Origin of the sequence: Microbacterium sp. Ru50 (genome assembly GCF_002920555.1) — a bacterium.
GTDB classification, from domain to species: domain Bacteria; phylum Actinomycetota; class Actinomycetes; order Actinomycetales; family Microbacteriaceae; genus Microbacterium; species Microbacterium arborescens.
Map to the genome: position 1 here is coordinate 1,702,699 of NZ_PQSV01000001.1, position 57,671 is coordinate 1,760,369.

Sequence of the window (57,671 nt, forward strand, 5' to 3'; positions counted from 1 at the left end):
GCGCCGGCCGCCCGGGCGAGGACCTATCGTCGAGGCATGAATGCGTCGCGGCCGCCGCAGAGCCCACGGACGAAGCGCCTCCGCCGCTGGGCCTTGGCGTCAGCGGCGCTCAGTGCCGCCGCGTTCATCGCGTCGATCGTCTTCGCGGGCGTGCTTCCGGCCGCACCTGCACTGATTTACCCGGCGCTGCACTTCGTCGGCCTCGCGACGGGGCTCAACGGGTATCTCCTGTGGCAGCGGTCAGACCCGGCGTACGACTACCGCCAGGAGCCAGCGGGAGACGGTGATCAGTCACACCCGCGAATACACGACTGAGGCGGACCGGCGCGCGGTCACCGGCGCAACGGGGGCGCGGCCACCACGGCTTCGAGTGACGACGACTGCTCCGCCGACACTGATGCGAACCGCTGGATGCCTGCCGCGAGGAGCAATCCGGCGGCCGCGAGCGTCGAGACCCCGATTCCGAGCTGCAACGTCGTGCCGAGGACCATGAGACAGGCCCCGACTGTGACCGCTACGAGCGACCATCGCCGCCCGACCGCGACCCCGGCAGCGCCGACCACCAAACCGATGGCACAAAGACTCAGGCCCGGGACCAGCACCTCGGCCCATGATCCGAGTCCCGTCTCGCCGGCAGGGCGAGCCCCGGTGTAGACCGTGGCGGAATGAAACCCGCACCAGCTGATCCACGCGACCGACCCCGATGCGAACACGATGAGCGTGACCGCGCGACGTCGCGACGGCCCTCCTGCCGCGACGACGAGGCCGACGAGCAGCAGCAATGCCGACATGCCGCCGAGCCCCACCGCGACACCGAAGTACCCGAGGCCGTCGCCGCAGACCCATTCGCCACTGTCTGCCAACGCCCCGCCGGCGCCCCACGAGCAGTTGTAGTGGAGGGTGTCGCGAAACAGAGGGAGCGTCGCGCCAGAACTGAAGACCGCCGACAGCCCGCCGACAACGACGGCGAGCGCCGCAAAGCTGCGAGGCAAGGTACCCACGGTGAAGAGCCGGGCGCCCTTCACTAGGCCACCGGGTCGAGCAGCGTCGGGTCGGCGGGATCGACCGTGCGGGAGTTGCTGACCTTGCGGTCGACGACGTGCTCGCGGATCGTCGAGGCGACCCGACCGGAGGTGTGCTCGAGCATCGCGAGCGTCTCCGCCTTGCGGTCGCCGGTGAGCTTCTCGGGCGTCAGCCAGGCATCCCACGTGTCCGGCGTCAGGAACGCCGGCATCCGGTCGTGCACCTGTCCGCTCGCATCGCGCGCCTCGCGGGTGATGACGACGAAGCAGCGCGTCTTCTCGCCGGTCGGGAGTTCCATCGACCAGGTGAGCCCGGCAGCCGAGAGCAAGCCGTCGCCGTGGAGGAAGTGCGGGGTCTTCGGGGTCTTGTCGCCGGTCCACTCGAAGTAGCCCCGCATCGGAACGATGCACCGAGCCGCGCTGAACGCCGGCGCCCAGAATCCCTGGCCGAGCTTCTCCATCCGCGCGTTGATGATCGGACCGCCCCGCGGGCGATTCGCCGGCTTCTGCCAGTCCCAGCGGACGAGCTCCAGCACCCGCCCTTCGCCCCGGTCGCGGACGATCGGAGCATCCTCGGTCGGCGCGATCGAGTAGGCGCCAGCCCACGATCTCACCCAGTCCTCGGGGTCGCCGCCCTCGGCGACGTACTCCCGGATCAGCTCGTCCGTCTTGGCGTCGTTCGCGAATCGCCCGCACATATCAGCGACCCTAGGACCCGGGGCGGACGGCGTCGAGCAGATACCTCTGCACCTTGGCCGAGGTACGGAGGCACACCGGGCTCAGGCCGGCTCGGTAACCCGGACGAGTCCGCAGTTCAGGCACGACCACGCCACGAGAAACGCCTCGTCGTCGAGGATCTCGAAGCGCAGCGGATCGCCGCAGGTCGGGCAGACCCACGGTGCCGGCTGCGCGCTCACGCGCCATCCCGATCGGTCACCCGCCGAGCCTAAACGCCGCATCGCACCGCCGGGCGAGTGCGACGGCATCGTGCGGCGCCCTCCCCCGCGCGTCGTTGTCGAAATACACCCACACGTCGCGCGGCCGACCGTCGGATGCCGCCGACCCGTCGGCCCATCCTCGGATGCGGTCCGCCCACTCGTCGAGCTCGGCATCGGTGTACCCGCTGGCGTACAAATCGGTCGCGCCGTGCAGCCGGACGTACACGTGCCCCGCTGTCGTGACCTCCTCGAACCGCGGAAAGCGTCCGGCGGTGTCGGCCACCACGAGAGCGATGTCGTGCGAACGCAGCAGCGCGAGCGCGGCATCCGATCCGAACCCGGCCGACCGAGGCTCGAGAGCGTGATGGATCGGACGGTCGTCCTCGATCTCGAGCCACGCCCGCCCGTCGAGGCGCTCGTCGTGCCGCTCGGCGAGCGCGAGCGCCTCGCCGGTCGTCCGCGGTAGAAGCGCCAAGAACTCTGCGAGCACGTCGGCGTCGAACTCCTCGCGTTCGGGCAGCTGCCAGAGCACAGGTCCGAGCTGCCGCCCGAGCGCGAGCACTCCCGAGGCGAAGAAGTTCGCCAGCGCCGTCTCGACACCGCGCAGGCGCAGCATGTGCGTGACATAGCGCGAGCCCTTCACCGCGAAGACGAACGACGCGGGCACCTCGCTCCGCCAGCGCTGGTAGCTCGACGGGCGCTGCAACGAATAGAACGACCCGTTCAGCTCGGCCGTCGACATCCGCTCGCCCACGTATTCGAGCTCGCGCCGCTGCGCGAGTCCCGTCGGGTAGAAGTCGCCGCGCCACCCGGCGTACCGCCACCCGGAGATGCCGACGCGCACCCGACCCGGGGCGGCGGGAGCTGCGTACGCGTTCATGATCCGGCAGTCTTCGCCGCGCCGGCCGGACGCGGAAGGGGGTTGCCCGCCGCGCGGCAGCCGGGAACGCGGGCCGGCGTCCTCAGCCGCGCACCCTAGGATTCGACGGACGCACCGGGCACCACAGGGGGAGTAACGATGGCCGCAACGCGACGTTCGAACGCGCGGCGACAGCGCAGGCGCCGGGTCGTCGGCATCAGCGCGGCTCTCACCGGAGTCCTCCTCGTCGCAGCGGTCGGCGGCTGGTTCACCGTCGCCGCGATGCATCGGACGAGCACGGACCCCGACCCGGCGGCATCCGCGGGCACCCCCACCCCCGGGCCCGAGACGCCGACGCCCGAACCTCTGTCACCGGCGGAACAGCTCGTCGCCGACGCGAACGACCCGAACGCGTGCGCCCTCTCATTCACCGGCGACGCGATCGACATCGCCCCGGTGCTCGAGACGCAGGGAAAGCCGTACGCCTCGCTTCCGATCCCCTCGCGCGAGGGCATGGTGTTCGCCGGCTGGTACGACACCGCCGAGGATGCCGCGGCGCTGTCCATCCCCGGCCGGCTCAACGGTGCGGATGTCGTCGCCTGCGACGCCCAGCAGCGCACGGTGCACGCCGCGTGGATGAGCGCCGCCGACAACACCGCCGCGAAGACGCGCATCCCGATCCTGATGTACCACCAGTTCACCACCAAGCCCGAGGGCGAATCCGGCTGGCTGCGGGGCAACTACGCCTACGTCGGCGACTGGGAAGCCCACCTGCGCTACATCTCCGAGCAGCAGTTCTACCTGCCGACGTGGCCGGAGCTGAGCGCTTTCATCGACGGCAGGCTCTTCCTGCCCGACCACTCGGTGATCGTCACCGACGACGACGCCGATCCGTCGTGGCTCGAGCTCGCCGTGCCGCTGGTGGAGAAGTACCGCGTGATGACGACATCCTTCGTGATCACCGGCAACGGGTCCGGCCCCGAGCTCACGCCGTACGTGCTCAAGCGCTCGCACACCCACGACATGCACGCCGCAGGCGCCGACGGCAAGGGACGCATCGTCACCTGGACGCATGACGAGATCGTCGCCGACCTCGACACCTCGGCGAGCGTGCTGGGCGGAACGAAGGAAGTCGTCGCCTACCCGTTCGGCCACTACAACGACGCCGCCAAGCAAGCGGTCGCCGACGCGGGCTTCGAGATGGCTCGCACCATCGAGCCCGGCTACGTCTCGATCGGAACCGACAAGCTGGCCCTGCCTGTGGTGCGGGTCAACTACGGGATGACCGTGGATGACATCAAGAAGGCCATCGGGTGAATCTCAGGCGATATCCAAAGAGTCAACCGCTTGTACGCATATGAATCCTCAGTACTGTGTGAATTCCCCCGTCCGTTTCGACTTGCGAGCGCTCCATGGATCTGACGATCGTCGTCCCGACCTTCAACGAGGGTCCGAACGTCGTGGAGCTGCTGCGACGGATCGGTGACGCGGTCGATGACCGGATGATCGAGGTCGTCTTCGTCGACGACTCGACCGACGACACCCCCGCGATCATCGAGCGGGCGGCGAAGACCGCCGACTTCCCGGTGCGCCTGGTCCACCGCGACGAGCCGGTCGCGGGACTCGGCGGGGCCGTGGTCGAAGGCATCCGCACCGCGAACTCGTCCTGGTGTCTTGTGATGGACGGCGACCTGCAGCATCCGCCCGAGGACATCCCGCGGCTGCTCGCACGAGCCGACCGCGGCGACGTGGACATCGTCGTGGCCTCGCGCTACATCGCCGGCGGTGACTCCAAGGGACTCGCCGACGCCACGCGAACGACCGTCTCGCGCGCGTCGACGCTGCTGACCAAGGCGATGTTCCCGCGGAAGCTCGGTGAGTGCAGCGACCCGATGACCGGGTTCTTCCTCGTCGACCGCGACACGATCGACATCGACGCGCTGCGTCCGCGAGGCTTCAAGATCCTGCTCGAGATCCTCGCGCGCCGCCACATGCGCGTCGCCGAAGTGCCGTTCGCCTTCGCGCCGCGATACGCCGGCTCGTCCAAGGCGACCTTCACGCAGGGCATCCGGTTCCTCACGCAGCTGCTCATGCTCCGCTTCGGACGGATGTCGGCGTTCGCCCTCGTCGGCGGTGTCGGCGCGATCGCGAACCTCGTGATCATGTGGGGTCTCATCCGACTGGGGATGGACTATCTGCCGGCATCCATCATCGCCAGTGAGATCACGATCATCGGCAACTTCCTGCTGCTGGAATACCTCGTCTTCTCCGACATGCGCTCGGAATCGGGCAGTATGACGCAGCGGTTCGTGAAATCGTTCGCGTTCAACAACGCCGAGGCGATCATCCGGATCCCGGTGCTGTGGGTGCTCGTCGAGAACGCGCACATCCCGAGCGTCATCGCCGCCGGACTGACCCTGATCGCGGCGTTCGTCGTGCGCTTCGTGTTCCATGCGCTCGTCGTCTACGCGCCCAAGAGCCAGCGGGTGCCGGCAGTGCTCGAGGCCGCCCCCGAGCGCGCCCGCGCCGCCGAGTACTGAGCGGACGTACCCTGGAGGCATGACCGCTTCCACCGACACGATCACGATGTTCGGCGCCGACTGGTGCCGCGACTGCCGCCGCACGAAGGCTCAGCTCGACGAGCTCGGTGTCGACTACACCTACATCGACCTCGAGGCGGAGCCCGCCGCAGCCGATGTCGCGCGTGAGATCTCGGGCCGCACGCAGATCCCCGTGGTGGTCTACCCCGACGCGACGCACCACGTCGAGCCGAGCAACGACGACGTCGCAGCCAAGCTGCGCGAGCTCTCGCTCATCTGACCCGCGCGCTCTGCGCTCTCTGCGCCGGGCGCGGATGCAAGACATCCGGGCCGACACCCCGCGGCGGATGCCGTTCGGCCGGGGTGTCGGGCCGAATCCCTTGCATCGCGGCACGCGGGCCTCAGCCCGGGGCCGGGGCCGGGCCGGGCCGACGGACAGGCGAGCACTGATAGGCTGAGGGTTCTTGCGGCGCGCTCGCGCCGCACGCGTCGTAGAACGCCTTCCGCCCCACCGGGTCACGACCGGCACCCCGCGGACTCTTTCGTACGGCGACCCCGCATGCGCACCCGCATCCGGGCCACCGATCAGGGCGACGACGTGCGCCCGGAGAAACGCTCCCTCATGACTGACACCACTTTCCGCACGCTCGGCGTGCCCGCTCCCCTCGTCGAAGCCCTCGCGAAGGACGGCAAGACCACCGCCTTCCCGATCCAGGTCGACACCCTGCCCGACACGCTCGCCGGACGCGACGTGCTCGGTCGCGGCAAGACCGGCTCGGGCAAGACGCTCGCCTTCTCGATCCCGATGGCCGCGCGCCTCGGCGGCGAGCTGGCCGGCGGCAGCCGCCGGGCGACCCGCATCCTGGGCCTCGTCCTCGCCCCCACCCGCGAGCTCGCGACGCAGATCAACGCGACCCTCGAGCCACTCGCGGCGGCCTACGGCATGAAGACGACCACCATCTTCGGCGGCGTCAACCAGAACCGTCAGGTGCAGGCGCTCAACGCCGGCGTCGACATCGTCGTCGCCTGCCCGGGCCGCCTCGAAGACCTGCTGCAGCAGCGCCACCTGACCCTCGACTCGGTCGAGATCACGGTGATCGACGAGGCCGACCACATGGCCGACCTCGGCTTCCTCCCCGCCGTCACCCGCATCCTCGACAAGACGCCGCGCGACGGGCAGCGGATGCTGTTCAGCGCGACGCTGGACAACGGCGTGGACAAGCTCGTCAAGCGATTCCTGCAGAACGAGGTGCTGCACTCCGTCGACGAGGCGCACTCGCCCGTCGCGGCGATGACCCACCACGTGTTCCACCTCGCCGGGGCCGAGGAGAAGAAGGATGTCGTCAAGGCGCTCGCCTCGGGCATGGGCCGCCGAATCCTCTTCACCCGCACCAAGCACGCGGCGAAGAAGCTCGCCAAGCAGCTGACCTCGCAGGGAATCCCCTCGGTCGACCTGCACGGCAACCTCTCGCAGCCGCAGCGCGACCGCAACCTCGCGGCGTTCTCGTCGGGCACCGCGAAGGTGCTCGTCGCGACGGATGTCGCCGCGCGCGGTGTGCACGTCGACGACGTCGAGCTGGTCGTCCACGTCGACCCGCCCATGGAGCACAAGGCGTACCTGCACCGCTCGGGTCGCACCGCCCGCGCGGGCGCCGAGGGCGCCGTCGTCACCCTCGTGATGCCGGGCCAGGAGCGCGACGTCAAGGATCTGCTCCGCAAGGCCGCCATCGCCGTCACCCCGGTCACGGTCACGGCCGAGTCGCCCGAGGTCGTCGCCCTCGTCGGAAAGGTCGCGCCGTACGTGGCTCCGGCCCCCGTCGAGGTCGCACCCCGCGGCACGAGCCAGGGCGCCAACGCCCAGCGCAAGCGCGCCGCACGCGATGCTCGCGAGGGCGGTTCGTCGAACGGCGGTGGTCGCTCCGCCGGTGGCCGCGGTCGCGGCGGACGCGGGCAGGGTCAGGGCGCTGCCGGTGGTCGCGACGGCCAGGGCGCACGCTCGGGCGGTCAGCGCGACGCGCAGCAGAGCCGTGGTGGACAGCAGTCCGCGCGCGGCGGCCAGACCGCCGACCGCGCACCCCGCGAGACGCGCGATGCCGCTCCCGCGGGCAACCCGCGCCGCACCGGCCGTCGCGCCTCGTCGAACGGCGGCGCCGCGGGCGGCAAGCTCATGGTCGGCTCGGTCGTGCGCCAGAACAGCGCCGGCCGCCGCGGCGGTCGCTGACCCGCAGCATCCGGCTCACCCCGGCATCCGGCGCTGACCCGGCCCGGTCCGGCCGCCGAGAACGCACGCTCGCCGCGAGAACGCACCCTTGACCGTGCTTTCTCGCGGCGACGGTGCGTTCTCGGCGCGCACAGAGCCCGAACTCAGCGTCGTGCGCATCGATCTCGGCGGTGACCTCGGCGACGCGACGGTGCACACCGCCCGGCGCGGGCCATCCCGCCGAGAACGCACGCTCGCCGCGAGAACGCACCCTTGACCATGCGTTCTCGCGGCGGCGGTGCGTTCTCGGCGGGCGCGGCGGGCGCCGCGCGCGGCTCAGACCGAGAGCGCGAACTCGGCGTCGAGGGCGTCGATCTCGCGGGTGATCTCGGCGACGCGACGGGCGCGCTGCTCGGCGGGGAGCCAGGATGCCTCGAACGACGAGATCGCCATGCGGCGGACCTGCTCGTGGGTGGCGCCGATCTGGTCCGCGACGATCCCGTACTCGGCGGCGAGAGTCGTGGGGAACATGCCCGGGTCGTCGGAGCACGGGATGACGTTGAGTCCGGCCTCCAGCATCGCGGCGATCGACGCCCGACGCCAGGGCCGCCACGAGCGACGCGACGTGGTCGAGGCCACAGTGAACGCGACCTGGTCCTCGCGCATCCGCTCGACGACGGCGTCGTCTTCGAGCACGTAGTAGCCGTGGTCGATACGGTCGCAGCCGAGCAGGTCGAGGCACGTGATCGTGTTGACGGCGGTCGGGGCGTGCTCCGACGAGTGCGCGGTACGGCCGAGCCCGGCCTCGCCGGCGAGGCGATAGGCGTCGACGAAACGCTCGGGCGGACCGGCGGTCTCGAGGTTGTCGAGGCCGATGCCCGCGACGTACGGATGCGGGTTGTCGACGACGCGCCGGACGACCGCGAGCGCCTCCTCGCCGCTGCGGCTGCGGTCGATGCCCTGGATCATCAGCCCGGTCATGCCGAAGTCGCGCTCGGCCATCCGGATGCCCTCGGCGTACGCCTCGACGGCCCCGAGATATCCGAGCGACTCGAGGTGCGGCGGCAGCGCGTCGAAGAAGAGCTCGAGGTGACGGGTGCCGCTGCGACGGTGGGCGTCCTCGAAGGCCTCGTACACGATGCGGGTCAGGTCGCCGGCATCCCGGAGCACCTCGACCACCCAGTTCGACACCTGGAAGAGCGAGTACGACACCTCGGGCTCGTCGGCGGCGCGCTGCTGCGGAACCGGGATGCGCGTGTCGCGGTACAGCGCCGGGTCGGGCGGCAGCGAGTTGATGTCGGCGAAGATGCGCTCGGGGTCGGCGGGCAGCTCGAGCGACTCCCGGCGGGCGAGCTCCGCGAACGTCGACGCGCGCACGGTGCCGATGAGGTGGCAGTGCAGGTCGGCCTTCGGCAGGCGCTGAAGGTACTCGGCGGGGAGGGATGCTGCGGAGGTCATGGTGCCGTTCGTGCGTCGTGAAGCGATGCGGTCGGAGAACCGCGGGAAGAAGCCCGGCCGCCGAGGATGGGGGGTGCTCGACGGCCGGGCGGTCTGGATCAGCGCGAGGCGACCTCGCGCGCGAACCGCTCGACCCACTGCGCACGGTTCGGGACGATCTCGGCCGGGTCGAGCGTGGCGTAGCCCGCCGCGATCGGGTCGGCGGCGATGTCGCCGACGACGGCGGTGATCTCGGCGGGGATCGTCGCGTCGAGGGCGACGGGCAGGTCGCCGACGATCTCGGCCGATGCCGTCTGCGCCTCGACCGAGAGCAGGTAGTCGATGAAGGCGTACGCGCCCTCGAGGTTCTTCGCGCCGCTGGGGATCATGGCGCGGTTGGTCGCCATGTAACGGCCCTCGGCGGGCGCGGTCCACGCGACGGGCTCGCCGGATGCGATGAGCGTCGTGGCGAAGCCGCTGAGGGCGTCGGCCGCGACGATCTCGCCCTGCGTGAGGAGGTTGGTGACCTCGGTCGACGACGAGTAGAACTGCAGGATGTTCGGAGCCCATCCGCCGATCGTCGTGTAGGCGGTGTCGATGTCGTAGGGGCCGTCGCCGAAGGTCGAGGCGACGCCCGAGACCGCGAGCTGTCCGGCCGTCACCGCGATGTCGGGGAAGGCGAGGCGGCCGCTGTAGGCGGAGTCGGCGTAGAGCGACCAGTCCGCCGCCTGCGCGGCATCCAGTTCATCGGTGTTGTAGAGCGTGCCGTTGAGCTGGTAGCTGTAGGCCGGCCCGTCGTAGCCCTCCTCGACGGCGAAGTCGGCGATCTTCGCGAGGTTGGGGACGTCGGATTCGTCGAAGTCCTGGAACAGGTCCTGCTCCTGACCGGATGCCGCGAACGTGTCGGAGATCAGCATGACGTCGATGCCGGCGTCACCACCGGCGAGCTGCAGCTGCGACAGGCGGTCGGCGTTCGAGCCGGTCTCGATCTCGACCGTGATGCCCGTCTTCTCGGTGAAGGGGTCGACGATCGCCTCCTGGAACTGCTCGACCCCGAACGGGAACGCGCTGACGACGATCGAGTCGCCCGAGGCGTCGTCACCGGAGTCTCCCGAGCCGCCGGAGCAGCCGGTGACGACGAGGGCCGTGGCGGCGACGGCGGCGGATGCCGCGAGGACGCGGCTGGTGCGGGTGCGGATCATGCGGGTTCCTCTCGGAGCTCTGCGGGCGGGCCGCAGGGGCGCGGGTGCTGGTGCTGGTGCGGGTGCGGGTGGAACGTGTGGAGCGGGATGTCTGCGGAGGTCAGGCCGCGAGACGGATGAGACGGGCGGTGGGAGCGGTGACGGTGACCCGGTCGCCCGGGCGGGCGGCAACGGCCTCGTCGCGAACGTCGGCGATGAGACGCACGGCCGCGCCGGTGGCGTCGGCGGTCTCGACCGTGACGAGACGGTCGACCCCGCGGTAGGCGACGTCGAGCACGACTCCGTCGAGCGCGAGCCCGGTGCCGTCGGCGGGGAGTCCGAGAGCGAGATGCTCGGGGCGCACGGTCATGAGCGTCCCGTCCGCCGCGGCGAGGAAGTTCTCGTAGCCGAGGAACTCCGCGACGAAACGGTTCGCGGGGGCGGTGAACACCTCCGACGGTGCGCCCTCCTGCATGATGCGGCCATCGCGCATGAGGACCATGCGGTCCGACATCTCCAGAGCCTCGTCCTGGTCGTGCGTGACGAGCACGACGGTCAGGCCGGTCTCGGACTGGATGCGGCGGATCTCGGCGCGCATCTGCACGCGCAGGCGCGCGTCGAGGTTCGACAGCGGCTCGTCGAGCAGCAGCAGGGTCGGGCGGATGGCGATGGCGCGGGCGAGAGCCACGCGCTGCTGCTGCCCGCCCGAGAGCTTCTTGGGCCGGCTGGCCGCGAGGTGGCCGAGGCCGACGAGGTCGAGCGACTCCTCGACCCGGCGACGGCGCTCCGCCGCCGGGACCTTGCGCAGCTTCAGACCGTATCCGACGTTCTCGGCCACGCTCATGTGCGGGAACAGGGCGTACGACTGGAACACCATGCCGAGCCCGCGCCGCTCGGGCGGGGTGCGGGTCGCATCGGCGCCCGCGATCATGATGCGGCCCGAGGTGGGCTGCGTGTAGCCCGCGAGCATCCGCAACGAGGTGGTCTTGCCGCATCCGCTCGGCCCGAGCAGCGTCGTGAGCTGCCCCGAGGGGATGGCGAGGTCGATGTCGTCTACGGCGGTGAAGTCGCCGAAGCGCTGGGTCACCCCGACGAACTCTGCTGCGGTGGTCATCGGTTGATCCCTCCGAAGATGCGGGCGAAGCCGACAGTGCGCTCGGCGATGACGGCGATGACGACGGTGCCCGCGAGGATGATGGTGCTCGTGGCCGCGACCATCGGGTCGTAGCTCTGCTGGACGTAGTCGAGCATGGTGACGGGGAGCGTGCGGAAGTCACGGCTCTGCAGCAGCAGCGACAGCGGCACGTTGTTGAACGAGGTGACGAAGCTCAGCAGCCCCGCCGAGAAGATGCCGGGTCGCAGCAGCGGCAGGGTCACGGAGAAGAACGCGCGCAGCGGCGAGGCGCCGAGGCCGCGAGCAGCCTCCTCGATGCCCGGGTCGGCGAGCGCGAGCGACGCCCCGGTGACGCGCACCGCATAGGGCAGCATCAGCACGGTGTGGCCGATGAGCAGCACCGGGAAGTTGTCGAGCCGCAGGCCGATCATCAGCTGCTGGTAGAGGGCGAGTCCGACGACGAGCTCGGGGACGATGAGCGGCGAGAGGAACAGGCCCTCGACGAGTCCCTTGCCGGGCAGCCGGCCGCGGTGGATCGCCAGCGTCACCGGAACGCCGATGAGCAGCGCGAGCACGGTCGCGATGAGGGCGAGCTGGAGGCTCGACAGCAGCGCGCTGATGAACGGGTCGTAGTTCAGCGCCGCCTCGAACCACTGCAGCGAGAAGCCCTCGGGCGGGAAGCGCAGGGTGCGTCCGCCCGTGAACGCCGTGGCGACCACGAACAGGATCGGCACGATCATGATGATGTAGCCGGCGACGGCGAGGGATGCCGCGACGGGACGACTCGTCTTCACGCGGTGGCCCCCCGTCGTCCGGCGACGGCCGACAAGCCCGACACGGCGAAGACGAGGACCGTCATGATGATGGCCGTCGCGCTGGCCGCCGCCCAGTCGATCGTCACGCTCGAGTACGAGTAGAGCTGGGTCGACAGCATCCGCTGGCTCGATCCGCCGAGCAGGTAGGGGGTCGTGTAGGCCGTGACGCTGCCCGCGAAGACGAGGGTCGACGCGACGACCATGCCCGGCGCCGAGAGCGGCACGACGATGCCCCAGAACGTGCGGGTGCGGCTCGCGCCGAGACCGCGCGCTGCGTCGTCGAGTCCGGGATCGACCTGCGCGACGGCGGAGTAGCAGGAGATGATGGCGAGCGGCAGGAAGAGCTGGGTGAGGCCCAGTACGATCGCGAGCTCGGTGTAGAGCAGCTGCGGCGCCCGGTCGACGAGCCCGAGTCCGGTGAGGAGCTGCCCGATCGCCCCGTTGGAGCCCAGCAGCACGAGCCAGCCGAAGGTGCGGACGACGTTGCTCAGCAGCAGCGGGAAGATCGCGAGGGCGAGCAGCACACCCGACCAGCGCGAGGTCGAGCGGGCGAGCAGATAGGCGATCGGGAACCCCAGCACGATGCAGATCACCGTGACGATGAGGCCGAGCCCGACGGTGCGCCCAATGATCGCGAGATCGAACGGGTCGGTCAGCATCCTGCCGAGACGCTCGAGGATGTCGACGGGGCTGACGCCGGGCGGGGCGAACAGCATCGCGATCGACGGGATGAGGAACCCCGCCAGCAGGAGCGCCAGCCCGGGGAGGGCCAGCAGTCCGGTGCGGCGTGAAACCACGAGCGAACTCCGTTCGTGCGAAGGGTGCGGGCGCAACCGGTTGCGCAACCGGTTGCTCCTACCGTAGAGCCCGAGCGGGGCGCGTCGCGACCATTCGTGTTAACACCGTGTAAAACCGCGGTTCGGCGGCGACGCAACCGGTTGCTTCCGCTCAGTAGGATGAGCGGACCGTCGCTCCCTGCGGCGGCGGGACGAAGGGGGCGCGGTGACGACACTCGCCGATGTCGCCGCGCACGCGGGTGTGTCGAAGTCGACGGCATCCCGGGCGCTCAGTCGCCCCGACCTCGTCGCGCCCGAGACGGTCGCGCGGGTGCGCGCCGCGGCCCAGACGCTCGGCTTCATCCCCAATCGAGCGGCGAGCCACCTCGCCCGAGGACGCAGCGGCATCGTCGCGCTCGTCGTCCCGACCCTCGACAACGCCTTCTTCACGCCGATCATCGCCGGGGCCCAGGAGCGCGCCCGCGAGTCGGACCTGCAGCTCACGGTCGCGGTGCACCGGCTCGACGACGTCGACGGGCTCGACGGATTCGAACGCCTCGCCCGGCAGGTCGACGGCTGCATCCTCGTCGCCCCGCGCGGTCCCGACGACATCGTCCGCGCCGCCGGCGCCTTCGGACCGACGGTCCTCGTCGACCGCGAGATCGAGGGCATGACCTCGATCGTGGCCGACACCGCGAGCGCCTTCGCCGAGCTCGCGACGCGCCTGGCCGGCGCCGGTCACCGCGGGATCGTGTACCTCGGCGGTCCGGACGGCTCGTGGCAGGACCGGCAGCGCTCGGCCGCGATCGAGGCGGCGGTCGGCGAGCGCGTCGAGCTGACTGCGCTCGGCCCCTTCCCGGCGACGTTCGCGGCGGGTGTCGCGACCGCCGACGCGGTCATCGACTCGGGCGCGACCGCTGTGGTGCCTTATGCGACATCCATCGGCCTCGGTCTCGTCTTCGCGCTTCGCGCCCGCGGCGTCGCCTCGCCCGGCGAGATCGTCGTCAGCGCGGAACGCCTGGTGGCCGAGGCGATCGGGGCCGACGACGTGCCCGCGATCGACGTCGACGGTGACGAGCTGGGCCGCGAGGCGATGGCCGCGCTCATCCCGATGCTCGCCGCGCCACCGGCCGCCCCCACCCGCCGACGGCTCGGCGTGTCGGTGCACTGGCCCCCGGCCCACCCCGCCGAGAACGCACTCTCGTCGCGATAACGCACCCTTCTCGGTACGTTCTCGCGGCGGCGGTGCGTTCTCGGCGCCGGCGGTGCCGGCGGGCGGCGCGTCAGTGGGCGAAGCGGTCGGTCGCGGCGACGAGGGCCGCGGCGATGCCGGGCTCGCCCGCCGAGTGGCCCGCGTCGTCGACCATGACGAACTCGGCCTCGGGCCAGGCCCGGTGCAGGTCCCATGCGGTCATCGGGGGCGTGCACGCGTCGTAGCGACCCTGGACGATGACGCCCGGGATGCCGCGAAGGCGGCCCGACGCGGCATCCTCGATCAACTGCCCCTCGCGCAGCCATCCGCCGTGGAGGAAGTAGTGGTTCTCGATCCGCGCGAACGCGGTCGCCGACTCCGCCTCGGTCATCCCGGCCACCAGCTCCGGGTCGGGACGAAGGGTCACGGTCGAGGCCTCCCAGCGCGTCCAGGCCTGGGCGGCGGGAACGTGCACCGCCGGATCGGGGTCGGTCAGCAGCCGGTGGTACGCCTCGATCAGTCGGCTCCGCTCGATGACGGGCACCGGGGCGAGGTAGTCCTCCCACAGGTCGGGGAACAGCGCCGCCGCCCCGCCCTCGTAGAACCACTCGAGCTCGTGGCGCCGCAGCGTGAAGATCCCGCGCAGCACCAGCTCGGAGACGGCATCCGGGTGCGACTGCGCGTAGGCGAGCGCGAGCGTCGAGCCCCACGAGCCGCCGAAGACCTGCCACCGATCGATGCCGAGGTTGCGCCGCAGCAGCTCGATGTCGGCGACGAGGTGCCACGTGGTGTTGTAGCGCAGGTCGGCGGCCGGATCGCTCGCGTGGGGCGTCGACTTCCCGCAGCCGCGCTGGTCGAACAGGATGATGCGGTAGGCCTCGGGGTCGAAGAAGCGGCGGTGCCACGGCGAGGTTCCGCCGCCGGGGCCGCCGTGCAGGAACACGACCGGCTTGCCCTCGGGATTGCCCGACTGCTCCCAATAGACGCGCTGGCCGTCGCCGGCGAGCAGGAAGCCCGTCTCGTAGGGCTCGATCTCGGGATACAGGATGCCGGCCAGGGCGGCCGACACGCTCACCGTGCGGCTCCGCGGTCGCGTTCGTTCATGCGCTTTACCGTACCTGCGGCGCGTCGCCCACCGCGTCGCCGCACGGAGACGAGCCGGGATGCGCCGCCTCAGGCCCTCCGCCCGAGACGCCGCTCGCGTCGACCAGCTCGCGGGGATCGCGGATCGACCGCAGCGGCGACAGCACGACCCAGACGACCGTGAGCATGACGCCCGCACCCGCGATGGCCATCCCGGCGCGGGTGCCCACCAGCTCGCCGAGCCCGCCGCCGAGCGCCGCGCCGATCGCGACCACCCCGTACGAGACCCAGCGCATCGTCGCGTTCACGCGCCCGAGGACCTCGTCCGGCGTCCGCAGCTGACGCAACGTCACGGCGACGACGCTCGACAGCGACGTGCCGGCTCCGTTCAGCGCGAACGCCGCGGCCAGCACCGCCACCAGCACCGCGGAGGACCACGATGCGGGCACGAGCGGCAGCATCGACAGCGCGATGCTCTCCGCGACTGCGCACGCGATCAAGACCGCCCCCGCCCCGAAGCGGCGCACCGCCACCGGGGCACTCGCCGCGGCGGCCACGGCACCGACGGCACCGAGCCCGAAGATCAACCCGAGCTGCCCCGCATCCAGCCCGAGCTCGCGGACGGCGTGCACCGTGAACAGCACCGTGATCGCCTGGGCGAACAGGTTGTAGATGGCGGCGAACCCGACGAGGGCGACCAGGAAGCGATCTCGCCGCACGAAACGCAAGCCCTCGCGCAGCTCCGGCAGCGCACCGCGGCCGCTGGGGACGGGGCGGTGTTCCCGGGTGGAGATGCTCGTCAGGGCGAGTGCCGAGACGAGGTACGTGGCCGCGGGAGCGATGAGGGCCCAGGCGGCGGTCAGCGTCTGGACGAGCAGCCCCGCCATCCCGGGCCCGCCGATCTGAGCTACGGCGGCCGTCGCCTGCAGGCGGCCGTTCGCCCGCTCGAGGTGAGACCGGCCCGCGACGGTGGGCAGATAGGACTGGTAGCTCACGTCGAACGCCACGGTGAAGGCGCCCAAGAGCAGGACCAGCCCGACGAGGGCGGGCAACGTCAGCACCCCGGCGACGGCGAGGCCGACGATCACGACCGTCAGGAGAGCTCGGGCGAGGTCCGCGACGATCAGGATGCGGCGGCGACGGGACCGATCGACGAGCACGCCGAGCGGCAGCGCGAGGAGCAGGAACGGCACCCATTTCGCCGCTCCCAGCAGCCCCACCTCGCCGGCGCTCGCCCCGAGCACCACGACGGCGAGCAGCGGGAGAGCGAGGTCGCCGACCTGCGCCCCGACGGATGAGGCCCCCTGCGCGCCCCAGAGACGACGGAAGTCCGCGCCGAGTCCACTCGAGGAGCGCCTAATGGGTGCACTCGCTTTCATGCGTTACACCCTGTCAGCCCCGAACTAATGGCACAAGCGGATGACGAGCGTTAGCATTCATTCGTGGCGCAGTCCGACGCAGTGGCGTTCCCCCGGGTCGCGGGGCACCCCGCTCTCGATCTGGTCGACACGGTGCACTGGCGGCTCGACCCGCAACGCGCGATCGACACCCTCCGCGACTTCGACGACGTCGTGTCGTGGTGCCACCAGATGGATGTCGGCGCCACACCCCCGTCGACGAGGGCTGCGCTCTCTGCCGCGGATGCGGTCACGGCAGCTCGGGAGCACCGCGCCGTCGTCGCGCTGCGCGAGGCGGTCTACGAGGCGGTGTTCCAGCAATCCTCCGCAGCAGCCGATCTCATCGCCCGCGAGCACGTCGACGCCCTCGCCCGCTCGTCGCTGGGCTTCGACGAGCCCGCCTCGGCGTGGGTGTGGGTGCCGCCTGCCGATCTCTCCGGACCGCGTGCGGCGATCGCCATGAGCGCCCACGACCTGCTGACATCCGATCTCACCACCGCGCGGCAGTGCGCCGACGACGCCTGCGGGTGGGTCTACCTCGACCGCTCGCCGCGACGCAATCGCATCTGGTGCACCGCCGCCGGGTGCGGCAACCGCAACCGCGTGGCGCGGCACCAGGCGAAGCGGAAGGCCTGACCAGGGCCGGACGCCCGCCCGGGTCACCACCCCGACCGGCACGCCGCCCGGCACGCCGCGATGCAAGGGATCGGACCCGACACCCCGGCCCTGCGGCATCCATCACGGGGTGTCGGCCCGAATCCCTTGCATCGGCGATCGCGCGCTCCACCACGCGCACCCCGCGACGGCAGGAATAGGCTCGGCACATGGACGCCACCACCGTCACCGTCACCGGCGCGGCCGGTCAGATCGGCTACGCCCTGCTGTTCCGCATCGCCGCCGGCGAGATGCTCGGCCCCGACCGGCCCGTGAACCTCCGCCTGCTCGAGATCCCCGACGGCGTCCGAGCCGCGGAAGGGACGGCGCTCGAGCTGCAGGACTGCGCCTTCCCGCTGCTGCGCTCGGTCGAGGTCACGGATGATGCGCGCACCGGATTCGCGGGCGCCAACATCGCGATGCTCGTGGGCGCCCGTCCCCGGACGGCCGGCATGGAGCGCGGCGACCTGCTCGCCGCCAACGCGGGCATCTTCGGTCCGCAGGGCGCGGCCATCGCCGCATCCGCGGCATCCGACGTCCGCGTGCTGGTGGTGGGCAATCCCGCCAACACGAACGCGCTGATCGCGGCATCGGCTGCCGAGGGCGTTCCGGCCGAGCGCTTCAGCGCCATGACCCGGCTCGATCACGAACGCGCCGTCGCTCAGCTCGCCGCGCGGCTCGAGGTGCCCGTCCACGACATCGAGGGCGTCGTCATCTGGGGCAACCACTCCGCGACGCAGTTCCCCGACATCGCCTCCGCGACCGTCGCCGGGCGCCCCGCGATGGACGCACTCGCCGACCGGCTGGGCGGAACGGATGCCGCACGGGCCTGGCTCGACGACGAGTTCGTGCCCCGCGTCGCGAAGCGCGGCGCCGAGATCATCTCGGTGCGCGGGGCGTCTTCGGCCGCATCGGCCGCCAACGCAGCGCTGCGCCACGTCCGCGACGACGTGCTCGGCACGGACGGCCGGCGCACCTCGGCCGCCGTCGTCTCGCGCGGCGAGTACGGCGTACCCGAGGGCCTGGTGTGCTCCTTCCCCGTCACGAGCGACGGCTCGGGTTATCGCGTGGTCACCGGGCTCGAGCTCGGCGAACGCGGCCGTACGCGGCTCGACGCCTCGGTCGCCGAACTCATCGACGAGCGCGACGCCGTCCGGGCCCTCGGCATCCTCTGACGGGCACCCGGACGCGTGGAACTGCTGCCCGGACTCATCCTCGGTGTCGTCGCGATCGCGCTCTCGACATCCCTGTCGAAGCGCCTCGGGGTCGCGGGTCCGCTCATCCTCGTCGCGGTCGGCCTCGCCGCGTCGTGGCTGCCGATCCTCGACGACTTCGAGGTCGACCCCGAGCTGATCCTGGTCGGCGTGCTGCCTCCCCTCCTCTATGCGGCGGCGGTGCGCCTGCCCGCCGTCGAGTTCCGGCGCGACCTGCCGTCGATCTCGGGCCTCGCCGTCGCGCTGGTCGTCATCAGCGCGCTCGCGATCGGCGGCTTCCTCACCCTCGTCCTGCCCCAGCTCGGGTTTCCGCTGGCCGTGGCGCTCGGAGCGGTGCTGAGCCCGAGCGACGCCGTCGCGACCTCGATCGTCAAGAGGCTCGGCATATCGCCGCGGGTCGTGACGATCCTCGAGGGCGAGAGCCTCATCAACGACGCCACCGCCCTCGTTCTGCTGCGCAGCGCGATCGCGGCGGTCGCGGGCGGGTTCGCCTTCGCCGACACGGTCGGGACCTTCGTCTGGGGCATCGTGGCCGCCGTGATCGTGGGGGTCGTCGTCGGCGGACTGAACCTGCGCGTCCGCGCGCGCATGAACACGGTCGCCGCCACCGCCCTCGGGTTCATCGTGCCCTTCGTGGCGTACCTGCCGACCGAGCACCTCGGCGGCTCGGGGCTCGTCGCCGCCGTCGCGGCGGGCATCACCACGGGTCAAGGTGCCGCACGGCGCTTCACCGCCGAGCAGCGGGTCTCGGACGAGATCAACTGGCGCACGGTCGAGCTCGTCCTCGAGGGCGGGGTGTTCCTCGTGATGGGGCTCGAGCTGCGCGGCATCCTCGACGACAACTTCCGGCAGCAGAGCGGTCCCGGAAAGGCGATCCTGCTCGCCCTCGGCTCGCTCGCGATCCTGCTCGCCATCCGCGCCGTCTACGTCGCGGGGCTCATCTTCTTCCAGGGACGTCGCGCGCGCCTGCGCCAGCGCGACCGCCTCGAGCAGATCTCGGAGCGCCTCGACAGCCTGCCGCCCGATTTCGCCGGGCGCGGCCGCAATCCCGGGGCCACGCGCCGGCGTCTGGAGAGCATGCGCAGCCGGGTGACCCGGGCGTTCAACGACCTCGACTACTACGAGGCGTCGCCGCTGGGCTGGAAGCACGGCACGATCATCGTGTGGGCCGGGATGCGCGGGGTCGTGACCCTCGCTGCGGCGCAGACCCTTCCCCGTGAAACGCCGGAACGCGAGCTGCTCATCCTCACGGCGTTCCTGGTCGCCGTCATCAGCCTGCTCCTCCAGGGCCTCACGCTGCCGGCACTGGTTCGGGCGCTGCGCATCCCGAGCACGGCCGCCGACACCTCACTGCTGCGCGAAGAGGAGGAAGCGCTCGACGCCGAACTGCGCACGGCGGCGATCGACCGCCTGGCCGACCCGACGCTCGCCGTCGAGGAGGGCGGCAGATGGGATGCCCGCACCCTGACGATCGCGCGCCGCCGACTCGAGCACGCGGCCGACGAGGATGCCGGTGCCCTCGCCCGCGAGCTGCAGCTGCTGCTCATCGGCGCGATGCGCTCGCGATTGCTCGAGCTGTCGCGAGAGGGTGCGTTCTCGTCCGAGGTGCTGCGCGAGTCGCAGCGGCGGCTCGACGCGCAGCAGGTGAGCCTCGAGATGCGTCAGAACGACGTCTGACGCGAACTCGTGGTGAAAACCGTTCTCGCGTCAGCGACAATGAGAGGGTGAGCACCCCGACCGACGACGACCGGACCACGCGCCCGGCGGCGGACTACGCCGAGACGCGTACGATCGCGCTGCCCGATTCCCCCGTCGACGAGCTGCCCGACAGCTTCGCGGCCCTGCAGCCGAGTCCGGAGTGGTGGGCCGCCCGCCCCGCGGGAGCTCGCCTCGTCGGCCTCGTCGTCTCGCGCGACGACATGCCGAGCATCGTGGCTCAGCGCGATGCGCTCGCCCAGTTCGGCGTCCCTATCGAGGGCTTCCGGCATCCGGCCCCCGAGACGGGCGAGAGCTGGCAGGAGCGCCTGTCGCGACTGTTCGGTCACCTGACGGCGGGTGACGTCGTCGTGGTCTCGGACGTGCACGCGCTCGGCCGCGACGCCGACGAGGAGACCCGGACGATCGCCGAGCTGCGCCGCCGCTCCGTCATCGTGAAGGTGCTCGGCTCGCGCCAGGCCTGAGGCCGGTCAGACGCTCGGCGCCGCCGTCGACTCGCCCGCGACGAGGTCGCCGGCGATCCGGTGCAGGCCCGGCTCGTACGGCTGACCGTCGATGACGTCGGCCAGATGCGCGGCCGCCCGGGCGCCCAGGTCGGCGAGGCGGAAGTCAATCGTCGTCAGGCTCTCGTCGTCCTGGCCCGTGAGGCCCGAGATGTTGTCCATCCCGGTGATGGCGACATCCTCCGGCACGCGGACACCGGCCTCGGCGAACGCGGCGATCACGGCGCGGGCGATCGTGTCGTTGCCGCAGCAGACGGCGTCGAACCTCTCACCCGACGCGATCAGTCGCTCGGCGGCCTCGCGACCCCAGCCCCGCGACCAGTCGCCGCGCAGCACGAGCTCGGGTGCGAGGTCGGTGCCGGCGGCCGCGAGGGCGGCGGCGAGGCCGTCCGCGCGCTCGCGCGCCGAGTGGTCGTCGGCCGACGCGGTGATGTGCGCGATGCGGCGGCGCCCCGACGCCAGGAGGTGCTCGCCGGCGCGCTTCCCGGCGGCGTAGCCGTCGTGGACGAACGAGGCGTCGGCGGCGTCGTCGGAGATGCCGTAGACGTAGACCACCGGCGCCGGGAACCCCGCGGTGACCGAGCGGATCTCCGACCCGGATCCGTCGCCGACGACGAGCAGCCCGTCGATGCTGCGGGCGCGGAGCTTGCGGACCGTCGCCGCCAGCACCGTGCGGTCGAGGTGCGAGTCGGTCACGAGGACCGACAGGTCGCGCGTGCCGAGGGTCGTCGTCGCGCCGGTGAGAACGGGCATCGTGAAGGCGCCCGGGGCGTTCATGGTGAGCACGCCCACGGTGGCGCTGCGCCCCTGGACGAGGAACTGACCCAGCGCGTTGGGCTGGAAGTCGAGTCGCTCGGCGGCCTCGAAGATGCGCTCGCGCGTGGCATCCGACGCCTTGCCCTGGCCCCGCAGGACCTTCGACACGGTCGACACCGAGACGCCGGCGACAGCCGCAACGTCACGGAGGGAAATCGCTTTTCTCGCCATCTCGCTCCGAGTCTATGACGTCGCCTCCGACGCCACATCGCCCAATTGATCGACGCGCACCGAGATGACGGACTCCCGGGTCTCGCCGGGAGCGAGACTCAGGGAGCCGAGCGCGTCGAGAGGCGTGCCGTAGGGGTCGGCGGCCGGCTCGAGCCCGACGGCGTCCATCGCACCCCACCACGGGAAACCGGCGCTCCCCCGCTGCTCCTGCCAGACGTAGAGCCGCGGCAGCAGCGACGCGTCCCAGCTCAGCGCGACCTCGACCCCGGCCTCGGGCGCGGTGATCGTCACGTCGCCGGCGGGTGCGGCGAGGTCGGCGAAGGAGGCCGCGGGAGCCGGGTCGAGCCGCACGACGCGATCACCCGTGCGCACCGTGGATGCCGGGCCGAACAGGTCGCCCGCGAACGCCGGGTGCTCGGCCCACCCGTGGTTCACCGGCTCGCTCCCCACGTTGCGGACCGCGGTCTCGATCACGAGCATGTTCGCGCGGACCGACATCCAGCGGTCGATCGCGAGCGGGAGGGTCCGCAGGACGACCGAAGCACGACAGGCGTTCCGGCTGCCCGTGAGCCGCCAGGTGCGCCACGCGGCCTCGCCGTGGAACGGCTGCGGCGGAGAAGCCGTGGCGGGGCTGTCGCCCGCGCGCGGCAGCAGCAGGTGCCACCCGCCGCGGTAGGCGCGATGCCACTGCGCGCTGGAGTCGGCCATGACGAAGGCATCGGCGGGGTCGTCGGCCCAAGGCGTCGAGGCCAGCAGCTCACGGCCGGTGGGCAGGTGGCGCAGTGACGAGATGCGGGCCCCGTCCGACTCGACGACCGCGACGAGGTCGTCCGACCCCATGCGCACGCGGGTCATGGCGTCCGCCGGAGCGATGCGACCAGCCCGCGCACGCGATCGACCGGCTCGCGGAAGAGCCCGCCGCCGATGCCCACGGCGATCGCGCCCGCAGCGATCCAGTCGGCGGCGTCGTCGATGCCGATGCCGCCGGTCGGCATGATGGCGACGTCGGGGAGGACGTCGCGCACGGCGCGCAGGTGCGCGAGACCCCCGCTCGCGGCGGGGAACAGCTTCGCCATGCCGCTCGTCCCGGCTGCCGCGCGCAGCTCGGTCGGGGTGAATCCGCCGGCGATGAAGGCCGCCTCGCCGGCCGCCGTGCGCACGGCATCCCCGACGACCGTGGGCGACACAAGGAAGCGTGCTCCGGCATCCCGCGCCGCCTCGGCCTGGGCCGCCGTCGTGACGGTTCCCGCACCGAGCAGGATGCGATCGAACACGGTGTCGCCGGCGATCTCCGCCAGCACGCGGTCCCACCCCGGGGTCGTGGCCGTGATCTCGAGCACCGGCAGCTCCGCTTCGACGGCGAAGTCGATCTGCCGACGCAGCTCGGCCTCCGACGGAGCCCGCAGCACGGCGACGACGGCGGCGGCGGCGAGAGCAGCGCGCACGTTCGCGGTCATCGTCCCGCCTCCGCCACCTCGCGCTGCGCCGCTTCGAACGCGTCGAGCTCGGCGCGACGCGGGAAACCGTCATGATCTCCGGGATCGGCGACCACCCGGGCCGCGCACCACGCCGCGACCGGCAGCGCCGCGTCGACGGTGTAGCCCCGCAGGGTGCACGAGATCCACGCTGCCGCGAAGGCGTCGCCCGCTCCCACGGGATGCGTCGGCGCAGCGACCGCCGAGGCGGGCGTGAAGCGGCGGCCCTCGGCGTCTCCGGCCATCGCACCGCGACCGCCGAGCTTGACCACGACGACGCGGGGACCGCGCCGAGCGAGCGCGTCGACCGCGGCATCCGTCGACGTCGTCCCGGTGAGGATGCGCGCCTCGTCCTCGTTGCAGAAGAAGGTGTCGACGACGTCGAGCCAATCGTCGACGACCGCTCGGAGCTCGTCCTCCGTCATCAGCTGCCGCCGGTGGTTGGCGTCGAGCGAGATCGGGATGCCGCGCATCGACGCCTCGTGCAGGACGTTCTCGAACAGCCCCTTCGGGCCGGTGCCGAGGGCGGGGGTGATGCAGGTCGCGTGCAGCCAGTCGGCTCCGTCGAGCGCAGCCGCCGGCAGATCGTCCGAGCGCAGCCGGCTCGCGGCGCTCGTCGCGCGATAGTGCTCCGAACGGATGTCGCCGTCGCCCAGGCGCTGCTTGACGATCAGCCCCGTCTGCTCCCCCGGAGCCGCCACGACGAACCGATCGTCGATGCCCTCGGCGCGCAGGGTCTCGCGCACGAGCCCGGCGAAGACGTCGTCGCCGAGCCGTGAGGCCCACGCGACATCGTGCCCGAGACGGGCGAGGCCGACCGCGGTGTTCAGCTCTGCGCCCGCAACGGTCGCCGGCGTCAGGGTTCCCGCCGCGTCGACGGTGGCGGTGGCGAGCGCTTCGCCGAACGTCACGATCCGGCCGCTCATCGTTCGGCCCCGCTGCGAGCGGGGCGCAGCACGAACAGTGCGTCGCCGGTGAACTCGGGCTGCTCGAGCCGGATGCCGCCGTCCACCGCCGTCCACCGCGCGGCGTCCGGCCGCCGTGCGGCCAGATCATGGACGGAAACCTCGAGGCCGGCAGCCTCGGCGTCGTCGAGCGCGAGGGTGAGCGCGAAGGGCGTGGGCGCGTAGACGGCGATCGTGCCGTCGGAAGTGCGTCCGGCGACGGCCCCGGAGGGCTCGGCGACGAGCAGATCGGGGGCCGCGTCGAGGCCCCACAGCTGTTCCGCGTCGACGACCCGGCGGAGGTAGGCGACGTCGTCGGCACCCGGGAACGCGGCGGCGACGGAGAACGGGAAGGGCGCGCCGTGCACGTCTTCGGCCGAGAAGCCCTCGCCGCGACGATGCCACGACCACACGCCGTGCGCGCCGTACCCGAGGCCTGCGGCCGCGCCGGAGACGACGCCCGTCCAGCTCGCGCGACGGACGTCGGCGGCCGAGTGCCGCGCGGCGCCGCGGAAGCGTCCGAGTCCCTCATAGCAGGGCTCGAGGTTGATGATCGGTCGTGCGACGTCGAGCGCCCGGTAGTAGTGGGTGAGGTCGGCGGGCAGGGTCTCCCACGCCTCGTTGTGCCCCGACTGCAGGGCGTGGAAGTCGACCAGTCCGCTGTCGGCCAGCGGCTGCGGCATCCGCGCCGTGGGGGTGTCGTGCCACGTGACGAGCTGGCCGGGTGCCACCTCGCGCAGCAGCGCCGCGACCGAGCTGTACCGCTCCAGCGCGACATCGTCGTCGAGGTCGTCGTCGCCCGACACGATCCAGATCGGATCGAAGCGGCGGAACCGCGCGACCGTCTCGCGGACGTAGGTGTCGGTCTGCTCGGCGCTCAGGACGTGATCCGGAGTGAGGCGCGAGCCCCACGTGCCCGGCACGAAGTTGTTCCACAGCAGGACGAGCATCGGCGTGAAGCCGCGCTCGCGAGCCTGCTCGAGCATGCGCTCCGCGACAGTCCAGTAGTCGGGATCGCCGGCCGCGAAGTCGACGGCGCCGTCGCGCAGGGCGTACGGCGAACGCGTTCCCGTCGACCGGTCGTGCTCGATGGGCAGGACGCTGATCAGCAGCGCGTTGAAACCCTGGCGCCGCCGGAGCTCGAGATGGTCGAGCCATTCGTTCTCGGTGGGCCCGCCGAAGGCCGCCCAGACGGTGTCGGCCAGGAGGAACGTCGGTTCGCCGCGATGCAGCAGCCAGCGCCCCGAGGGCGCGATCGACCACGTGGTCATGGATCTCTTTCGGGTTGGAGGAATGCGGAGTTCGGGATTCGGGAGTGCGAGCAGCGGCGATCAGGGCGCGATGAGGGCGCCGTCGGGGGCGCGAACGCCCGCCGCCCACGCGTCGTGGCCCGAGAGGCCGGCGGGGAACCGTGCGGCGGCGGCCTCGTCCATCTCGATGCCCCAGCCGGGGGCGTCGTTGGGCGTCAGCCAGCCGTCGACGATGTCGATCATGCCGGGGAAGACCTCGTGGGTCTCGTCGTTGTAGACGTGCCCCTCCTGGATGCCGAACGCCGGCGAGGTCACGTCGAGTGCGACCGCCGCGGCGACGGCGAACGGCGAGGCGTCGCCGGGCGAGTGCCAGGCCGTCCTCACCCCCTCGATGTCGGCGAGGACGGCGAGCCGGCGCGCGGCGCTGACACCCCCGACATCCGAGAGGTGACTGCGGATGTAGTCCACGTGATGCTCGCGGATGAGACGGGCGGCGTCGGTGAAGGATGTCGCGAGCTCGCCGACCGCGATCGGCACCGGTGACGCGGCCCGCACCTCGGCGAGGCGGTGCCAGTGCTCGGGGGCGAGCACGTCTTCGAGGAAGAAGGGCCGGTACGGCTCGAGCGAACGGGCGAGGGCGATCGCGGTCGCGGGAGTGAGCCGCGAGTGGACGTCGTGCAGCAGCTCGACGCCGTCGCCGAGGGCCTCGCGCACGTGGGCGAAGAGCTCCGGCGTGCGGACGAGATAGTCCTCGACCCGCCAGCCCGCGGGGTTCTTCGCCCACGCGAAGGACCCCGCGACGGGCGGGGCGCCGTAATGTCCGACGCCCTGCTGGCCGGTCTGGATGCGCACGTGGCGCTGGCCGGCGGCCATGAGCTCGCGCGCGTGCGCCGTGGTCTCGTCGAGATCGGCGCCCTCGGCGTGCAGGTAGGTGTCGGCCGCAGCGCGAACCCGCCCGCCGAACAGCTCGTACACCGGCATCCCGGCGCGCTTGCCGGCGATGTCCCACAACGCCATGTCGATGCCCGAGAGCGCGTTGTTGCCGACCGGCCCCTCGCGCCAGTAGCCGGTGAACCGCACCAGGCGCAGCAGGTCTTCGATGTCGCCGGGGTAGCGCCCGACGAGCAGGGGACGCAGGTGGTCGAGGAAGGCCACGACGGCCTGCCAGCGCTGCGTGAAGGTCGCGCAGCCGTATCCCCACAGTCCGTCCTGGTCGGTGTCGATGCGCACGACCACCAGCGGGATGCCCTCGGGCGCCGTCACGATCGCCCGCACATCCGTGATGCGGACGTTCTCGCGCGGCATCCAGGGCTGATCGAACGTCGTGGGCTCTGTCGTCATCGGTCGCTCCTCACGAGTGCCGGGTAGGGGGTGGCGGTGCCGTCGTGGATCGACTCGCGGGGCTCGAAGCCGAGCACCGTCCGCGCCGTCGTCAGGTCGACGAGCGCCTCGCGACCCGAGATGCGCGCGGGCGGCCGGGCACCCGGTACGTAACGACGCAGCAGCTCGGCGGTCGGGACGTCGAGCAGGGTGTCGCGAGCGCTGAGCGGCACGACCACGGCGCCCGCGACATCAGCCCGCAGCGCCCGCTCGATCGCGCGCACGGCGTCGGACATCGTCAGGTACGCCCAGCCCTCGCGGGCCATGCGCGCGGGGTCGGCCCGCACCTCGTCGGCGACCTCGTGCAGGACGTGCGGCCACTTCACCAGCGGGAACCGCAGCGCGACGACGTCGATGCCGTAGCGCCGGTGCGCGTACCGGGCCGTGGCCTCGTCGGCGAGCTTCGACAGCGAGTAGGCGTCGGCGATGTCGGGCGGCGTCTCGGCATCCAGCGGAAACGCCGGCGGGAACGTGTCGTGCGGATTGTTCGGGTATCCGATGGCGTTGATGCTGCTGGCGATGACCGCCCGGCGCACACCCGCCTCGGCGGCGCGCGTGAGCACGTTGAACGTCGCCGACGTGTTGACGCGGAAGACGTCGTACGGGGTGCCGAGGCTCGGATGCGGGATGGCGGCGAAGTGCGCGACCGCGTCGGCGTCGCGCATCGCCTCCTCGACGTCGGCCCGCGAGGTCGCGTCGCCGGTGATTTGGCGGTCGGCGGGGTGGTCTCCGCTGAACGCGAGCGACAACGCGGTGACCTGGTGGCCGCTCGCGACGAGGTGGTCGCTGACCGCGCGACCGATCTCGCCGTCGGCGCCGGTGACGAGGATGCGGCTCATCCCTTCACCCCGCCCGCCATGCTCGCACCGCGCAGGAACTGCCGCTGGAAGATCAGGAACAGCGCCACCGGGATGATCAGCGAGAGGAACAGGGCGGCCATCTGCACGCTCAGCTCGGTCTGGTCGGCGAGGCGGGGCAGCGCCACCGACACGGGCTGTTTGTCGGGGTCGGGCAGCACGAGGAGGGGCCACAGGTAGTCCTTCCACGACGCCACGACCGTCAGGAGGCCCACGACCCCGAGGATCGGTCGCGACAGCGGAAGCACGATGCTCCACAGGATGCGGAGCGGGCCGGCGCCGTCGATGCGGGCCGCCTCGTAGAGGTCGGCGGGGATCGCCTCGAGGAACCGGGCGATGATGAGCACGTTGAACGCGGCGGCTCCCGCGGGCAGCCACACGGCCCACCAGGTGTTGATGAGCGAGACGCCCAGCAGCGGCAGCTCGCGCACCGTGAGGTACAGCGGCACGAGCGAGACGATCGAGGGGATGAACAGGGTCGCGAGGATCGCTCCGGAGAGCAGCTTGCCCCAGCGCGGGCGGAGCACGGTGATGACGAAGGCGGCCGTCGTCGAGACGACGAGCGTGACAACGACCGAGCCCGCCGCGAGGATCGCGGTGTTGGTGAGGTAATGGCCGATGCGGCCGCGCTCCCACGCGATCGCGAGGTTCTCCCACTGCACGGTGCCGCTGGAGAAGAACGAGAACGGACCGCGGATGAGGTCCTGCGTCGGCGAGACCGCGGCGAGCGCGAGCCAGATGAGCGGGCCGAGTCCGGCGATCAGCAGCCCCGCCAGCACGACGGCCTGCCCGATGCCGAGCCACACGCGCACCGAGGGTCGCCGGCGGTCGCTGTCGGAGATGTTCGTGCGCGACAGCGGGTCCGGTGCGACGTCGCGACGCCGGGCGAGCCGCCGGGTGGGAAGAAGGGCGCTCATGCTCGGCTCCAGCGTCGGGTCAGTCGGAAGTAGAGGAGCGACAGCAGGCCGAGCGATGCGGCGAGCAGCACGCTCAGCGCGGTCGCTGCGCCGTAGTCGACGCGCACGAAGGCGTAGTCGTAGATCGTCATGAGCAGCGTCTTGGTGGCGCCCTGCGGCCCGCCGCCGGTGAAGAGGAACGGCTCGGTGAAGATCTGCATCGTGCCGATGACCTGCAGCAGCAGCATCGTCGCGATGATGCCGCGCATCTGCGGCAGAGTGACGTGCCAGACGCGACGCCAGATGCCGGCGCCGTCGAGCTCGGCGGCTTCGTAGAGCTCGGAGGGGATGCTCGTGAGGGCCGCGATGTAGATGATGATCGCCGTGCCCGCGCCGGCCCACGTCGTCTCGAGGACGATCGAGGGCATCGCGGTCGCCGTCGAGTTGAGCCAGGGAAGGGGGCCGATGCCGACCCACCCGAGCACGGTGTTGAAGAGGCCGTCGGCGTCGGGGGCGTAGAAGAACTTCCACAGCAGGATCGCGACGACCGGCGGCACCATCACCGGCAGGTACGCCAGCGCGCTGAAGTACCAGCTGCGCGAGCGCATCTCGGAGATGAAGACCGCCAGGGCCAGCGGCACCGGGAAGCCGAACAGCACGGCGAGGACCGTGTAGTAGATCGTGTTCAGGGTCGCCTGCGGAAGTCCGGGGTCGGACAGCACGTAGGCGAAGTTCTCCCACCCGACGAAGCTGCTCTCGCCGCCGATAACGACGCGCTGCACGCTCATGGCGAGCGAGCTGACGATCGGTCCCCACGAGAAGTACAGGAAGACGAGGATCGCGGGCGCCGCGATGGCGAGCGCCGTCAGGCTGGGACGCCACCGCCGGCGGCGCCGCGACGGCGCGGGCTCAGGGGATGCGGACGAGGATGTCGCCATCCGGGTCCGCGGTCTCACGTCGGTCATGGGGGGTCCTCCGGTCGGGGGCGGGCCGAGGTCATCGGCCCGCCCCGTCGGGTCAGCGGCTCAGGCGGGACTGGACGTCGCTCTGAGCGGTGGAGAGAAGAGCGGGGATGTCGGCGCCCTTGTCGGTGAGCACCGTCTGGACGACGGTGTCGAGTGCGCCATACACCTCCTGCGCGTTGTTCACGGGCTCGGGCACGATCGGGATGTCGGCCGACGCCTCGAGGTAGGGCGTGAAGTTCGCGCTCGGGACGTTGATGTAGTCGGCGATCCAGGTGAAGTACTCGGAGTACTGATCGGCGTTGACGACCGGCAGACCCGGGAGACCCGTGACCGAGCCGGCCTCGCTCGACGCGCGGGCGTCTTCGACGGCCGTGTCCTCGTCGAGGAAGCGCTGCAGGTAGAAGAACTCCACCCACTTCACGGCCGCGGTCTTCTCGGCGTCGCTCGCGTTCGGGTTGACGATCTGCACCGTGCCGCCGCTCAGCGTCCCCTGCGTGCCGCCGGACTGCGGCATGCCGCCGATGCCGAACTGCTCGGCGGGCAGCTTCAGGTTCTGCACGACGTTGTAGTACGAGTCGCTGGCGCCGAGGATCATGCCGATCTTGCCGGCGGCGAAGTCCTGTCCCTGCGACTGCACGTCGTAGAGGGTGTTCTCCGGCAGCGTGCCGTCGTCCCAGCGCATCGTCTGGAGCAGCTCGAGGGCGTCGGTCGACGGGGCGTCGTCGAAGGTGGCCTTCGAGCCGTCCTTGTTCTCGACCGTCCCCCCGAACGAGTAGGTCATGCCGGTGAACTGCCACCCGCCGGTGTTCGCGGTCGTCAGCACGGAGAAGCCGGCGGCGTCGGTCGCGTCGGTGATCTTCTTCGCCGCCTCGCGGACCTCGTCCCAGGTCTTCGGCGGGTTCTCGGGGTCGAGACCCGCCTGGGCGAAGAGATCGCGGTTGTAGACGAGTCCGAACGAGTACGCGTTCGTCGGGATCGCGAATACACGGTCTTCGCTGTTCTTCGTGAGGGCGAGGATGGTCGGGTTCAGCGAGTCGAGCAGCCCCTCGCTCTCGAGCGCGTCGGTGATGTCGGCTGCCTGGTTGCGCTTGATGAGCCCCTGCGGCTCGGTGAGCGGCACGCTCATGACGTCGGGCAGGCTGCCGCCGGCGGCGAGCGCCTGGAACGTCGAGGCGTCGTAGCCCGTCTCGACCGGCTGCAGGTCGATGTCGGGGTTCGCCTTCTCGAACGCGGCGACGCGTTCGTCGAAGTAGGCGCGGTCCTCCGGCCGGTCGGCGGTCGGGCGGTCGCCGATCTCGATCGTAACGGTGCCGTCGGCGGGCGCGGCCGCGTCGCTGCTGCAGCCGGCGAGGGCGGCGACGGACAGTCCGCCGATGGCGATCGCGGCCGCGACGGAACGGAAACGTTTCGTCATTGAAACTCCTAGGTGTGAGTGGTAAGCAGGAAAAACGATTGCTCTCCGATGTCTAGCACCTCTGGCCCCGACACGTCAAAACAAAAATATCCCGACGCGTGCTCGCCCTAAGAATCGGGCTTCGTGTCGAGCAGAGTGTTGACAGAGTGCACGCCTCCCGGCCAAACTGCCCGCTGGACAAACGATTTTCCTACCGGTCCACCATCCGCGAACACTCGATGAGGAGCACCGCGTGCCGAAGCATCCTTCCCCCCATCCCGTCCCGCGGCTCGTCGCCGCAACCGCCGCACTCGCGCTCGCCGCCACCGCGGGCGTCGCGTTCGCCGCGCCGGCCTCCGCAGACGCGCCCGCGGTGTCGATCCGGCCCGATGCCTGGGGCAATCTCTTCCACGCCGGCGACGCCGTGTCGTTCGGATACGACACGACCGCTCCGACGATCGCCTGGCGCGTCGTGGACGGCTGGGGCGAGGTCATCGACGACGGCACGGAGCCCGCCGACGGCGTCCTGGCCCCCGCTGTCACCGAGCGCGGCTGGTACCGCCTCGAGGTGACCGCGGCCGGCGACGGATCGACGAGCGCCGCGACGACGTTCGCGATCCTCCCCGACACCGATGCCGCCGCCTCGGCGACCGGCCGGTTCGGCGCCGCCACCCATTACGGGCAGTCCTGGGACCCGGCGTCGATGCAGGCGCTGACCGCGGGCGGCTTCGCCCAGCTGCGCGACGAGGTCTACTGGAGCGAGGTCGAGACCCAGCCGGGCGTGTACGACTGGTCGCGCGCCCGCGCCGAGTTCCTCGACCCCGCCCGCGAGCAGGGGATCCGCCCGCTGCTGCTCGCCGGGTACGGAAATCCGCTCTACGACGCGGGAAACGGCCCTGTCAGCCCCGACGCGGTCGCCGCCTACGCCGCCTATGCCACGGCGATGGCCGCGGAGTTCGGCGACATGTCCACCGGCATCGAGGTGTGGAACGAGTGGGATCTCGGGCTCGGCGGCAACACCAACGTCTCACCCGAGGACTACGTCGCCCTGCTCTCCGCCGCGGCTCCCGCGATCAAGACGGCGGCCCCCGATCTGCCGGTCATCGGCCCCGCCGTGGCCAACCTCAACACCGACTGGCTCGAGCGGACGTTCCAGCTCGGCGCGCTCGATCACCTCGACGGCATCGTCCTGCACCCCTACAGCTACCCCGTCGGAGCCGACGCCCTCGATGAGACCCTGACGCGCATCGACGCCCTGGTGCGCCGCTACAACGGCGGCGAGTCGAAGCCGCTGTGGATCACCGAGCACGGCTGGCCCACCGGAACCAACGCGCGGGCCGTGTCCGAGCGTCAGCAGGCGGCCGACATCGCGAAGTCGGCTGTGATCGCGGCAGCCCATGATGCCGCCCGGTACTACGTGTACGACCTCGTCAACGACGGTGTCGACGACGCCGAGACGGAAGAGAACTTCGGGCTCCTGCACCACCCCGACGACGCTCTGGGCGCTTTCACGCCGAAGCCCTCGTTCGCCGCCTACTCCGTGGCCGCCGACGCCCTCGCGACGGCGACGTTCGCCGAGCGCGACGAACCGCTGCCGGGCCTGCGCCACGTGCGATTCGACACCGCCGACGGGCCCCTGCACGTGCTGTGGTCCGACGCGCCGCAGACGGTGTCGCTCGAGGTCGCCGGGTCCGCCGACCTGACGACGATGTTCGGCGACACCGAGACCGTCACCGGCGGCGCCGGCGCCCCGGTGCTGGCACCGACCGGCACCGAACCGCTGTACGTCCGCGGTGACGTCACCGCCATCGCGCAGACCGATGCCGGCCTGACGCTCGATGCGGGTGTCGTCGGAGCCCCCGTGACGGGCTCGTGGACCGTGGCGGGCCGTGCGGATGCCGCGTCGTCCTGGCGTCTCGTGCTGCCGGACGGGACCGAGGCGACGCAGACCACCGCCCCCGGCGCGACCGTCAGCACGACGGTCTCGTTCCCGGCTCCCGCGACCGTGGGGACGTACGAGACGAGCGCGCGCGTCTACGAGGGCGACCGCTACGCCGGCACGCTCCGCGCCGCCGCGGCGGTGAGCGAACCCGTGTCGCTGCAGGCCGCGCAGGCCGTCACGGCGGAGGGCGCCTCGGTGCTCCGCCTCCGTGTCATCAACGCGTCCGCCACCGTCCGCGCCCTCGACTCGGTGTCGTACACGCTCGGCGATGCCAGTGGGCAGCCGGAGGCTCCGGCGATCGTCGATGCCGGCTCGGATGTCGTCGTCGACATCCCGCTCGACACGCTGGCCGGACCCGCCGCCTTCACGGCGACGGCGGTCGTCGACGGGGTGACGCTGACGGCCTCGGGGCGCGTCGCCCCCGTCGATGCGGCATCCGCTCTGCCGGCCGCTCATCGCACGATCACCGTCGACGGCACGCTCGACGACCTCGACGGCGTCACGCCGATCGCCTTCACCGCCAACCCGGAGGCCGACGACGATTTCGACCAGTCCGCCGTCGCCTGGCTCACGTGGGACGAGGAGTATCTGTACTTCTCGGCCGATGTCACGGACGACGTGCACGACCAGCCCGCGCAGGGCGCGAACATCTGGCAGGGCGATTCCATCCAGTTCACCGTCGCCGGCGGCGCTCCGGGTGCCGCGACGACCTGGCACGAGTTCGGCATGGCGCTCACGAGCGCCGGCCCGCAGCTGTACCGCTGGCTCTCCGTCGACGCGGGCGCCGGCCCCGTCCCGGGGGCTCCCGTGGCCATCTCGCGCGATGACGCCGCCGGGCGCACCGTGTACGAGACCGCGATCCCGTGGCGTCTGCTGCGCGGCGTCGACAGGGCGACATCCCTGCTGAGCAGCGCCGCGATCGTCAACGAGGCAGACGGAGCCGGGCGCGCCGGCTTCCTCTCCTGGGGCGGCGGCATCGCGGGCGAGAAGGACTCGGGCGAGTTCACCGCCGTGCGGCTGCTCGCGCCGGCCCCGGTGGTCGAACCGCCCGTCGAACCGGGGCAGCCAGCGGCACCGGGCGACGGCGGCTCGGCGGCGCCCGGTGCCACCGGCGGGAACGCAACCACCGCCGGGGCCAACGGAGCCCGCGCGCTGGCGAGCACGGGCGGGGCGGCACCGCTCGCGTGGCTCGGCGCCGCAGTGGCCGCCGGGGCGGGCGGGATCGCGCTCCTGCTGACACGTCGCCGGGCTCCCCGGTCGTGAGCGTCGCGCGCGAGCCGCGCGTCGTCGCCCTGCGCGTGGGGCGGCGACGGGACATCTCCGTCGCCGCCTCGCCGCGACCGCCCGTGTCGTGGCTGGTCGAAGCACCCGCCGAGTGGGTGGCGGTCCGTGCCGAGCTCCGGCTCGACGGCGCCGCCGTCGCGGTCGCGTCGCCCTACGGCATCCTCGAGGACTGGCCCTTCGCCCCGCTCCGCGCCGGTGGCACGCACGCCCTCGAGGCGCGCGTCGTCGGTGCCGATGGCATGGCGAGCCCGTGGTCGGAACCCTGCGAGGTCCGTGCCGGGTTTCCCGCCGGAGCCTGGTCCGCCCCCTTCCTGCGCCTCGCCGACCCCGGCCGTGCCGCCCAGCCGTTCCTCGCCCGGCGCGAGTTCACGGTCGCCGAGACGGTCGCCGCCGCCGAGCTCCAGGTGGCGGCGCACGGCGTGTACCACGCGCGCGTCAACGGCGCCGACGTCGACGACGCCGTGCTGAGCCCCGGCTGGACGGCGTACCAGCACCGCCTCCCCCTGCACCTGACCGATGTCACCTCCCTCGTCCGCCCCGGCGTGGCGAACGTCCTCGCGATGGAGGTCGCGGGCGGCTGGTACACCGAGTCGTACGGGTTCGGCGAGACGGTGGAGCGCTTCTACGGCGATCAGGCCGCCGTCGCACCCCTGCTGCGGCTCCGCCACCGCGACGGCCGGGTCGAGGAGATCCGGGCCGACGCGCGTTGGCGGCTGACCGGCGACGGCGACCTCGTCTCGAGCGGCATCTACGCCGGCGACGAGATCGACCTGCGGCGGCATCCGCGCGGGTGGGATGCCGCCGCATTCGACGATGCCTCGTGGGCGACACCCGCACTGTCCGAACCCGACCGGCAGCCCGAGGTGATCGACGTCGAGCCCGTGCGCCGCATCCGCTCCCTGCCCGTCGTTGCGATGCCCGAGAGCGCCGATGCGGATCGCATCCTGCTCGATTTCGGCCAGAACATCGTCGGACGCGTGCGGCTGCGCGTCTCGGGCCCGGCCGGCACCCGGATCACGCTGCGGCACGCCGAGGTGCTCGAGGGCGGGCGGCTGAGCACCCGGCCGCTCCGCGCCGCCGCGGCGACCGACACGTTCATCCTCGACGGCGCCGCCGACACCGTCTGCGAGCCGCGCTTCACCTTCCACGGGTTCCGCTACGTCGAAGTCACCGGCTACCCGGGCGCGCTCGACCCGGTAGACGTCACCGCCGTCGTGCTCCACACCGACATGACGCGGACGGGATGGTTCTCGTGCTCCGACGAGCGCCTCACCCGCCTGCACGAGAACATCGTGCGGAGCTTCGCGGGAAACGCCCTCTCGCTGCCGACCGACTGCCCGCAGCGCGACGAGCGACTCGGCTGGACGGGCGACGCCCAGGTGTTCGCCCCGACCGCGGCATCCCTCTTCGACGCGGACGCGTTCTTCGCGTCGTGGCTCGACGACGTCGCGGCCGAGCAGCGCGCGCGGGACGGGCGGGTGCCGACGGTCGTCCCGCAGACGCTCGGGCGGCTCGGCGAGACGATGGCCGCCGGCTGGGGCGACGCCGTCACTGTCATCCCGACCGTGCTGCACGAGCGGTTCGGCGACCGGTCTCTGCTCGAACGCATGACGGGTCCGATGCGGGCGTGGGTCGACACCGTCGCGGATGCCGCCGGGCCGGGCCGGCTGTGGGAGCGCGGGTTCCAGTACGGCGACTGGCTCGATCCCACCTCCGCCCGCCCCGACAAGGCGAAGACCGACCCCGGGCTCGTCGCCACGGCCTACTTTGCACGTTCTGCGCGGCTGACCGCCGACGCATTGACCCTCTCGGGCGAAGCGGAGACGTCTGCCCGCTACGCCGCCCTCGCCGACGACGTGCGCGATGCGTTCGTCGCGGCGTATGTCACGCCGCGCGGCCGCCTCGCCTCCGACGCCCCGACGGCGTACGCCCTCGCGCTCGAGTTCGAGCTGCTCCCGGCCGCGTTGCGCCGCGCGGCGGCGGAGCGTCTCGCCTTCCTTCTCCGCGCCGGCGGCTACCGCACGGCGACGGGATTCCTCGGGACGCCGCTGGTCCTCGACGCCCTGCTGTCGGAGGGGCAGGCCTGGGCCGCCGAACGGCTGCTGCTCCAGACCATGTGCCCCTCCTGGCTCTATCCGCTATCGCAGGATGCGACGACGGTGTGGGAGCGATGGGATGCCGTCCGCCCCGACGGCTCGCTGCATCCCTCCGGCATGACCTCGCTCAACCACTACGCGCTCGGATCCGTCGGCGATGTGCTGCACCGACGCATCGGGGGGCTCGCGTGCGCCGAACCCGGCTGGGGGCGGCTGCGAATCCAGCCGTGGTTCGTCTCGTCACTGGAGCACGCGAGCGTCACGCACGACACCCCGCGGGGGCGCGCCTCGGTGGCGTGGGAGCGGGATGCCGCCCACCGCGAGCGGGTACGCGTCCACGCGCGCATCCCGCACGGGGTGACGGCGCTCGTCGACCTCGGCGACCGCGCGCCCTTCGAGGCGGGCGCCGGGATCCACACCTGGAACGCGACCGCGGGCGTCCGGGCCCCCACCGCGATCGGCGTCGACTCCGACCTCACCGCGATCGCGGACACCCCGGATGCCTGTGCCCTGGTGTCCCGGTCGATCGCCGAGCACTCCCCCGAGATGGCGACGGAGTTCGACGCCTACATCCGGTGGGTCCCGGGCAGCCGGTTGCGCGACGAGCTCGCCGCCGTCTCAGCACCGGACGCGGTCGTCACCCGCATCGATCGGGCGCTCACGACGCTCGTGCGCTGAGACGCGGCATCCGCCCCGCTCCGCCGTCCGGTGTCAAGACCCTGGCATGCGGCCGGACGGACTCTACCGTTGAGCGTGGCCGATCCGACCCGGGGATGCGGTCGCAGGGAGACGCCATGGTCACGAACGAACCTCCGCCCACGGAGGCGATGCTCGACGGTCGATACCTGCTGGGCGAATGCGTCGGCCACGGCGGCATGGCCCGGGTCCACCGGGCCGAGGATGTCCTCCTCGGACGCACCGTGGCGATCAAGCTGCTGCGACCCGAGATGGAGGGAGCGAGCACCTCGTCCCGCGCGCGCGGCGAGATGACCGTGCTCGCCTCGCTCAACCACCCCGCTCTCGTGACGCTCTACGACGCGCAGCTGGCGCCGGGGCGGGCCGAGTACCTCGTCATGGAGTTCGTCGAGGGCCCGACCCTCGCCGCGCGCATCGCCGAGGGGCCTCTCCCGGCCGGTGACGCGGCGGCTCTCGCGGCCGACCTCGCCGAGGCGCTCCACGTCGTGCACGACGCGGGCATCGTGCACCGCGACATCAAGCCGTCGAACGTCCTCTTGGCGCCGGTGCCGCCCCTCGGCAGCCGATCGGGCGCGAAGCTCGCCGACTTCGGGATCTCGGTTCTCGTGGATGCCGCTCGGCTCACCCAGCCGGGAACGGTCATCGGAACGGCCGCATACCTCTCCCCGGAACAGCTCACCGGGGCGCCGCCCGCTCCGCCCGCCGACATCTACGCGCTCGGCCTGGTCATGCTCGAAGCGCTGACCGGCCAGCGCGCTTTTCCGCGCGCCGAGGGATTCGGCGAAGCACTCGCACGGCTCACCGTCGCACCCGAGATTCCCGACACGCTCGACCCCGCGTGGGTCGCCCTGCTGCGCCGCATGACCGCTATGCGGCCGGAGGACCGCCCCAGCGCGGCCGAGGTCTTCGTGGCGGCGTCCGATCTGGCCCGCGCACCCGCGACGCCGGCGCGTCCCGTCGTCCCTGCCGCGGTCGCGGCGGCTACGGTCCCGGCGACGGCTGTCACGGCTGGGACCAGCCCGACGCGGATCCTTCCCGACGCTGCAGCCGATCCGGCCCCGTCAGCGCGTCGTCGCCCCTCGCGAGCGCGGCTCGGCCTCATCGGCGGGCTCGCCGCAGCCGCTCTCGCGGCGGCCGCGATCACAGGCCTCGGGCTCGCGGGCGCGGCGCCCGAGACCCCGCCGACCACTCCCGCCGACACCGAGGAGTCTCCCGTCCCGGAGCCGGCGCCCACCGAGGACACCGAGCCCGCCACCGTCGTGACCGATCAATCGGACCAGTCCGGTGAGCAGCCCGCCGCGCCGGTGGAGGACACCACCGGCCCAGGACCGGGGTCGGAGGCCGACCGGAAGGCCGCCGAGGAAGCGGCGAAGAAGGCCGAGCAGGAGGCGAAGAAGGCCGAGCAGGAGGCGAAGAAGGACGCCGACGAGCAGAAGAAGGCCGAGGAGCGGGAGAGCAAGCGCGATCAGGACAAGCCCGGCCGCGGCTGACGCGGCGTCAGGGCGTGCATCCCCGCACGGCATCGCCCGCTCCGCCGTTCGCGCGCACGAGCTGCACCTCGATGCAGGTCCGGCCCGACGGGTCGGCCGGCACGGTGACGGTCTCGTCCTCGACGCGCTGCGGTGCGCTCGCGCCGTCGAGCGTGACCGGGTACCAGAGGTACGAGTCGCCCTCGGCGGGGTTCGGGTTGGTCCACGTGAACGTGACGTCGGCACCCGCCGCAGCACCCGCGAGGTCGCCCACACGCGGCACGAAACCGGCGAGCGGGTCCTGCGGGGCGCTGGAGGGCGACTCGCTCGCCTGCGGCTCGGCAGGGGCGGACGGCTGGAGCATGCTCGCCACCACGACGAGGGCGACGACCAGCGCCGCGGCGACGCCGCCGAGGGCGATCCACAGCCAGGAGCGCGAGCGCCCCGGTGCGACATCCTCGGCCGTCCCGGCGGGAGTTCCCTCCCCCGGCGCGGCGGCGACGGCGTCCGGGCTCGTCACGCTCGCGGCCGCCGCGGACGCCGTCGCCCCGCGCTGCACCGTGTGATCGGCGGCCGGCTCGACCGTGCGGGGACGGCGGACGGTGGCATCCTGCCCGGCACGCGCAGAGGGGCGCAGCACGGTCTCGTCGGGGGCCGCCGGCGCGAAGGGCGATCCCGAGGCGGCCGGGGCGAACGGCGACGTCGCGGCCGCCCCGTCCTTGCGTCGCGTGGACCCGGCGGGAGGCGCCGTCGTCGGCTCGATGCTCACGATGCCGCGAACGCGCGTCAGCTCGCCGTCGGCATCCTCTTCTTCCTCGGCGTCGGGGGAATCGTCGAGGATGTCGATCGGCGTCACCGAATGGGCGAGCTCGATCTGAACGCGCTGCAGCGCACGGGCGAACGCCACCGCGCTGTCGAAGCGCGCCGCGGGACTCTTCGCCATCGCACGAGCGAGCGCCTGCTGCAGCGACGGCGGCACGTCGGCGCGGTCGAGCGGTTCGAGCGGTGCGGTCTCGATGCGCTGGATGAGATCGGCGGCGCCGTTGCGTCCGCCGGGCTGCTCGAAGGGTGAACGGCCCGCCAGCAGCGTGTAGATCGTGGCGCCGAGTGCGTAGACGTCCGAGCGCACGCCCGAGTCCGTGCCCTCGCCGAACGCCTCGGGCGGCGACCAGGGGATCGACATGCCCGCGGTCTCATCGGCGCTGTCGGTCGTCGTCGCGATGCCGAAGTCGGTCAGCGCGGGGCGGTTGTACTCCGTCACGAGGATGTTGGCCGGCTTGATGTCGCGATGCAGGATGCCGGCACGGTGCGCCGTCTCGACCGCCGCCGCGACCTGGATGCCCACGCGCAGCGCCTCGGCCACCGAGAACGCCGCGGTGCGGTAGCGCACCTGCAGGTTCGGCCGCGGGCAGTTCTCCATCACGAGATACGGCCGCTGGTCGTCGGCGAGACCGGCCTGGTAGATCGTCACGATCGCGGGATGCGTCGACAGCATCGCCATGACGTTCGCCTCGGCGGTGAACTGCTCGACCGAGCCGCCCGCCATCCGCTCCGGCAGCAGCACCTTCACCGCGACCTTGCGCCGAGGCAGGTGCTGCTCGTACAGGTAGACGTCGGCGAAGCCGCCCGAACCGAGCAGCTCGAGGTAGGTGAACCCGGGCAGCTCGGGCGGCGGCGCCGGGGGCCGCTTCGCGCTCACGGCAGGTCCTCGAAGGCGATCGTGACGCCGTCACCGATGTCGAGCACGTCACCCGAGACGACCATCGTCGGCTCGTTCGGATGCAGCCGCACCGGGTCATTGCCGCCGCGCAGCAGCACTGAGCCGTTCGTCGTGTCGAGGTCGACCACGAGAACGTGCTCGCCCTCCGCCCGGATCTCCACGTGATTGCGCGAGATGTCCTGCTCGGGGCTCTCGACGGCGACGAGCGTGGGGAGCATGTCGCCCGTGGATCGCGACGACCGCGGGCGCCGTCCGACGATGACGGTGTTGTCGAGCTCGACGACCTGCCCGTCCGAGACACGGATGCGGCCCCGCGCGAGGCGACGAGCCGGGACGATCTCGGTCGACTCGTAGACCGCCGGCTCGCCCCGTCGCGCGCCGCGGATGTCGGCGACGGCGACGGTCTCGCCGTCGTGGTCGCCGGCCGGGCCGGCGGGAGAGGACACGACGGTGGCGTCGTCGGCGGGAAGGGGCGCGTCGGCCGCGTCGGGCTGCTCGGAGGGCAGCGTCGGCCGGACCACCGTCTCTCCCCAGATCATCGCGTGCTCGTCGGCGGCGGCCGTGTCGCCGAGCGGGACGAACGTCTGCGCCCCGGGCGACTCGTCGAACGGGATGTCATCGTCCACCGGCCCTGCCTCGGCCTCTGGCTCGGGCTCGGGCTCGGGCTCGGCGACGATAGGCGGCTCGGGCTGCGGCTCGGCGGCGGATGCCGGCGCAGCGACCGGTACCGGCGTGGACACCGGAGGCGACGCTGACGCGGGGGACTCTGCCGCGGGCGGCGCCGGCGCGGTCGGCGCTGCGACGAAGGGGCTCGCGGAGCGGACGCCCGGCCGGGCATCCGTCAGGTCGACGGTGACGGAGTCTGCCGCGACGACGCCCTCGACGAAGGGCAGCGACGCGGCCTCGTCGGCCGCCTCGGCGAAGAGAGCCGACGCGCGCCGGACACCCGGGATGTGACGTTCGACCCACGTCGAGACTCCCTGGCCCGAGACGGACAGCGGCCCGGACTCGGTCTCGACGACGAGCTCGACCGGCCCGCGCACCGCGACGCGGAGCCCGTCGCCCTCGACGATGGCCAGGATGAAGTCGGGGATAGCCGCCAGCGAGGTGCCGAACGCGCCGGTGAGGGCCTCGATGACGGCGCCGATGCCACGTTCCGCGAGTCGACGCCACACGGCCTCGACCGTCGGGATCGACACGTTCGCGGGCAGGGCGACGGCCGCCGCGGGCGCGAGTGCGACGCGCCAGTGCTCCGCGCCCGTCGCCGGAACGTAGCGGACCTCGACCATCAGGCTCTCCCCCCTGCGGCCGCTGCGCGCGGCCGGGTGTCTATGTCTGCGTCATCCGGCTGAGCGGACGGCACGGTGTCGTACACATCGTCACCGCCGTCGCCCAGCGCGTCGATGACGATGACCGTGACGTTGTCGCGACCACCGTGCAGCAACGCTTCGTGGACCAGTCGCTGCGCGGCATCCTGCGGTTCCGTCTCCTCGTCGAGGATACGGGCGATCCGCTCGTCGTCCAGCTCGGTCGACAGACCGTCCGAACAGACGAGGATGCGGTCGCCGCTCTCCGCGGGCAGCATCCAGAAATCCGCCTGCCCGACGCTGCCGGCCCCGAGCGCTCGGGTGATCTCGTTGCGCCGTGCGTGGCGCGCGGCGGTTTCGGCGTCCATCTGCCCCGAGTCGACCAGTTCCTGAACGACGGAGTGGTCGACGCTGATCTGCTCGAGGCGGCCGCGCGCCCACCGGTACGTGCGCGAGTCGCCGATGTTCAGCGTCAGCCAGTAGCCGGCGTCTCCGACACGGGTCAGCACGACCCCGGTCAAGGTCGTCCCGGCCGCGCGCTGGCCGGTGGCGAGGGCGTCGATGTTCGCCCGCGCCCGCTCGATGGCCGCCCGCACGTCCTGGTTCGTCACCACGGCGACGCCCACCAGAGGCTCGAACTCGGCCACCGCAGCCGCGCTCGCGCGCGCACCGGCCTCGTGCCCGCCCATGCCGTCGGCGACGACGAAGACGGGCGCTGCCGCGAGGTAGGAGTCCTCGTTCGCGCGCCCCCGCAGCCCGGCGTGCGTCGCGGCACCGTGTCCGACCCGTACCGACATGGGAGTCACCGCACGACCTGGACGACGAGCCACCGATCACCGAGGTCGAGCCGGTCACCGCTGCGGAGCACCGTCTGCGTGCCCGGCACCACGGGAACGCCGTCGCTTCCGCGGGTGACGACCACCCCGTTCGTCGACGCGCGATCGATGACGGCGAGACCGCCGGGCTCGAGGGGAACGAGTTCGAAGTGGGTTCGCGACAACGTCAGCGTCTCGTCGCGGAGCACGATCGCATCGGCCCCGGTGCCGCGATGAGGGTCGCGGCCGAAGACCGTTCGGCCGTACACGGCGGTGCGGGTGCCGTCATCCCACGTCAGCAGCGCACGCGCGCCGCTCCGGATGTCGGGAACCCCCGCGAGCGGCTCGGTGTCGAAGATCATCGCGCTCATGCGCTGCCTCCCCGGGCGCGCCGCGTCCGGCCCCGCAGCAACGACCGCAGGCTGAGGCGAGCGCGCAACCGGCGCCACACCGACACGCGACCGCTCATGCCGACGACGATCGCGTCGACCTCGCGCCAGAAGGCGTCGACGTCTTCGGCGGAGGGCTCGCCCGGTCCGAACACGCGCGCATCGGCCGACGTCGCGAGGGTGGTCACGTCGGGCTGGTCCATGGTGGCGGCGACGACCCGTGCGCTCTCGGTGCGCGTCGCACCCGAGGCGACCGGCGCATTGAGGTCGACCGCACGGTCGATCAGCTCGTCCCAGCCGCCGGAGATGCGGTCGGCGGGCTTGTCGGCGTTTCGCCGCTTCGTGCGCCGGGCGGTCTTGACGGCGCCCATGATCACGAACGGCGCGAAGATGATCGCCAGGACGCCGATGCCGATGCCGACCGGGGCGAGGATCGCGCCGATCCAGTCGAAGCCGGGGTCGTCCTCCTCCTCCTGGTCACGATCGTTGGCGATCGCGGGCGGCAGCTCGGCCGGCTCCTGGGCGGGAGGCGGCGGCTGCAGCACCTGCGGCTTGGGGTTGGCCCGCGGAGTCGTCGTCTGCTCGTTCGGCTCGTTGTCCTCGTCGGGCGTCGGGTCGAAGGGGATCCACCCGTACCCCTCGAACGCGACCTCGACCCACGCGTGGACGTTGTCGCCGGTCGCGGTGAACTCTGCGGCGGTGTCGCCCTCGTCGGGGTGCCACCCCATGACGACGCGCGCCGGAATGCCCAGCTGAGCCGACAGCAGGGCCATCGCGACGGCGTACTGCTCGTCGTCGCCGATGATCTCGTCGCCGCCGAAGAAGCTGGTGATGCGCGCTGCGCCGTGACCGGAGGGCGAGTACGGGTCGTCTTCGAGCCCGTGACTGAAGTAGCCGTCGGTCGAGAGCCAGTCCGTCAGCGCGCGGACCTGCTTGATCGGCGTATCGGCGTCGCCGACGGCATCCGTGGCGATCTGCGACAGCCCGTCGGGGATGCCCTCCTGCTTCGGCATCTTCACGGGCGCGAACGCGACGTCGGCGAGCGCCTCGTCCGTCGGCAGCACGGGGAACACCGTGTCGACCGTGTAGGTCGTGCCCGGAGCGAGCCCCGCGGTGACGGCCGCCGTCCCCGTGGCGTCGTTGTAGTGGGCGGTGCGGCGCAGTTCGTCGGCGCGTTCGCCCTCGAACTCGATCGACCGCACGGCACCGGCGTCGGGCAGCCACACGCCGCGCAGCTCGTCGATCTCGAACTGCAGCTGACCGGGCACGCCCTCGGCGTCGGGCGACATGTTCGAGCGGAGCGGCGTGAACGAGCTCGACGATCCGGCGCCCTCGTCCGAGACGTTGAAGACGATGCCGTTGTAGGCGTCCATCGTCGCCAGGCGGATACGGCCGTCGTCGGGAAGACCCTGCACCGTGAACAGCGGCGTGTCCGCGTCATCGCGCACGAGACCGCGGAAGCCCTGCAGCGGGCTCGGGTACTGCTTGACGTCGAAGGGCGGGATGACGATGTCGCGCAGCACGTACCGCGTCGACGGCGGACTTGCCACGGCGGCGGTCGCGACGCCGGCACCCACGGCGACGGCGACGACGGCGGTTCCCGAGATCAGGCGACGCAGGCGCGTGTGCCGGAGGGTCGCGGCATCCGAGGTCGCCGTCGGCTCGATGCGGACGGCGGCGTTGTCGGGGTCCCAGGCCTGCCGCAGCGCGAGCCACACCGAGGCGACCACGGCGAAGACGACGCCCTGGAGGACCGGGACGGCGGGTTCGGTCATCCCGAGCAGGATCTGCGCGACCAGGAACGCGGTCACGGGGATCAGGGCCCACGCCGCCTGGCGCAGGCGCAGCGCGAGAGAGGCCGTGAGGACGGTCGCGACGAGAGTGAGCAGGAACGGAACGATCAGGTGCCCGTCGTACGGCGCCACGGGAGCCACCGTCGTGAGCAGGCGCTTCCACGACTGCACCGAGCCGAGGGCGAGCTGCGTCCACGTATCGAGGGTCGGGATGACGCCGAACAGCGCGGTGTGCGGCAGCGCGAGAGCCCCGCCGAAGATGAAGTAGGCCGCGACGGTCAGGCCCGCCGTGGGCAGCACGCCCCAGCGGCGTCGCGCACACAGCCACGCGATGCCGACGCCGATGACCAGCGCGCCGAATCCCGCGACGAGGTACGCGCCCCCGTCGAACGTCGGCCCGAAGCCGACGATCGCCACGGACAGCAGCAGCGCGACGGCGACGAGGTCGAGCACGAGCCGGCGGCGGACGGGCGACATCACGAGAGCACCTTCCGCATCGCGGGCGCGAGCTGGTCGAGCGCGCTGATGGAGATGACATCGGCGTCGCCGACGCGACGCAGCAGCGGCACGTCGGCCGAGCGGTCGGCGACGACGGCGAGAACCCGGACGCCCTGGGGCAGTCGCGAGCAGGCGAGCTTGAGCTCGGCGGGGTCGGCACCCGAGCCGCAGAAGAGGACGACGATGGCGATGCCGTGGGAGTTCATCGCGATCGTCCCGGCGAGGGCCACGATGCCCCCGTCACGCTGACGAGAATGCTCGAGAGCCGACAGGTTGTCGAGCAGGCGACGCGGCCCCTCTGTGCGAAGCGGACCGCGCTGCGTGCGCGCCTCGAGCATGCGGGAATCGCGCAGCGCGCGCAGTCCGATCGAGCCGGCCGCGGAGATCGCGAGCTCGAACTCGTCGGGGTCGGCGTAGTCGCCCGCGTACGTCGAGAGGCCCAGCACGAAGTGCGACCGGCGCGTCTCTTCGTACTGACGCATCATCAGATTGCCGACGCGTGCGGTGGACTTCCAGTGCACGTGACGCAGGTCGTCACCGGGCTGGTACTCGCGCAAGGCGTGGAACGACACGTCGTCGGGAGCCAGCTGCGTCGAGGGCAGCCCTTCGAGGTCGCGCAGGCGCCCGAGCGAGAGCCCCTCGAGGGGGACGGTGCGCGGGTGCACGTAGAGGTCGACGGCTTGGCGGCGGTCGCTGCTGCGCTCGAAGAGTCCGAGCGGGTCGCCGCGGAGCACGCTGACCGGGCCGACCGCGAGCACCCCGCGGGCGGTGGTGGGGATCGCGAACAGCTCTTCGTGGGCGGCCTGGGGCGCGAGCCGCGGCACGTCGAACTCGCCGCGCCCCGACCCGACGGGCAGGACGACCCGCGACGGCAGGATCGAGCGCGACGTGCCGTTGACGAGGGTCAGTCCACCGATCGCGCGCTCGCCCACGACCACGTGGGTGCGCGTGAGATCGAGGTCGACGTCGTACGCCGTGCCGCCGAAGAGGAACGGCACGCTGATGACGACGATGGCGGTGAGGATGACGGCGGCGATGACCATCTCCTGCCAGCCGAAGCTGAGTGCGACGACCCACAGCAGCACGGTCGCGAACAGCAGCACCCAGCCCAGCGGGCGGACGGTGCGGGTGACCAGACGGATACCGCGCCGCGCGACCGCCCACCACGACTCGAGACGCTCCAGCCAGAGGACCAGCCGCGACGGCGTCTCCGCGTTGACGGGGGCGGCGTCGGCCGACAGGGTCGTCGTGCCCACCCGCAGGGTCGCGTCGGCGTCTCGGGTCGTGTCGCCGACGGTGCGGGAGTCCGCGGCGCCACCCGACGTGAGGTCGGCCGCGCTCTCACCGCTGCCAGCGCCTCGGCCCCGGCGCGGTCGGCGCGTCGGGGTCGAGGCGGCAGGGGGTGTGGCCATCAAGCGTCCGCCCGCGCGAGGGGGGCCTCGACGTCGGCGAGGGCGTTGTTCATGACGGTCTCGGCGGTCGTGCCGGTGAACTCCGCCTCGGGGTCGAGCACGAGACGGTGGGCCCACACCGGCAGCGCGAGCAGCTTGATGTCGTCGGGCACGACGTAGTGGCGCCCCTGCGCGGCCGCGTACACCTTGGCGATACGGATCATCGCGATGGCGCCGCGCACCGAGACGCCGAGGCGCGTCGCCGACGCTTCGCGCGTGGCCTCGACGATCTGCGCGGCGTACCGTGCGACGACCGGGTCGATGTGGACGGTCGCGGCGAGGTCGGCCATCTCGCCCACTGCGCGCGTGGTGATGACAGGCTTGAGGCTGGCCGACGGGTTGCGGTCGACGGCGCCGACGAGGATGCGCTCCGAGACCGCCAGGGTCGGGTAGCCGATCGACGTCTTGATCATGAAGCGGTCGAGCTGGGCCTCCGGCAGCTTGTACGTACCCGCCTGCTCGATCGGGTTCTGCGTCGCGATGACGAGGAACGGGCGCCCGACCTCGTGCGCGACGCCGTCGACGGTCACCCGCGACTCCTCCATCACCTCGAGCAGCGCCGACTGCGTCTTCGGCGAGGCACGGTTGATCTCGTCGGCCAGGACGATCGAGGCGAAGACGGGTCCGCGGTGGAACTCGAAGCGCTTGTTCGCCTGGTCGTAGATCGTCACACCGGTGACGTCGGAGGGCAGCAGGTCGGGCGTGAACTGGATGCGCGTCGAGGTGCCCTGCACACTCGCCGCGATCGCCTTGGCCAGACTCGTCTTGCCCGTACCCGGTGCATCCTCCAGCAGCACGTGCCCCTCGGCGATCATCGCCGACAGCACGAGGGCGACGACCTCGCGCTTGCCGAGGAGGGCGGCGTCGACGTTGTCGATCAGGCGCGCGAAGGTGTCGCGGAACCACGCTGCCTGCTCGGGTGTCATGCTCATTCGTTCGTTCTCGTTCCTCGTGATGAGTGGATGCCGGGGGCGGATGCGGGCGCTACCAGCGCGTCGTACTGGTTCGACCCCAACCGATGATCTCGGCGGAGATGTCGCGGCCGTCGGCGCCGATCCAGCAGTCGAGCTGGATCGAGCCGTTGGCCGGTACGTCGTACGACGACGGGTAGGTGTTGAACTTCCGGTTGCCGTCGTAGCAGTCGATGCGGTAGTTGCCCGCGGGGAAGTCCTGCGTGTTCACCTTCAGGTGGAAGCAGCCGTTGACGCAGCCGCCGACCGGTGAGCCCTTCTCGACCGACGCGCGTGGCTGCGGCGGGGGCGGCGGGTTGGGTGTCGTCACGCTCGCCGAGGCCTCGCGTGCCTCGCTGCCGGCGGCGCTCACGCGCACCCGGATGGTCTGCGTGCTGCTGTAGCCGACGTCGCCCTGCTGGCGCGACCCGCTCGCGTCGACACGCTGCCAGCCGCCGCCGTTCACGCTGATCTCCGTCGTGATGTCGCGTCCGTTGCGTGCGGGCGACGACCACGACAGCGTGACGCGGTTGCCGTCGCGGCTGGCGTTCGCCGACGGGTTGCCGATCTGGCCGTAGGGTGCGACCTGGTTGGAGGCCGCCGAGGGCTCGCCCTCGTACCGCGATCCGTCGGCGGTGGCCACGGCGCGAACGCGCACGGTGTAGGTGGCGTTGTTGTTGACCTGACCGTTGCCGATCGTGCCCGATCCGCCGTTGCCGCCGCCGATCCAGTCGTTGCGCCAGCCGCCGTTGTTGACGGAGTACTGGTAGCTGACCTCACCCGGGTTCGCGCCGTTGAGCGGCCCGGCCGTCCACGACACGGTGACGCGGTTGTCGCCTTCGCTCGCGCTGATTCCGGTCGGGGCACCGGGAGGTGTGAAGGCGCGTCGAGGTGCGGATGCCGCGCTCCATTCGCCCCAGCCCGCCTTGTTCTGGGCGCGGACGACGAAGGTGTAGTCGGTCGTCGAGGTGTCGACGGTGACCGCCTGGCTCGTCTGGCCGGCGGGCACGCTGATGGTGTCGACGGTCGCGCCGCCGCGGCGGACTTGCAGCTGGTACCCCGCGATCGCGTCGCCGTTGTTCGCCGGCTGGTTCCAGCTCACCTGCATCTGCGAGCGGTTGCCCACCGGGTTGAGGCGCTGGGTCGACGGCGCGCCGGGAGCATCCGGCTTGCCGGCGGGCACCATCGCCTGCGACCAGACGCTCCAGCTCGACGGCTCGGGCGCGCGGTTGTGGGCACGGACGCGCACCTGGTACTGCACACCGTTCTGCAGGCCGTCCCACGTGATCCGGGTTCCGGTCACGCCGGTCTTCTCGGCGACACCGGAGGGCGGTGCCGGCGAGATCTGCAGGCTGTAGCTCTCGACGGGCGAGCCCTCCGTGCGAGGGACCGTCCACGACACGTCCAGACTGCGATCGCCGAAGGCGAGGCTCGGCGGGTTCGGGGTGTCGGGCCGCTGGTCGGGACGCGCGGTCTCGGACGGCAGCGACGGGTCGGACTCGCCGACGCGGTTGGTCGCGGTGACGACGAAGTTGTACTCGACGTTGTTCGTCAGTCCGTCGAGCGTGCACGTCGTCGAACGGCATTCGCGGGTGTACGAGCCGGCGGTCGAGCGGACGGTGTAGCCCGTGATCGAGGCGCCGTTGTCGACGGGCGGCGACCACGACATCACGACCGTGCGGCTCTCGACGCTCGTCACTGTCGGCTTGCCGGGAGCATCCGGACGACCCTGCACCGTGATGCGGATCTGGCCCTCGACCTCGCGGTCGGGGTCGCCGGTCGCATCCTGAATCCGGTAGCGCACGACGAGGGTTCCCACGAAGTCGGCGCGGCTGGTGACCTCGACGCGGTCGCCGGCGACGGTCGCCGAGGCTCCCGAGGTCTCGGTGAACGCGCCGACCACTTTCAGCGGCGTGCCGGGGAAGGGGTTCACGTCGTTGTCGAGCACGGCAACCGAGATGGTCTCGCCCTGGTCGGCCTGCTCGATGACGTCGGCGTTCGCCGTGGCGAGGGGGCGCGTCGAGGCGGTCACAGTGACCGTGATCGTCGCCGTCACCGGGTCGGACTCGCCGTCGGTGACGCTCACCTGCACGGGGAGCGACGTCCCCTTGGCGACGTCGGTGCTCGCCTCGACCGACAGCACGGACCCGTCGACGCGCGCCGTGAGCCCGTCGGGCGCACTGCCGACGACCGCGAATCGCAGCTTCTCGGCGTCGCCCGGATCGGGGTCGGTCGCCAGCGCGGCGAGATCGAGGGTCCGGGCGTCCTCGCCCTGCGCGACCTCCATCTGCGCGCCGATCATGCTCGGCGGCCGGTTGTCGGGAGGCGTGACGGTGATGGGGATCATCAGGGTCGCCTTGCGGCCCTCGGGATCGTCGGGCCCCGAGCCGTCGGTGACCTCGAAGGTCAGGGCGTCCTGACCGAAGTAGTCGGCGGCGGAGGTGTACTGGAGAGTCCGCTCGTCCTTGACGAGGGATGCACCGTTCGAATGGGCCGCCGTGACCTTCTCGGCCTCGGTGATGACGACGTCGCGCCCGCCCGAGGCGCGCACGTACTCCGACAGCGGCAGGTCGACGGTCTCACCGCTCTGGACGACGAGCGCCTCGGTCGAGATCAGGCTCGGCGGAAGCTCGGCGAGCGAGGGCACGTGGATGAAGGCGGCCGCGGTGAGCTCGTCCTCGTCGGTGATGAAGTAGGTGATGAGCTGGCGCTCGTCGGTCAGCGGCACCGACACCGTGCCGTTCGGGCGCACGGTGGCGTTCTCGCCGCCGGCTCCGAGCGTCACGCGCAAGGCGCTGCGCGTGCCGTCGGGGTCGTCGTCGTTGTCGAGCACCGCGACCTCGGCCACGCCGTTCTCGTCGACGTCCTCGGCGCGCACGCGGTCGTCGCGGGCGATGGGGCGCTGCAGCGGCACGTCGGGGTCGACGGTGATCTGCACGGGGGCCGTCGCGGTCAGCCCGCGAGCGTCCTCGATCGTGTACTGGATGCTGGTGTTGATCGGCGCGTCGGGCGCAGTGATGACGATCTGCTCGCCCGACACCTCGGCCGAGAGACCGTCGACGTCCGGCACCTCGAGAGCGTCGGCGGCGAAGCCGAACTGGTCGCCGTCGGGATCGGAGTCGTTCTCGAGGACCGAGACCGCCACCTGACGCCCGGGCCGCATGATCACGGCATCCTTCACGGCGTACGGCGCCTGATTGGTCGTCTCGGGAGGGGCGATGCCGACCTGGATGCGGGCGGTCCCCTCCTTGCCGAGGCGGTCACGCACTCGGTAGGTGAACGAGTCCGAGCCGACGCTCGTGTCGAACGCCTCGTAGACGAACGTGTTGGAGCCGGTCTCGACGATGCGGCCCTTGCTGGGCGAGCTCGCGATGCCGAGCAATTCGACCGAGTCGCCGTCCTCGTCGATGCCGTCGAGCGGCACCGGGATCGTGACCTCCGATCCGCTGAGCGTGCGTGCGGTGAGGTCGCGGGGACGCGGGGCGGCGTTCGCGTCATCCTGCCGCGGCAGGATCTGGATCGTCACGTACGCGCCGGCACGCTGACCCGAGCTGTCGACCGCTTCGTACGTGGCGTTGACGGTCTTGGGCTCGTCGCCGGCGCGGAACCGGAGCTTGTCCTCCGAGACGAACACCTGGCCGTCGGCCTCGTCGACGAGCGGCGGCACGAGCTCGGGAGACACGTGCAGAGTGTCGCCGTTGGGGTGGGTGTCGTTGGCGAGCACGTCGATCGTGACGACGTCGCCGACACGAACGACCGCCGTGTCGTTGTTCGCGACCGGTGGCCGCAGCCGGTCGGGCGCGGGGATCGGGATGACGACGATCTCACCCGTGGCGGACTGATCGCCGTTGGAGATCGTGTACGACACCCGGGTCTGCTCGCTGAGCGAGCCCTGATCGGTGATGCGGACGGTCTCGTGGCCGAGCACCGCTGCCGTGACGCCGCCGTCGGGGTCGGCCGTCACCGACTGGACGACGAGGATGCCGCCGGCCGGGTCGGTGTCGTTGCCGAGGACGTTGACGAGCACGTCGCCGCCGGTCGGCAGCAGCGCGACGTCTCGCACGGCGACGGGCGGGAGGTTGGTGTCCGCCGCCGGCAGAACATCGACCCGCACGAGCCCGGGGACGCTGTTCGGGCCTGCCGACACGAGGTAGTCGACGTAGTAGGTGTTGACGGCGTCGGAGGTGAAGGTGAAGGTCTGCTCGGCGAAGTCGGGCTGGATCGTCGCCCCCTCGACCTCGTCGACGCGCGTCAGACGCAGCGGCTCGCGGCCGGCGCTCGTGTCGTTGGTGAGCGGCGACACCGTGACCGACTGGCCGACCCGGGTCACGACGTGGTCGGCGTTGGTCACAGGGACCGTCGTCCCGGGAGGGCGGACGTCGATCCGGAGCACTCCGGCGCCGTCGTCCGTTCCGTCGGACACGATGATGGGCACGTCCTTGCGGCCCTGCACGGCGCCGATGGCGCGGTAGGTGATCTGACCGTCGGACGTGAAGTCGGCCTCGTCGCCGCCGTCGGGCTGGACCGACTTGAGGAAGATGTCGTCGCCGTCCGGGTCGATCCACTCGCTCAGCACGTTGTACGACGTCGTGCCGCCGGCTTCGACGGTCACCGGCGTGACGCGCTGCTGGACGGGCGGGGAGTTCTCGTCGTCACCGCGCACCGAGAGCCGGACGGTGGCCGAGGCCTCGCCGCCCCGGCCGTCATCGGCGGTGTAGGTGAACGACGTCGACCCCGACGCGTCGTCGGGCACGGCGATCTGGAGGGCGCCGCCGTTCTGAATCTGCGAGATCTCACCGAACGCGGGATCGCTCGTGGCCTCGGCGACGAGCACGTCGCCGTCGGCATCGGTGTCGTTGAAGAGGACGGGGAGAACGGTCGTGCGACCGGGGCGCACACCGAACGAGTCGTCGACGGCGATCGGCGGCGTGTTCTCGTCGGTGCGCTCGGGCAGGGCGGTCTCGACCGTCTCCTCGGTCGTCTCCTGCTCCTCGTCACCGGTGCCTTCGGGCGGGGTGATGTCGGTCCAGTTGTCGACGCGCTGCATGTTCTCGCTCGCGAGCCAGGCCGCGCCGCCGAACACGTCATTGAGCACGACGACATCCCGGTTGACGCGGAACTCCAGTTTCGCGGCGGGATCGATGCCCTCGATCTCCTGCACCACATCGTCGGCGTCGTTCGCGCAATCGCGGACGAAGACGCCCGACCCCGACCATGCGCCGTAAGCGCAGCCCCCGACGTACACCGGTTCGGCGGGCGTGCCCTCGGCGCCGGCCTCGATCGTCGTCGTCTGACCGCCGGGCTGCACCCGGAGCAACGCGCTGCGCGTGCTGACGGTGAGGGTCTCGGCGGAGTTGGACGGACGCTGCAGCAGCGCATCGGCGGGAAGATCGGTCTGCGATCCGTCACCGCCATAGAGCACGTTCGTCTCCCGGTCGAGGACGAACGGGGTCTGCCCAAGCGACGTGATCGCGAGTTCGTGATCCTCGGCGATGCCCTCGAGGCTCCGCTCGGCGGTCTGCGCGACAGTGCCGTCGCCGATCGGCGCGTACGCGTAGAGCGAGGCGCCCGCCGCGGACGCCGCGTAGATCGTGCCATCGGTGCCGACGGTCGCCGTGGCGTTCTCACCGAGCTCGGCGATCGGCTCGTTGCCCTCGAAGCTGAAGCCGTTCACACCCGCGAACTGCACGGTGCGCAGGTCTCCGGCCGCGTCGAGCACCGAGACGGTGTCGGAGCCGAGGGCGATCTGCGCTCCCGGCTGCACCTCGGCGGTGCCCGACAGCACGACCTTCGCGGGATCCACGGCCGACATCGCCGACCCGTCGGCGTCGACCACGACGACTCGGGGGCCCGACTGGAGCACGTCGTACTCGGCGGAGGTCGTGCGCAGGCTGCCGTCGAGCACGCGGGACTCATTGTTGTAGTGCCCCACGAGCAGGCTCGACTGCTTGGTCACCCACACGCCGCCGTCGTGGAGGTCGACCTCGGTCGTGGGCTCGCCCTCGTACGCGACGGCGAGGGTTCCGATCGTCAGCGCCGCGACGGTGACGATACCGGCGGAGAGGAACGTCCGCGGGCGTGCGCGCAGCCACGAGGTCGACGTCATTGGGCTCGGCTCCCCCCGGGGCGACGGTGATGGGCCCGGCGTCCGGGCTCGCACTGGTTGAACTGCGGAACCACCCTATGTCAGGAGGGATGCGGGATTTGTCGGTTGACATGGGGAGTTCTCCCCATGTCAACCGTCTCGAAGGTGTGCATCATCGGTCCGACCCCGCGCCCGTCCCGACGTACCGGCGCAGATGGTCGGCCGTGAGGGTGTCGCCACCGGCGACGAGGTCGGCGGGCGACCCCTCGAACACGATCCGCCCGCCGTCCCGCCCGGCGCCGGGACCGATGTCGATGATGTGATCGGCGTGCGCCATGAGCGCCTGGTGGTGCTCGATGACGATGACGGAGTTCCCGGCGTCGACGAGGCGGTCGAGCAGCGCGAGAAGGTTGTCGACGTCTGCCAGGTGCAGGCCCGTCGTGGGCTCGTCGAGGATGTAGACCGAGCCGGACGTCGCCATCGAGATGGCGAGCTTCAACCGCTGCCGCTCGCCGCCGGAGAGCGTGCTGAGCGCCTGCCCCAGCGTGATGTACCCGAGGCCCACGTCGATGAGACGCGAGAGGATGCCGCCCGCCACGCGCGCCGGCAACGCCTCCGCGGCCTCCGCCGCGCTCAGCGCGAGCATGTCCGCGATGGTGCGCCCGTCGAGGGTGTACCGAAGCACCTCGGGGCTGAACCCCGATCCCCGGCAGACGTCGCACTCCGTCTCGACGGACGCGGTGATCCCGAGCTTCGTCACGATGACGCCGAGTCCCTTGCAGGCCGGGCACGCACCCTGCGAGTTGGCGCTGAAGAGAGCCGGCTTGACCCCGTTCGCCTTCGCGAACGCCGAGCGGATCGGATCGAGCAGTCCCGTGTAGGTCGCCGGGCTGCTGCGGCGATTGCCGCGAATGGGCGACTGATCGACGACGACGACCCCCTCCCGCCCCGCGAGGCTGCCGTGGATGAGCGACGACTTGCCCGAGCCGGCCACCCCGGTGACGACGGTGAGGGCCCCGAGGGGGATGTCGACGTCGACCGACCTGAGGTTGTTGGCGGTCGCGCCTCGGATCTCGAGGACGCCGGAGGCCGAGCGCACCGCTGGCTTCAGCTGCGCCCGGTGATCGAGGTGCCGGCCGGTCAGCGTGTCGGAGGCCCGCAGCTCGGCGACCGTTCCCGTGAACTGGACCCGCCCGCCGTGGCGACCCGCGCCCGGCCCGAGGTCGATGACGTGATCGGCGATCTCGATGACCTCCGGCTTGTGCTCGACGACGAGCACCGTGTTGCCTTTGTCGCGCAGGCCGCGCAGCAGGTCGTTCATCCGCTGGATGTCGTGCGGGTGCAGTCCTGCCGTGGGCTCGTCGAAGACGTAGGTGACGTCGGTCAGGCTCGATCCGAGATGCCGGATCATCTTCGTCCGTTGAGCCTCGCCGCCCGACAGGGTGCCCGACGACCGATCGAGCGAGAGGTATCCCAGCCCGATGTCGATGAAGGACTGCACGGTGCCGCGCAACCCCGCGAGCAGCGGCTCGACACCCGGCGCGTCGATCGATGCGAGCCACGCGGCGAGGTCGGTGATCTGCATGGCCGCGGCGTCGGCGATGCTCGCCCCGGCGATCTTCGCCGACCGCGCGCCGGCGTTGAGCCTCGTTCCATCGCATGCCGGACAGGGCATGAACTTCACCGCGCGCTCGACGAAGGCCCGCACATGCGGCTGCAACGCGTCGCGATCCTTCTGCAGCATCGACTTCGTGACGCGGGGCACGAGCCCCTCGTAGGTCATGTTGATGCTCTGGATCTTGATCTTGGTCGGCTCTTTGTAGAGGAAGTCCGCGAGTTCGGCATCCGTGTAGTCGGCGACGGGCTTGTCGGGGTCGAGCAGCCCCGACTCGCTGTACCCGCGCACCATCCAGCCGTCGGCGCTGTATCCGGGAACGCGGATGGCCCCTTCGTTGAGCGACTTCGACCGGTCGACCAGTTCGTCGATGTCGATGTCGCTGACCTCGCCGAGGCCCTCGCAGTCGGGACACATGCCGCCCGTCACCTGAAAGGAGCGTCGTTCCGCCCGGCCCGCGTCGCCTCCGACCGCGACCGTGATCTCGCCCGCCCCCGACACCGACGGGACATTGAACGAGAAGGCCTGCGGTGAGCCGACGAACGGTTCGCCGATGCGGCTGAACAGCACGCGCAGCATGGCGTGCACGTCGGTCGCCGTGCCCACGGTCGAGCGGGCGTTCGCTCCCATCCGCTCCTGGTCGACGATGATCGCGGGGCTGATGTTCTCGAGCGCGTCGACCTCGGGCCGTGCGATCTGCGCCATGAACTGCTGGACGAACGTCGGATAGGTCTCGTTGATCAGCCGCCGGGACTCGGCGGCGATCGTGCCGAACACGAGCGACGACTTGCCCGAGCCGCTCACCCCGGTGAAGACGGTGAGGCGTCGCTTCGGGACGTCGACATCGACGCCGTCCAGGTTGTTCTCGCGGGCGCCGCGCACGCGGATGACCTCGTGCGAATCGGCGGCGTTCTCAGCGGATGCGGCGGCCATCGGACATCCTCTCGGTGCGGACCTCCCCATTGTGGGGCTCGACGGCGTGCGAGGCGAGAGCTCGATGGCATCCGACGACGTGGTCGTCGACCATGCCGGCCGACTGCATGAGCGCGTACATCGTCGTCGGCCCGACGAATCGGAAGCCGCGGCGGCGCAGGGCCTTGCTCATCGCCTCCGACTCGGCCGTCACCGCCGGCACCTCGGCGAGTGTCGCCGGACGGGGCCGCGGCACGGCGGGCGCGAAAGACCACATCAGCTCGTCGAACTCGCCGTCGGCGACGTCGAGCAGCAGCCTCGCGTTCGAGATGGTGGCCTCGATCTTCGCCCTATTGCGGATGATGCCGGCATCCGCCATCAGCGCTGCGATCTCGGTCGATCCGAATGCGGCGACCCGCGCCGGCTCGAACCCCGCGAACACCTCGCGGAAACGGGGGCGTTTGCGGAGGATCGTGATCCAGCTCAGTCCCGCTTGGAACCCCTCGAGGCTCAGCTTCTCGAACAGTGCGCGATCGCCGTGGAGCGGGCGCCCCCACTCCTCGTCGTGGTAGCGCCGGTACTCGGCGTCATCCCCCACCCAGCCGCAGCGAGCGAGGCCGTCGGGTCCGGTGATGAGGTCGTGCACCATCCCGTCAGGCTAGCGAGCCCCGCCGACATCCCTCGGGCGATCGGCGGGGCGGCATCCGATCAGGACCCTCGCTTGGCAGACTTCGCGAGCGTCTTCTCCGAGACCGGGGCGCTGCCCGACGCGGCGAGCTCTGCGAAGTACTCGCGCGCTTCACGCTGCCGCTCGGCCTCGGCGCCCGATGCGATGGGCGCCCGGACGTGCTCGGGGGCGAACCCGAAGGCGTCGACGAGGTCTTGGGCGTGCGGGCGGAGCCGAGCGCACAGCCGGTCGATGTAGCTCGTCACGGCGGCCGCGCGCTGGGTCGAGAGGCGACCGTGGATGAGGTACCAGGCGAGGTGCCGCTCGATTAGGGTCAGGCCGAAGAGGTCGCGCAGCCACACGAGCACCTGGCGCGTGCCCTCGTCGTCGACCCGCTCGACACCCTGCGCGAAGGCCTCCCACTGCAGCAGCTCGCCGTGGGCACGAGCCGCCTCGATCAGCTCCGACTGGTGCTGGTTGAAGACGGCGGCGGCATCCTGCTGCGACATCTTCGACGCGGGCCGGAGGGCGGCCGCGATATCGGCGATCATCTGCTCGACGCGGCCCGTCAGCAGCTCGTGCTGCTGTTCGGCCCGCAGCCCGAGCTCGACCGATCGCGCTGTCTGACCGAAGTCGGCGACCGACTGACCGAGTCGCCGGAGGCCGGCGCCGTGGAAGACGCGCTCGGCGGTCGAGACCGCGGCGAACTTGGCGAGGGCCTTCGCGTCGGCTCCCTTGAACTGCTTCGCGTAGTCGCTGAGCAGGCGCTTGCCCACCAGCTGGAGGAGCACGTTGTTGTCGCCCTCGAAGGTGGCGAAGACATCGAGGTCGTGGTGCAGGTCGACCATGCGGTTCTCGGCGAGGAACCCTTGACCGCCGCATGCCTCGCGGCATTCCTGGATCGTGTCCAGAGCGTTCCACGTCGACAGCGGCTTGAGCGCCGCGGCGAGGGTCTCGAGGTTCTCGCGCCCCTCCGGGGTGTCGGTGCGGCCCGAGAACACGCCGTCAAATGCCTGCAGCAGCTCGTCGTGCGAGAAGTACTGCGCGTAGGTCTGCGCGATCCGCGGCAGCAGGCGCCGCTGGTGCCGGCCGTAATCGAGCAGGGTGACCTCTTCGGTGCCGGCACCCGAGTCGAACTGCCGGCGCTGGTTCGCGTACGTCACGGCGATGTACTCCGCCAGTGCCGAGGCCGTC

The 57,671-nt window shown here is 71.6% G+C and carries 46 protein-coding genes (1 of these 46 running past the window's edge); 14 read left to right on the forward strand and 32 right to left on the reverse strand.

Annotated elements, in window-relative coordinates; genetic code table 11:
- The first annotated feature begins 36 nt into the window (after positions 1-36).
- The gene (locus C3481_RS08035; protein WP_146053634.1) at positions 37-315 is read left to right on the forward strand and encodes a hypothetical protein; all 279 of its coding nucleotides are present in this window, start codon (positions 37-39) and stop codon (positions 313-315) included.
- Between the two features lie 17 nt (positions 316-332).
- On the opposite strand, the gene C3481_RS08040 is transcribed toward C3481_RS08035, so the two are convergent.
- The 4 genes from C3481_RS08040 to C3481_RS08055 form a co-directional block, all read right to left on the reverse strand.
- Positions 333-992, reverse strand: a complete 660-nt coding sequence (locus tag C3481_RS08040; RefSeq protein WP_146053635.1) for a hypothetical protein — start codon at positions 990-992, stop codon at positions 333-335.
- A gap of 32 nt (positions 993-1,024) precedes the next feature.
- Positions 1,025-1,720 (reverse strand): SOS response-associated peptidase, encoded by a 696-nt coding sequence (locus C3481_RS08045; protein WP_103841548.1) that lies wholly within the window; start codon positions 1,718-1,720, stop codon positions 1,025-1,027.
- An 81-nt stretch (positions 1,721-1,801) separates the two neighbouring features.
- On the reverse strand, positions 1,802-1,939 hold the full coding sequence (locus C3481_RS08050) for a hypothetical protein (RefSeq protein ID WP_199484999.1): 138 nt from the start codon (positions 1,937-1,939) through the stop codon (positions 1,802-1,804).
- 16 nt (positions 1,940-1,955) lie between these two features.
- Positions 1,956-2,840, reverse strand: coding sequence for a DUF72 domain-containing protein (locus tag C3481_RS08055; protein WP_103841551.1), 885 nt, complete (start codon positions 2,838-2,840; stop codon positions 1,956-1,958).
- Between the two features lie 138 nt (positions 2,841-2,978).
- Here C3481_RS08055 and C3481_RS08060 point away from each other — a divergent pair, with 138 nt between their 5' ends.
- From C3481_RS08060 to C3481_RS16510, 5 genes are all read left to right on the forward strand, one after another.
- Complete coding sequence (locus C3481_RS08060; RefSeq protein WP_103841553.1) at positions 2,979-4,136, forward strand: polysaccharide deacetylase family protein; 1,158 nt, start codon at positions 2,979-2,981, stop codon at positions 4,134-4,136.
- 95 nt (positions 4,137-4,231) lie between these two features.
- On the forward strand, positions 4,232-5,359 hold the full coding sequence (locus C3481_RS08065) for a glycosyltransferase family 2 protein (RefSeq protein WP_023952953.1): 1,128 nt from the start codon (positions 4,232-4,234) through the stop codon (positions 5,357-5,359).
- A 19-nt stretch (positions 5,360-5,378) separates the two neighbouring features.
- A complete protein-coding gene (locus tag C3481_RS08070) occupies positions 5,379-5,639 on the forward strand; it encodes a glutaredoxin domain-containing protein (protein WP_023952954.1) in 261 nt (86 codons plus the stop codon).
- Positions 5,640-5,981: 342 nt separating this feature from the next.
- Positions 5,982-7,580: a DEAD/DEAH box helicase gene (locus C3481_RS08075; RefSeq protein ID WP_103842091.1), complete on the forward strand. Its 1,599-nt coding sequence runs from the start codon at positions 5,982-5,984 to the stop codon at positions 7,578-7,580.
- Positions 7,581-7,668: 88 nt separating this feature from the next.
- Entirely contained in the window at positions 7,669-7,836 is a 168-nt protein-coding gene (locus C3481_RS16510; RefSeq protein ID WP_181021893.1) for a hypothetical protein, read from the forward strand.
- Between the two features lie 59 nt (positions 7,837-7,895).
- Here C3481_RS16510 and C3481_RS08080 read toward each other — a convergent pair whose 3' ends face one another.
- The 5 genes from C3481_RS08080 to C3481_RS08100 form a co-directional block, all read right to left on the reverse strand.
- Positions 7,896-9,017 (reverse strand): adenosine deaminase, encoded by a 1,122-nt coding sequence (locus C3481_RS08080; RefSeq protein WP_023952958.1) that lies wholly within the window; start codon positions 9,015-9,017, stop codon positions 7,896-7,898.
- A gap of 98 nt (positions 9,018-9,115) precedes the next feature.
- Entirely contained in the window at positions 9,116-10,198 is a 1,083-nt protein-coding gene (locus C3481_RS08085) for an extracellular solute-binding protein (RefSeq protein ID WP_103841554.1), read from the reverse strand.
- Between the two features lie 100 nt (positions 10,199-10,298).
- On the reverse strand, positions 10,299-11,291 hold the full coding sequence (locus C3481_RS08090; protein ID WP_103841556.1) for an ABC transporter ATP-binding protein: 993 nt from the start codon (positions 11,289-11,291) through the stop codon (positions 10,299-10,301).
- Positions 11,288-12,085 (reverse strand): ABC transporter permease, encoded by a 798-nt coding sequence (locus tag C3481_RS08095; protein WP_023952964.1) that lies wholly within the window; start codon positions 12,083-12,085, stop codon positions 11,288-11,290. Before C3481_RS08095 ends, C3481_RS08090 begins: the two co-directional genes overlap by 4 nt.
- Positions 12,082-12,903: an ABC transporter permease gene (locus C3481_RS08100; RefSeq protein WP_036304705.1), complete on the reverse strand. Its 822-nt coding sequence runs from the start codon at positions 12,901-12,903 to the stop codon at positions 12,082-12,084. The genes C3481_RS08095 and C3481_RS08100 overlap by 4 nt, the downstream gene beginning before the upstream one ends.
- A 205-nt stretch (positions 12,904-13,108) precedes the next feature.
- On the opposite strand from C3481_RS08100, the gene C3481_RS08105 reads away from it, so the two are divergent.
- The gene (locus C3481_RS08105) at positions 13,109-14,095 is read left to right on the forward strand and encodes a LacI family DNA-binding transcriptional regulator (RefSeq protein WP_064956414.1); all 987 of its coding nucleotides are present in this window, start codon (positions 13,109-13,111) and stop codon (positions 14,093-14,095) included.
- Positions 14,096-14,165: 70 nt separating this feature from the next.
- Here C3481_RS08105 and pip read toward each other — a convergent pair whose 3' ends face one another.
- Together pip and C3481_RS08115 are read right to left on the reverse strand one after the other, a co-directional pair.
- Complete coding sequence (gene pip, locus C3481_RS08110) at positions 14,166-15,143, reverse strand: prolyl aminopeptidase (RefSeq protein ID WP_181021913.1); 978 nt, start codon at positions 15,141-15,143, stop codon at positions 14,166-14,168.
- 40 nt (positions 15,144-15,183) lie between these two features.
- On the reverse strand, positions 15,184-16,536 hold the full coding sequence (locus C3481_RS08115) for an MFS transporter (protein ID WP_103841558.1): 1,353 nt from the start codon (positions 16,534-16,536) through the stop codon (positions 15,184-15,186).
- Positions 16,537-16,599: 63 nt separating this feature from the next.
- On the opposite strand from C3481_RS08115, the gene C3481_RS08120 reads away from it, so the two are divergent.
- From C3481_RS08120 to C3481_RS08135, 4 genes are all read left to right on the forward strand, one after another.
- Positions 16,600-17,190 carry a CGNR zinc finger domain-containing protein gene (locus C3481_RS08120; RefSeq protein WP_103841560.1) on the forward strand — a complete coding sequence of 197 codons (591 nt, stop codon included), beginning with the start codon at positions 16,600-16,602 and terminating at the stop codon, positions 17,188-17,190.
- Positions 17,191-17,378: 188 nt separating this feature from the next.
- Positions 17,379-18,383 carry a malate dehydrogenase gene (locus C3481_RS08125; protein ID WP_103841562.1) on the forward strand — a complete coding sequence of 335 codons (1,005 nt, stop codon included), beginning with the start codon at positions 17,379-17,381 and terminating at the stop codon, positions 18,381-18,383.
- A gap of 15 nt (positions 18,384-18,398) precedes the next feature.
- Positions 18,399-20,099 carry a sodium:proton antiporter gene (locus C3481_RS08130; RefSeq protein ID WP_023952972.1) on the forward strand — a complete coding sequence of 567 codons (1,701 nt, stop codon included), beginning with the start codon at positions 18,399-18,401 and terminating at the stop codon, positions 20,097-20,099.
- Positions 20,100-20,146: 47 nt separating this feature from the next.
- Positions 20,147-20,602, forward strand: coding sequence for a recombinase family protein (locus tag C3481_RS08135; protein ID WP_023952973.1), 456 nt, complete (start codon positions 20,147-20,149; stop codon positions 20,600-20,602).
- A gap of 6 nt (positions 20,603-20,608) precedes the next feature.
- On the opposite strand, the gene C3481_RS08140 is transcribed toward C3481_RS08135, so the two are convergent.
- The 10 genes from C3481_RS08140 to C3481_RS08185 are packed head-to-tail and all read right to left on the reverse strand — an operon-like array spanning position 20,609 to position 30,809.
- Positions 20,609-21,628, reverse strand: coding sequence for a LacI family DNA-binding transcriptional regulator (locus C3481_RS08140; RefSeq protein WP_023952974.1), 1,020 nt, complete (start codon positions 21,626-21,628; stop codon positions 20,609-20,611).
- A gap of 12 nt (positions 21,629-21,640) precedes the next feature.
- On the reverse strand, positions 21,641-22,483 hold the full coding sequence (locus C3481_RS08145) for a hypothetical protein (RefSeq protein ID WP_103841564.1): 843 nt from the start codon (positions 22,481-22,483) through the stop codon (positions 21,641-21,643).
- The gene (locus tag C3481_RS08150) at positions 22,480-23,085 is read right to left on the reverse strand and encodes a bifunctional 4-hydroxy-2-oxoglutarate aldolase/2-dehydro-3-deoxy-phosphogluconate aldolase (protein WP_088379616.1); all 606 of its coding nucleotides are present in this window, start codon (positions 23,083-23,085) and stop codon (positions 22,480-22,482) included. The genes C3481_RS08145 and C3481_RS08150 overlap by 4 nt, the downstream gene beginning before the upstream one ends.
- Positions 23,082-24,029: a sugar kinase gene (locus C3481_RS08155; protein ID WP_103841566.1), complete on the reverse strand. Its 948-nt coding sequence runs from the start codon at positions 24,027-24,029 to the stop codon at positions 23,082-23,084. Before C3481_RS08155 ends, C3481_RS08150 begins: the two co-directional genes overlap by 4 nt.
- Positions 24,026-25,318, reverse strand: a complete 1,293-nt coding sequence (locus C3481_RS08160) for a DUF4038 domain-containing protein (RefSeq protein WP_103841568.1) — start codon at positions 25,316-25,318, stop codon at positions 24,026-24,028. The genes C3481_RS08155 and C3481_RS08160 overlap by 4 nt, the downstream gene beginning before the upstream one ends.
- 60 nt (positions 25,319-25,378) lie before the next feature.
- On the reverse strand, positions 25,379-26,638 hold the full coding sequence (locus C3481_RS08165) for an enolase C-terminal domain-like protein (protein WP_023952981.1): 1,260 nt from the start codon (positions 26,636-26,638) through the stop codon (positions 25,379-25,381).
- Positions 26,635-27,516, reverse strand: a complete 882-nt coding sequence (locus C3481_RS08170; protein ID WP_064956421.1) for an NAD(P)-dependent oxidoreductase — start codon at positions 27,514-27,516, stop codon at positions 26,635-26,637. The genes C3481_RS08165 and C3481_RS08170 overlap by 4 nt, the downstream gene beginning before the upstream one ends.
- Positions 27,513-28,451, reverse strand: a complete 939-nt coding sequence (locus C3481_RS08175) for a carbohydrate ABC transporter permease (protein WP_064956422.1) — start codon at positions 28,449-28,451, stop codon at positions 27,513-27,515. The genes C3481_RS08170 and C3481_RS08175 overlap by 4 nt, the downstream gene beginning before the upstream one ends.
- Entirely contained in the window at positions 28,448-29,395 is a 948-nt protein-coding gene (locus tag C3481_RS08180; protein ID WP_103841570.1) for a carbohydrate ABC transporter permease, read from the reverse strand. Before C3481_RS08180 ends, C3481_RS08175 begins: the two co-directional genes overlap by 4 nt.
- Before the next feature lie 52 nt (positions 29,396-29,447).
- Complete coding sequence (locus C3481_RS08185; RefSeq protein WP_103841572.1) at positions 29,448-30,809, reverse strand: extracellular solute-binding protein; 1,362 nt, start codon at positions 30,807-30,809, stop codon at positions 29,448-29,450.
- A 232-nt stretch (positions 30,810-31,041) separates the two neighbouring features.
- On the opposite strand from C3481_RS08185, the gene C3481_RS08190 reads away from it, so the two are divergent.
- From C3481_RS08190 to C3481_RS08200, 3 genes are all read left to right on the forward strand, one after another.
- Positions 31,042-33,993 carry a sugar-binding protein gene (locus tag C3481_RS08190; protein WP_103841574.1) on the forward strand — a complete coding sequence of 984 codons (2,952 nt, stop codon included), beginning with the start codon at positions 31,042-31,044 and terminating at the stop codon, positions 33,991-33,993.
- Positions 33,990-36,788, forward strand: a complete 2,799-nt coding sequence (locus C3481_RS08195; protein WP_103841576.1) for an alpha-L-rhamnosidase — start codon at positions 33,990-33,992, stop codon at positions 36,786-36,788. Before C3481_RS08190 ends, C3481_RS08195 begins: the two co-directional genes overlap by 4 nt.
- Before the next feature lie 116 nt (positions 36,789-36,904).
- Entirely contained in the window at positions 36,905-38,296 is a 1,392-nt protein-coding gene (locus C3481_RS08200; RefSeq protein WP_103841578.1) for a serine/threonine-protein kinase, read from the forward strand.
- 7 nt (positions 38,297-38,303) lie between these two features.
- On the opposite strand, the gene C3481_RS08205 is transcribed toward C3481_RS08200, so the two are convergent.
- From C3481_RS08205 to C3481_RS08255, 11 genes are all read right to left on the reverse strand, one after another.
- Positions 38,304-39,974 (reverse strand): serine/threonine-protein kinase, encoded by a 1,671-nt coding sequence (locus C3481_RS08205; RefSeq protein WP_103841580.1) that lies wholly within the window; start codon positions 39,972-39,974, stop codon positions 38,304-38,306.
- Positions 39,971-41,284 carry an FHA domain-containing protein gene (locus C3481_RS08210; protein ID WP_071918684.1) on the reverse strand — a complete coding sequence of 438 codons (1,314 nt, stop codon included), beginning with the start codon at positions 41,282-41,284 and terminating at the stop codon, positions 39,971-39,973. The genes C3481_RS08205 and C3481_RS08210 overlap by 4 nt, the downstream gene beginning before the upstream one ends.
- Entirely contained in the window at positions 41,284-42,099 is an 816-nt protein-coding gene (locus C3481_RS08215; protein WP_023952994.1) for a PP2C family serine/threonine-protein phosphatase, read from the reverse strand. The genes C3481_RS08210 and C3481_RS08215 overlap by 1 nt, the downstream gene beginning before the upstream one ends.
- A gap of 5 nt (positions 42,100-42,104) precedes the next feature.
- Positions 42,105-42,488 (reverse strand): FHA domain-containing protein, encoded by a 384-nt coding sequence (locus C3481_RS08220; protein ID WP_023952996.1) that lies wholly within the window; start codon positions 42,486-42,488, stop codon positions 42,105-42,107.
- Positions 42,485-44,776, reverse strand: a complete 2,292-nt coding sequence (locus C3481_RS08225) for a transglutaminase-like domain-containing protein (RefSeq protein WP_103841582.1) — start codon at positions 44,774-44,776, stop codon at positions 42,485-42,487. Before C3481_RS08225 ends, C3481_RS08220 begins: the two co-directional genes overlap by 4 nt.
- Positions 44,776-46,209: a DUF58 domain-containing protein gene (locus C3481_RS08230; protein ID WP_023953000.1), complete on the reverse strand. Its 1,434-nt coding sequence runs from the start codon at positions 46,207-46,209 to the stop codon at positions 44,776-44,778. Before C3481_RS08230 ends, C3481_RS08225 begins: the two co-directional genes overlap by 1 nt.
- Entirely contained in the window at positions 46,209-47,180 is a 972-nt protein-coding gene (locus C3481_RS08235; protein WP_023953002.1) for a MoxR family ATPase, read from the reverse strand. Before C3481_RS08235 ends, C3481_RS08230 begins: the two co-directional genes overlap by 1 nt.
- A gap of 52 nt (positions 47,181-47,232) precedes the next feature.
- A complete protein-coding gene (locus C3481_RS08240) occupies positions 47,233-53,304 on the reverse strand; it encodes an Ig-like domain-containing protein (RefSeq protein WP_103841584.1) in 6,072 nt (2,023 codons plus the stop codon).
- Positions 53,305-53,455: 151 nt separating this feature from the next.
- Positions 53,456-55,831, reverse strand: coding sequence for an excinuclease ABC subunit UvrA (locus tag C3481_RS08245; RefSeq protein WP_103841586.1), 2,376 nt, complete (start codon positions 55,829-55,831; stop codon positions 53,456-53,458).
- Positions 55,812-56,459 carry a DNA-3-methyladenine glycosylase I gene (locus C3481_RS08250; protein ID WP_023953008.1) on the reverse strand — a complete coding sequence of 216 codons (648 nt, stop codon included), beginning with the start codon at positions 56,457-56,459 and terminating at the stop codon, positions 55,812-55,814. The genes C3481_RS08245 and C3481_RS08250 overlap by 20 nt, the downstream gene beginning before the upstream one ends.
- Before the next feature lie 59 nt (positions 56,460-56,518).
- On the reverse strand, positions 56,519-57,671 hold the 3' portion of the coding sequence (locus C3481_RS08255) for an acyl-CoA dehydrogenase (protein WP_023953010.1). 968 nt of this gene lie beyond the right edge of the window; only the last 1,153 of its 2,121 coding nucleotides appear in the window; its start codon lies off the right edge, out of view; the stop codon is at positions 56,519-56,521.

Coding starts and splice junctions, on each gene's coding strand:
- C3481_RS08210 (WP_071918684.1), bottom strand. CDS start 41,284: ATGGTCGAGGTCCGCTACGTTCCGGCGACGGGCGCGGAGCACTGGCGC.
- C3481_RS08220 (WP_023952996.1), bottom strand. CDS start 42,488: ATGAGCGCGATGATCTTCGACACCGAGCCGCTCGCGGGGGTTCCCGAC.
- C3481_RS08065 (WP_023952953.1), top strand. CDS start 4,232: ATGGATCTGACGATCGTCGTCCCGACCTTCAACGAGGGTCCGAACGTC.
- C3481_RS08250 (WP_023953008.1), bottom strand. CDS start 56,459: ATGGTGCACGACCTCATCACCGGACCCGACGGCCTCGCTCGCTGCGGC.
- C3481_RS08170 (WP_064956421.1), bottom strand. CDS start 27,516: ATGAGCCGCATCCTCGTCACCGGCGCCGACGGCGAGATCGGTCGCGCG.
- C3481_RS08145 (WP_103841564.1), bottom strand. CDS start 22,483: ATGACCCGCGTGCGCATGGGGTCGGACGACCTCGTCGCGGTCGTCGAG.
- C3481_RS08060 (WP_103841553.1), top strand. CDS start 2,979: ATGGCCGCAACGCGACGTTCGAACGCGCGGCGACAGCGCAGGCGCCGG.
- C3481_RS08045 (WP_103841548.1), bottom strand. CDS start 1,720: ATGTGCGGGCGATTCGCGAACGACGCCAAGACGGACGAGCTGATCCGG.
- C3481_RS08245 (WP_103841586.1), bottom strand. CDS start 55,831: ATGGCCGCCGCATCCGCTGAGAACGCCGCCGATTCGCACGAGGTCATC.
- C3481_RS08185 (WP_103841572.1), bottom strand. CDS start 30,809: ATGACGAAACGTTTCCGTTCCGTCGCGGCCGCGATCGCCATCGGCGGA.
- C3481_RS08125 (WP_103841562.1), top strand. CDS start 17,379: ATGGACGCCACCACCGTCACCGTCACCGGCGCGGCCGGTCAGATCGGC.
- C3481_RS08150 (WP_088379616.1), bottom strand. CDS start 23,085: ATGACCGCGAACGTGCGCGCTGCTCTCGCCGCCGCCGCCGTCGTCGCC.
- C3481_RS08080 (WP_023952958.1), bottom strand. CDS start 9,017: ATGACCTCCGCAGCATCCCTCCCCGCCGAGTACCTTCAGCGCCTGCCG.
- C3481_RS08160 (WP_103841568.1), bottom strand. CDS start 25,318: ATGACCACGTGGTCGATCGCGCCCTCGGGGCGCTGGCTGCTGCATCGC.
- C3481_RS08055 (WP_103841551.1), bottom strand. CDS start 2,840: ATGAACGCGTACGCAGCTCCCGCCGCCCCGGGTCGGGTGCGCGTCGGC.
- C3481_RS08165 (WP_023952981.1), bottom strand. CDS start 26,638: ATGACGACAGAGCCCACGACGTTCGATCAGCCCTGGATGCCGCGCGAG.
- C3481_RS08240 (WP_103841584.1), bottom strand. CDS start 53,304: ATGACGTCGACCTCGTGGCTGCGCGCACGCCCGCGGACGTTCCTCTCC.
- C3481_RS08035 (WP_146053634.1), top strand. CDS start 37: ATGAATGCGTCGCGGCCGCCGCAGAGCCCACGGACGAAGCGCCTCCGC.
- C3481_RS08075 (WP_103842091.1), top strand. CDS start 5,982: ATGACTGACACCACTTTCCGCACGCTCGGCGTGCCCGCTCCCCTCGTC.
- C3481_RS08070 (WP_023952954.1), top strand. CDS start 5,379: ATGACCGCTTCCACCGACACGATCACGATGTTCGGCGCCGACTGGTGC.
- C3481_RS08085 (WP_103841554.1), bottom strand. CDS start 10,198: ATGATCCGCACCCGCACCAGCCGCGTCCTCGCGGCATCCGCCGCCGTC.
- C3481_RS08155 (WP_103841566.1), bottom strand. CDS start 24,029: ATGAGCGGCCGGATCGTGACGTTCGGCGAAGCGCTCGCCACCGCCACC.
- C3481_RS08090 (WP_103841556.1), bottom strand. CDS start 11,291: ATGACCACCGCAGCAGAGTTCGTCGGGGTGACCCAGCGCTTCGGCGAC.
- C3481_RS08140 (WP_023952974.1), bottom strand. CDS start 21,628: ATGGCGAGAAAAGCGATTTCCCTCCGTGACGTTGCGGCTGTCGCCGGC.
- C3481_RS08200 (WP_103841578.1), top strand. CDS start 36,905: ATGGTCACGAACGAACCTCCGCCCACGGAGGCGATGCTCGACGGTCGA.
- C3481_RS08115 (WP_103841558.1), bottom strand. CDS start 16,536: ATGAAAGCGAGTGCACCCATTAGGCGCTCCTCGAGTGGACTCGGCGCG.
- C3481_RS08180 (WP_103841570.1), bottom strand. CDS start 29,395: ATGACCGACGTGAGACCGCGGACCCGGATGGCGACATCCTCGTCCGCA.
- C3481_RS08175 (WP_064956422.1), bottom strand. CDS start 28,451: ATGAGCGCCCTTCTTCCCACCCGGCGGCTCGCCCGGCGTCGCGACGTC.
- C3481_RS08225 (WP_103841582.1), bottom strand. CDS start 44,776: ATGTCGCCCGTCCGCCGCCGGCTCGTGCTCGACCTCGTCGCCGTCGCG.
- C3481_RS08235 (WP_023953002.1), bottom strand. CDS start 47,180: ATGAGCATGACACCCGAGCAGGCAGCGTGGTTCCGCGACACCTTCGCG.
- C3481_RS08215 (WP_023952994.1), bottom strand. CDS start 42,099: ATGTCGGTACGGGTCGGACACGGTGCCGCGACGCACGCCGGGCTGCGG.
- C3481_RS08230 (WP_023953000.1), bottom strand. CDS start 46,209: ATGGCCACACCCCCTGCCGCCTCGACCCCGACGCGCCGACCGCGCCGG.